The organism is Klebsiella sp. WP4-W18-ESBL-05, from assembly GCF_014169075.1.
GTDB classification, from domain to species: Bacteria; Pseudomonadota; Gammaproteobacteria; order Enterobacterales; family Enterobacteriaceae; genus Kluyvera; species Kluyvera ascorbata_B.
Map to the genome: position 1 here is coordinate 2397489 of NZ_AP022057.1, position 55207 is coordinate 2452695.

The following is a 55207-nucleotide window of genomic DNA, read 5'->3' on the forward strand; positions in this document are numbered from 1 at the left end:
AAAGCATAACATTGAAAATCTCGTTCTTAATCCCGTCGCAGTAAGAGAAGTAACGCTTACTAAATATTTATCTAGATCTGAGAAGAACGACATATGCAAGGGAAAGCAGCGGGCTATTTATTTTTGTACCAATAATGATATTCAGGCTGCTGGCGCTATTGAACGATTAATTAACAGAGGGCAAACAATCCCACTACATCTACGCAGCGGGGATGGTTGGAGCACATCAAGAACAGCAATTCACGCACTAAAAGTGAGTGATGGTCAATTTGTTTTAAGCATTTCATAAGGGGGGTATATGGTTAGTGAAAATATTAAGTTAGTAATGGCAGAAAAACGTCGTATGACCATTGGTCAGTTAAGTGACCTATTAATAAGCGGGAATCTTCGCCGCGAATTATGCATGAGTAAAGAGGATTTTTCTTCTTTGGTTGGTGTTGTGCGCGCGACGGTTCGTCGAGTCGAAGGTTTTGAAATTACGCCCAGCATGCGCATGGTGTTAAATACCGCTGCTGCTTTACGGTTTGGCATTGATTTTCCAGAGTGCGGGAAAATTGAGATTGTCCCCCGAAGGGCTAAATGATGCGCCGATATATCATAACTGACGTTGACATTTTTCAGGTGTTTAGCCGTTGGTCTAGCCCTGATTTAAAAAACCAAATAATGCATACCAGTTTTATTCGTGAGGGTGTATGCCGTATGCATCCAGAAAAACAAATCCTTCAGTACGATGTAAGACATAAACTGAAAAATATGGCGGCGCGTGGTTTGGTTGAAGAGGTGCGCTTATCTCCGAATGCCACAGCCTGGATGATTGTTAAAGGTGATGCAAATGGAAAAAATTAAGACCAAAAGAAATGAACGCCGCCTTTCAAAAGGGCTAATTGAGGATGGCTTAAAACTGGTCGCTGAACGTGCTGAAAAAGAGGGCGTCAGTAAGGCCACTGCCGCGCGTCATGCTGCTGCAATTCGAGGTGTTACACCTGCACTAGGTGGAATTAAAAGCCGCGTAACAAATCCGGGGGCGTGGGCGGCGCTTTATTCCCGTACTGACTCAACCTCAACAGTCGTCAGTAATATGAAATTCACCGCCGTTATATTTGAGTGGGCAGGTGAGCAGGGTTACGAGAGCGCCAGTTTATACGCGCAAATTGCTAAAGCGATCCGCACTGCGCTAGCTGTGCGAGGGGAGATTACAGGATGAGCATCACGCTGGAAAATGGGCGTATCAATATGGACTCACTGGAAACAATCGAGGATTGCCTGCGTGGGTTAGCTCTGGCAAACCGCACGTTAGACAGCATCAAAGAGCAACTAAGGAAGCATTCAGATAAAGAGTCTGAATGGTATATCCGGGCAACCACAGCGCATAAATCATGGTTCTGGTGCCGTTCAAGAATCCGCGAACAATTGGCTGTTTTGCGCCGCCAGGAAAAGGAAGTTAACCGTCTACTCTGGCAGTACGAAAACGACGCGCTGCTGGAGCAATTGAAAAGCCGGGTGAGCAGTGATGTGTTCAGTGAATGCATGCGCCGAGCGAAGTTAAAAGCCGCGGAACAGCTGGCGCGTGCTATTGCTGGCATCCAGGTTATCGAAGGAGAGCAGAAAAATGGCTAAATCAGCAATGAAATATCTGGTTCGCGCCTGGAACAAAGAGCTTAAAAATCCGGCGTGGGACATGGGTAGCCGCAAACACCGTAAAGACTGCGCCAGAAATTGGGCTTCTGTCACCGCCGCAGCAGCTGAGTCATGGCACGAGGTAATTGATAGCCAGGATGCAGCAGACGAAGCCGTGGCGGAAGACGTGAGCAACTGGGACGCTTGAGGGAGTACACAGAATGGAACAATTCACTAAAGAGCAGTTAATCGCGCAGGCGCGGGAAGACGCTGATACATGGCGCGACGCCGCAGAACATTTCTCGGCTCATCCAGCGCAAAGGCAGTATGCCGCTGTACGGTTGCGAGTGGCAGAAATCGCCCTGACTGTACTAACTGCGCCTGATATCGAGCCTATCTATCAATACCGCATCCGCAACGGCTATAACGGGCAGGTGACAGAGTGGCAAACAATCCGCCGCGACCATGTTGATTTTGTGTTGAAAGCCCAGCCGCATAACGCAGAGTTTCAAATCATCACCGTACCGCCAGCGCCTGATGGTCGTGAGCAATTTGAAGCGTGGATGCTCAAAAAATGGGGGCGTGAACGCCAGGAATATGACTTCGTAATGGGTAAATTCCTTCACGGTGATAATTACGCTGATAGTTACACTCGCCACATGTGGAAAGCATGGACAGCAAGTCGCGCCGCCATGATTAACGGGAATAAACATGCTCAGTGATTTATTGGTAATGGTTGACCGCCGCGCAAGGGCGGTCAGCTTGCGAGAAAAGACCATCATTAACGAACGGCATGCGGTGCGTATGCTTGAGCCTGTTCTCTCGTTGGGGGTTCGCGCCGCCAGTGTGCCGGATACATGGATTCGCTATGCCGACCGTTGCATTGATGGTGGTCTTGCCGCGTCAACGATCCGCCAGCGTATTGACTGCGTTGCTGCTGTTGTGGCGTGGGTTATTCACGCCGATATCAAGTTTAAACCTGCTGCGCCGGGTTCTCTGGGGCGAATGCTTGACGCAATGCGTACCGCCGCGCGGTCAATCGGGCGACGTATCAAACGACATAGAGCTTTGAGCAAACCAGGTCGCGTAAGTGTGAATGAATATGCTGATGTTGTCCGCGATATTGAGGCCGTTAGAGAGCCTTATAGATGCGCTCTAAGGGTGATGCTGTGCTTTGGCACTAGGGCAACAGAGACACTATCATTGTCTCGCAATTCGATGCTGGCTGGTGGGCGCTTGTTTATTCCTGACCGTTGCACAAAGACCCATTCAGACCTTCTTTTACCTGTGCCACTTGAGTATGTTCCTTTGGTTTCTGAATGGTTGAGCATAATTGAAGACTATGAAATTAAGTACAATACGCTTAACACTGTGATTTCTCGCGCTGGGTTTAAATGGCGTAGCCATGATTTACGTAAAATATTCCGCACATCTGCCGCAGTACACGGCGGGGATTATCTTGCGACCGAATTAATCCTGAATCATGCAGTTAAGGATGTGCCTGCCGCTTATTTGCAGTCGCCGCCATATTCAGCGATGCGCAAAATATTAAAGACTTCAATTGATGAATACCTTAGTGTGACGGTGGAGAAATGACAGTTCAGAGCATTAAAGATAATGATGTTATGTATAAAACAAATTACCCGCGCGGATGCGCGTTTAAATCGTTACAGTTACGCACTAATTTAAAAGCAGCGCCATCTATTTATCGGGTTGAATTAATTAATAAGAGCGGCGACAAGGTTTTAATGGGTGGTCGTCAGTGCCTTGCCGATGCAATGGCGCTTTACAACGATATCGCGACACTTAGCGCAGGAGAGATAGAGGCCGCATTCTCTAACATGGCCTGACAGGTAACCCCATCGCACTAGCCCGGCTTAAGCCGGGTTTTTTTGTGCCTGAAACTCAGAGGGGGAACGCTCAGAGGATGTAATGGAAACGTAAAAATTAATGCGGAGTAAAGTTAACATTTAAATGTTAGAGATGTAACAGATAATGTGAAAAATGTGTTGTGTGGATAAAATTTAACGAACCAGGAAAAGCGAAAACAAAAAGTGATAAACATCAAATAATGCAAAAAATAACGCATAATTTATTAAGTGTAGCAAAAACAACAAGTTATCAATTTTGGTTGTTTTTTGGGCTAAAAGTGACCATTTTTTATTGTCAATAAATTGAATTTCGCCGTCGTCGGAAATTAAAAAAATATCACGGTAAAAATATCATTTCTGCTCAATATGATAGAGGCGTGAGGCAAACGGATATATAAGGTTTGACACTTCGGCGTTATGCGCGAAAACGATGAATAAACACACCATTTCAGTCATTTTATTAATAAATGTTTCATGCAGACACAAAGCCGGAAAGGGTGCTTGCGGGGAAATCTCATTAAATTCATGGTGATAACAATTTGCTAGCTGTGTGTTAGTGGCGTATTGCTCATAAATGTTTCTATGCCCTGGTCTTACCAGCTTTGTTGGTGTATTGACAGTGTAATATTGAGTGCGGGCGAAAAATGGAGAGGTGATGTAAGGCGCAGGCCAAAAAAATGTAGAACCCGCGTCAGGCTTGTTTCTGGCATTGGTTGTAGTCAATTAATCACTTTATAGGCGGGGCATGGAATGAGCAAGTTATTACTCGTTTATACATGTTTGCGCTGTTACATATTTTTCCGTCTAAAAATCGCACTGACAACAGCGGCGTAAAAACAATGACAACATTGGCACGATTAATGTTTTCCACAATAAACTTCAGCAATGGCGCGGCTTTGACGCGATATTGACCACTAACAAAAAACATGCAGGTGGGTTTTTTCTTCTATTTATCCACTGATTTAGCCTTGTTCAAAATAATGACGCCAATGACCGCTGGCGGCGTTTCTGTAATTAGACGTGTGAATGCCTAAAAATCACTCCTATAAAGGAGGGGTATATGGCTTACGGTCCGCAGTACCAGGTCACCGTTTTTTGCACAGATGGAGAAACAATCCACATTACTGATGTTGATGTGGATTTTTCTTGCGTCCGTGATGATGAAAAAGAACCAAACGAAGCTGATTTGACGGTGTGGGGGCTAACCCCTGAAACGCATAACGCCATCGCTCAAGCTGGTTCAATGGTGACATTTTCAGGTGGCTATATAGATGAAGGTATTTTTACCCTGTTTCAGGGCGAACTAATCAGCGCCGTGAATGTGAAACCCGGTGAAGTCTATGGCCTGAAAATGAAGCTGTACGAGGCATTAATTCCATTTCGTGCCAGCGTCACATCACGCAAATTCAGAAAAGGGCAAAGCCTCAAAGAGGCTGTATCGCAGGTGGCGTCCGATATGGGGCTGGGTTACCAGCTATCAAAAGCAGCAGCGGCTCTTACTCTCACAAAAAATATCAGCGCGGCGGCACTTTCTCGCGACGTGCTGACAAGCCTTTGCCGCCCATTAAATGTGACCTGGTCACTCCAGTATCAGTCTATTGTCGTGACAGCCGGTGATTCCATTGTTGATGGTGCTGCTGTCTTTTCCCCGGCAAGCGGTCTGCTTGGTACTCCATTACTAAAAATTCACTCCCCGAAGCGCAAAAAGAAACAGCAGTCAGAGAAAGAGCGTATTCAGACGGCGCACGAAAAAAGCATCAAAACATATGTATGGCCCCCCAAAAACTCGCAGGTCGATTACACCAAAGGTGCTCGTCGTCAGATGGGGGTTATTGAGGCCATTACATGGGAATCGCTGTTACGTGGCGGTGTGGAGATCGGCGAGACGGTGATTCTGTCATCGCCATCAATGGGGGAAAACTGGAACGTTGTTGTAAAGAAAATTGCTCATCGTTTCAGCACCAGAGACAGACAGCCGCGTAGCTCATCATGGGAGGGGATTATTGCATGAGAGCCGCGAGCCAAATTACCGCCATTGTTGACCAGGCGCTTAACTCTGCGCTTTTCGCGCTTGAGGCAAAAATTGTATCCGTTAGTGGAGGTCGGGCAACGGTCATCCCAACAGCAAAACGCACATTTGGTGACAATGCGGATCCTGTTTCCTACTCAGAGGTTGAAAACGTCCGCCTGGTTTCTCTTGTTTGGGATGGCGGCGCGTCCGGCGTTTCCGGTCGTGTTAAGCCGGGTGATGAATGCCTGCTGATTGCCCTGTCGCATGGTGATGGTGACGAGCCCGACCACAAAACCCTTTCTTCTGCTGTCGCTTTTTGCGGCTTTTCCGATTTTGCCAGCCACCAGATGCCTGATGGCGCTGGCATACGTGTATTCAGTGGAAGCGCCTTTGTTGAATTGGATGACAACACCGTTAAAGCAGCATCAGGCGGCGGCGCTGAAATCACTCTTTCAGGCGACAAAATCAGTTTTGTCGCGCCGGGCGGTAACGACTTCACAGGCAAGACGACATTCCATGACGACGTAGTTATGGAGCAAGGGTTGAGCCAGGGCGCTGACGGCGGTGCAAAAGCTACGTTTGGCGGTGATGTGGATGTTAAAGGCGTCAGCAACGCATCGGACCATATCAGCGACGGTAAGTCAGGCAAAGCCCACACCCATTTAGAAAACGGCCAGGGCAACCAAACCAACGAGCCAACATAAGGATACGACATGAAATTGAGCGAAGCAGCAGCGCAATTAGCGCTTTCAAACGGCGGTTTTTTGATGGCGGGTGATTACGCCACCAGCATCAGCAAAGGTGAAATTATCAATGTTACGGAACGCATTGGCCTTGTTGCTGAGTCCGTGGAATGTGTTCCTCTCATCAATGCACCGCTGTTAATGGTTATGGCGGCGTGCCGTGAAGCTAAAGACCAGTACATGCCATTTTATAGCGATCTGCCTTTTGAACTGCCACATCAGGCGGCTATGGCTCAGATGCTGAATGACGCTGGCGAAGGATTTGACCTCGATGACCTGCTCGATATTGAGTCTCTTGATGCTGCGGTAACGATTGTCCGCGTTGAAACGTGGAGGCACTCAGAATGAACATAAATACCAGCCAATACCGACAAGCATCAAAGGGATGCTTTCTCTCAAATATTAGGCCAGAGGATGGAGAGCCGTTAGTTTTGATTATGCCGACTTGCCGGGGGAAACGAGTTATCCCCGTTGGTAAGGTTCAGCGTGTTGAGTCGGTAGGGGCTCAGCGCTGCCTTGTGTGGGTATCAGGGCTGGCGTTTGTAGAGGGGATGAATTACTGATGTTAGACATAATGCAAGATGACGACGGCGTAATCCTCCGCAATGGTGATTTTGTGCTGGATGGCGGTATTGATGGCGTTGCTCAGCAGGCTGAAATCAGAGTTTCGACGAACAAGGGTGAATGGTGGCTTGATGAAACTCAGGGTCTACCCTGGACGCCCGGCATTCTCGCATCGAAGCTACCAGCATCGATTGTATCAAACATGATTAATGCAGAAGCACGCCGGACACCAGCCGTTACAGATGCAAAAACCACGGCTGTTAGTGATGCAAAAGGTAATTATTTTATCCGTTTTGCGGTTTATATGGGGCCAGTAAGTACAGAGGTAACCAGTGGAATTAGTTAACGACAGCGGCTGGATAGGCGCAAGATTGCCAGAAATAAGAGGCGACAAATACGAAAAATTAAAGGGTGCGTTGGGTGATATAAATCCTGACGGCGATTCTCTTGTTGGACAAACAATCGCCATTGTTGCGGAAGATGATTTGAATATCATTGAGGCGATCGGGTGGGTATTTGCTGGTTTTTTCATTTCAATGGGTGAAGGGGCTCAGCTCGATGGTTTGGGAGAGCGTTTTAATCTTCGCCGCGCCGGGCTTACTCGTTCGATGGCATATGTTATCTATTTGCTGGAGCCTGGAAAAACGGTTGCTGCTGGGACCGCTTTTACTATTTCGGGAGCAAGTGGCGATTGGATGCCCCTCAGTGATGTAAAAGAGAATGATAAAACCGCCGCTGGGTATGTGCTATCAGTCAAAGATAATGCAATAACAACCGGTAATACATTTACGATTAGTGTCGCGGGCAAGCCCTATTCAACACAATATCAATCTGGTGACACTTCCGATTCAATTATTGCCCGTTTGTATGCTGTTATCGCTGATGCCGAAGCATCGATGACAACATATAAAACGGCGTACGGGGAAATGCTTTACTCTTCTGATGGGCGTTCGCTGGCTCAGTTCTCGTTTTCTGATGATGTGTTTAGCGTTGTACGAACGGGTATTCCGGCAACAGCCTATTATCAGAGCGATACAGAGTTTCCCCAGGCTCTATTTGGATATATCGCGACTGATGACATATTGGTGTTGGCGAATGGCCTTAAAGGGTTTCTTATCGAAGATGATGAGTCATATCGCGATCGTATGCAGATTGCAGCGGCGGCGGGGCGTAGCAGCGTAAGCGCTGCCAGGCCGGGTATCAAAAATGCGGTGCTGGCAGTAGATGGCGTCACATTTGCTGATGTTGTAAATAACCGGGATATAGAAACTAACGCGGCGGGGATCCCCGGTAAATCAGTGCAGGTCTTTGTCGCAGGTGGCGATGCAAATGCTATCGCACAGGCTATATATGGGGCTGCGGCTGGTGAATGTGGATTTTATGGCGATCAAGCCGGTACGGCGACTGATGGCGAAGTAACTGAGACAGTTTATTTTAGCCGTCAAAGTTTCCAGCTAATTTACGTTTCAGTGTCTGGCGATGTCTGGGACAAAGAAACTACAGGCCGACCAGATGACTATATCAGCGTGGCGCAGAATACAGTTGCAGCGTTTATTGCTACGTTGGGAGTTGGTAAAGATGTTTTCGCTGGTCAAATTTATGCTCATTTACTGATTGCATTTCCCACATTAACCGACGTTGATGTGAAGGTAGGGACCGCTGCGGATCCAACAGGTAAACATGTTCCGATAGACAGCGGGATTGTTGCTGTTACTGACCTAAATTCTGTGGCGGTGGTCTGATGGAGCCAATTATTAAATCGCCGGATGTGCTAGCGAAATCCAGGTACACCAGCAAAAACAGAAAACAACGTAATATTGATATGGTGGCGGGCCTTAAATCAAGTCACGCTAATATCAATCAGGCCATAGAGTATCTTAAAAAAGGGTTCTCCCTTACTGATTCAACAGGTGTTCTCCTTGACGCCTGGGGTGAGCAATACGCTTTAGGGCGAGATGGGAGGGATGATGACACATACCGCGAGGCACTACAGCAGGAGCAAGGGAGTCTCACTGTAGCCGCCCAATCTCGCCCATCCCTGGGGGCGTTTGTGCAGCAGGTTTATAAACTTACCTGGCTACGTCTTGATAAGGTTGGCCTAACCACTGGCGCGGTGGGTGCTGCATTTAATCGTGTTCCTCTGCGAATGGTGTTTGTCCAATTTGGGGGGATGGCTCCGGATATAGAAATTCCTGAAACGCTCGCATCAGCCACATTAGCCGCCGATGTTTACAGCGCGGCGACGCCAGCCAACGTCAAAATGACAAATCATGCGCCAATGTTTCCGGGTAACGTCTTCCCGTGTGTCTGGGGAGGTTCTCAGTACGAATACACGCAAAAAACAATCAGAGCAGCGGATGCAAAAGGGTTGAGGGTCACCGCGACGAAATCGCTATTAACCCGTGTTGCGTGGACGCATTTAAAACGAGGCGCTGGGTTAACAGAGCCGTTCAACACTCTTGTAACAGTAAAGAAAATGGTGGTGAAAAATGGATAGCTGGGCAGATACCGATAAGACATATCCTGGATTGGATAACGCTGAAATCCCGAACAGAGAGGAACCATCACAAGAACTGCAAGCTACGGGGTTTGCGCCGACCTACATTGACGAGCAAGGTAATCTGGTGCTTGGGGACGGAATGACGGCACAGGCGATGAACTTCATTCTTCATGACCTGTACGCAAAGTATAAAGCGCTGTTGGCGAGAGCAAACGCATGAAAAGTTTTGCACGTTTAGATCGGGAATACCGGATGAATGGCGGTGCGGTGGGGAGTAAAACGCAGCCGTCAGCAACTAAACAGTCTGTTGGGTTTGCGCCGACATACACCGATGCTACAGGTAGGGTGGTGCTTGGCGATCCACTTGATGTTTCCGAGCTTAATTTTATCTTTCATGACCTATACGCACAGGCCGATAATATTGACCAGATTTTAACGGCTAAGGGGAAATAATGTCTTTAACACCGGATGAGCTAGTCGCTATATCTGACCTTGAATCAGCAACCATTAATGACGTATCACTAGTGCCTGATTGGGTTCTGCCTGCCGAGGTTCGCGGAAGTGACGCGCCAATTAACAATATTCCGTACCCTCAACACACCATAGACGTGTTTGGCGGCTTATTGGCTGGTAGCTGGGCTCTTGCGTTTCAAAACCCGCTACAGCGCGTTGTGTGCGAACTGGAGATATTCCACGGGGAGAATGCTCCTGTGTCGATGCCGCCTGATTTGTCTGCGCTTGAATTATCGGTTACCGGCTTTGATAAAGCGGTAATCTTTTGCCCGGCAAAAACAGCCACTGATACCGCGCCAGATGACTATTTCGGGCTGTCGGTTTCCGGCGTCACACCTGTCTATAAACTCGGCGGAAAGCGTCGATTCCTTGAGCAATCGGGGTTGGTGGTAATTCCACTGACAATAATACTGTTATCAACACAGAAATTAAGTGACGAGGAAGTCAGCCGGGCACTTTCAGTGACGCTCAAGCGTAAAGACGAATCACAGACCGATATTGCGCCAATTATCAGCGGCATGGTGTATAGCAACCCATTACCGTCAGCACGAGATATAGCGCAGGCATCGTGACCGCTGAGAAATAAAAAAGGCATTAATAAGTTTTGTGGCAACATTCCCCCGGTTTGTTAATAACAATTCGGGGGTTTGTTTTTTATGAAAATGACAACGCGCAAAAAACCGCAATGGAAAGACCTTTATCACAATGGTGTGTTCACGCGAGTGGTCGCCGTAAAGAATGACCGTGGGCGCTGGAGCTTGTTCGGGGTTCATCGGTCAGTAGGGGCGGCTATGTTTGTTGAAGCCGCCAGAGGCGGTATCAGAGAATGGTCGGGGCTAAGCTACCTGGGTGATTTCTGCGATTCAATGGGTGTTTCTCTATGGGAGGTTCATCATAAGAGCGCCCAAAAAGAACAGGCCGCATAAATGCGGCCTTTGGAGTTATTCAGGCTGCGGGGCCAGCGAGCCGGGCAGTACTTGCCGAATTGCATCTGGTTGCGCGTTATAGAACTCAATGTAACGCGCATCAGATTGCTCAATTTCAGTTGAGTGCGCTTGCGGGCACGAGAACACCGAAACAACGGATTTACCATCTTTTGTTAATTCAACAGAAATCAAATTGAGTACCTCGATATGACAATTGATGCCGACCATGATTGAACAACCGAGCCGTTTGGGTTTATGTCGTAATACATAGTCTGCGGAGTAACCAGGGCCAAGCTTGAGAACTGCCCATACACGCCGAGCCCCGTGTTTCCTACGTAGCCCCCGATAGAAATAATTCCTGCGCCCGACGCTCCAGAGGCAACATCAATAATCAGGCCGCCGGTCGCCGCCGTTGAATATAGCGAGCCGTAGCCGCTGATATCAGTTGCGTTTTTTGGGACGATCCCTGCAATAGACAACGCTGTTAGCGACGTGATTTGCGACGTCGATGTTAACGCTATCTGGCGCGGGAATGATACAGACCGCCCTGTTTGATACCCCGCGACGAACTGTGAGCCTGAAACCCGCCAAACGCTGACCAATGCGCTTGCAGTGTAGCCAGCTGGCATATTAGCGCCGCCGTAAAGTTCTGGCGCATTAATGCTTGTTGCATCGACCGCGAGCAATGCTGACGTGTTTGTCGTTGGGTTGAAAATCGCATACAGCGCAACAAAACCAGACGCTGGAACCGTCCCAGCATCCATCCCGCCTGCACCTACCGCACCGAGATTCACTGTCTTATTGAATGCGCTTAGCCTGTACTGCTGGCCTGTTGCTGCCTCAACGATTAGCTCGTCTGCTGTGAATGTCGCTGTTGCTGCTGCGGCGCTGATGCTCATGCGAGCGTTTAGTGACGTCCCAACGACCCCGGAGAATGATTCTCTCAATTGAAGATTTGATAGGGCTTCTGCAATAGCAGCAGTACCGTCAGCTTTAATGTCAGCAAAAGGATTGATTCGGGATAAGGGACCACGCCACGAAGTCCATTTATCGCCGTTTCTAGTTGAAGTTAAAAAGATAATTGAATCAGATATAAAAAATCGCCGAGCTGGTGAGCCTGAGGGAAGTATTAATACGCCGCCCAGGCTATCGGGTGATGATGCATTCGCTGGTGGGATTGGATAGATGCCTGGTGATAAAATGGCGTTGATATCATCACTGACACCGACGGTCAATTTCATCATCAGCGAACCGTAGTTATTTTCTGACATAGACACCTCTTCTGATTTGGTTGGGTGTCATTAAAAGCGAGGTTAGGGGCAGCATACAGCAAAGCGGCGAGCGGTAATGCCGCCAGACGGCGCTGGCGGCTTGCGGATGGTTTCAGGCTATCATTTCGAGACAAAGCTGATAAAGATGCTCCTGCGAGCCGTTGAGCGCTTTAAATGCGCTCTTTCCTCCGCATGTTCCATCGGCATGAACAGGAACAAGCCAGGGATAGGCGGCGCGGACTGATGCCGGTGCAGCGTGCTGATGATGACCATCGCACAAGGGCAGGATAAAAGCATGTGCGCCGTCAGCCGTTCTGCCGCTAATGTGATGAATGGTCGTATTCTCGTTAACGACACCATGCACATAACAGGCGATACAAGGCAGGGAGCCGATTTTATTCATTATCCTGCGTTCTGCTGCGGTTGGCGTTCGCCCCTTCAACCCACGGCATTTAATCGGCTTTCTTTTTGCTCGTTCCGCGCTGTTTTCCTGTCGTTTTCGTTGCTTTTCATACTGTTCGGCTCTCCAGTTTGGGTCCGCGAGCTTTTCGCGCTGGCGGGCAATGGCCCGCGCCTGATATTCACGCTGCTTGTCGTGGTGACACTGTAACTTTTCTTGTGCGGTTTTCATGACCGTTACCCCACATATCAGTAAGGCAGGTCAGATTCAGGAATGTATACAGGGGTTTCGCTGGTTAACCCGTTACTCTCAACATGCAAAATAAGCGTGTCGATGAAGCCGGATGTATGGTCGTCGCAACGTTTCGCGATTTCGCGTAGCTGTTGCAGTTTGTCGGGAGTGCTGGCGTTACCACGCGTAACCTCGATCGCAATCGCGGCTTTCTGACTCATCGTGTCAGTATCAGCGGCGATAGTGTCAGCCAGATTTCGGGCGGCGGTCATATCGGGTTTGGCCTTAACGTCGCCAGCCATCAGGGATAGGGTGTAGAAGTCGCGGCAGGCATTATACCAGTTGCGGCGGTGATAGCTTGTGTCTGCGTGTACCTCACGCATATTGAGGCCGCTAGCTACATGAGCTTCCATCTGACGCATGGCGATTTCCATAATTTCATCATCATGGCCGTTCTCGATAGCGAGGATAAAAGCCTCTTCCTCAGCACTCAGCGGCGTGCAGTCGGGAATAAAAGTACCTGCGGGAACTACTCTGTCGCTGGAATCGCGAACGTTGCTGTTATCAGCAGTGGAAAGCGCAATTCCTGTGAGTGATTCGGCAATATTCATAGCCGTTTCTGCATCAACATGCTTACCTGTGCGCGTATCGATAAGTTCGTCACCATCGGCTTTAAACAGTCCCGCCTGTTGATAAAAACTCTGCCAGTGAACATCTGTCAGCCCATAGCGCAGCACGGTATCGCGCGCCTGTGCTTCATCATCCAGCAGGCCGTTAACATTGCTGATAGTGTCATCTGCGACTTCTGCGGGGGTGCGTAGAAACGGATTGCGGGCTTTCGCCTGGGCGACAATAGCAGAGCCGGTGAATTCGCCTGCGGCAACCAACATATTGAGAATAGCTTCTGGTTTTGTACGAGCGCTGGTGGTCGGCTTCCATTCGCGGCTGCTGTTAAGGGCGCGAGCTTTGCGGCGGTCGCGTTTGCGATCGGCCTGGTCTGCGTCATCATCACCATCAGTGATATCCAGAGCCTGGCGAAGCCCGTAGCGGCGGAAGTAGGTGAAGGTTGCGCCAACTTTCTGGCATTCGTCCAGGCGTTTATCTTCTTTCATGTACGCCGGGAGACGGAAAGAAACCTCTGTGTTGGTCGGGATGTGCAGGAAGGTCGTCACCATTTCGAGCGGCAATTCGTCGCCTTTTGCAAATTCCTGTTTCAGCATCAGGCCATGCTGATAAATCGGGTCGCGGAGCGCGTCCAGCATCTGGGCCAGGCTGGCGTGGGTAAAGTCGAGGGCTTCGTTGTAGCTGTCACGCTGCGGGTTTTTAACCATGTGGGTCATGTGCGCCAGCGCTTCAAGGACGTTAGCATACTGCTTACCGGGAGCGACGTAGACCTCTTGTGCTGCGGCGGCGGGCTGCTGTACTTCTGTTTTTTCGCCCTGATTTGAGTGGTTTTTATGAACGGGTATCATTGCTGCGCTGGCATAGCCTGCGGCTTTAAGGGCAGTAATGGTATGCGCCAGCAGTTCGGCAGTGTCAGGGATAGACAGTAATGTAGACATGGTATGCTCCTTCTTGTGAGACTGAATCCCCACTTTTGAGATGGGGCGGGGTGGAGCTCAAAACCGCAAGAAGTCGGCGGACTTATTCACAGACGGAGAGGCCTGCTATTCGTCGCACTCCACCCCATAATTCAGCACTCACGTAGCCGAAACTACCAGAGCATAAATTCTGGGCACAAAAAAATCACGCTGACGGGGTGATTTACCGCTTCTTGTAAGGTGTTTTGAGCACCTGATATAGATCTTATTTCAACTACAAATTAGAATCAAGCGACAATTAACCATGCACTGAGAATGGATATGAATACCTACGGATTAGATGCGCATACTTTCGGGCTTAACGTTATTTTGTTCGCCGAGAAGTTCTCACGCGAGTTTCAATGGAAAACGGAACAGGAAAGAGCGGTTTTTCAGGTGACAGTCCAGAACGTACTGAGAATGACAGATAGAGCGGAAAAATTCGTTAGCGACTTCTGCTCCGAAACTGGTTATGACAGGGCGCAACAAAATCAAATGATGAGTGAAATGTTCTATAAATGGGATGAGCATGTTTCAAAATTAAAACGCGGATAACTGATATACCCGCTGGCGAAAGTTCCGAGAATAGACACAAAAAACGTTATTGTTGCCACAATATCACTGTAACTCGTTAGGGGATCTTTATGTCTTATGCGGAATTTGTAGCAACACTGGCCTTAGGAATATCGATAGGGAGCGTGCTTTCCTGTCTTTGGTTTGCTTGGCTATCCAGGCGCTGCTGATACACGTAAGAGCTTATATAAACTACAAATAAGTAAAAATAGGCGAGGGTAATATTTTTGATGTGAGGTGATAGTTGTGGGTATAATCCCGCTCGGTGCTTGAGGCTATCTGTCTCATGTTACCGTGCGACAGATAGATAAAAGCCCCGAAGGTCAATTTTCATTAACCAACGAGGCCTCTAATCTTGCGTGACAACACGATTATAGCCTCCCAAAAGCGAAGGAGGCAACTTTGTTTTACAAAGGAGTATTTTTGTTCATCGCGATTTTTATCGCGGCGTTACTGGCGTACACCGCCCTTAATCGGACGCTTTGTGAAGCGTCAATAGGTCAGGGAGGGGTGCAAGTAGCGGCAAAGTTTGCCTACGAAGCTAAGGAGAGTCGCTAAATCAGGGCGGGGAGAAATCCCCGCCTTTCATACTGCGACGCATGGCCTAAGCACCTTTTGAATGCCGCTCCTTCGGGGGCGGCTTTTTCGTTTGAAAGGGCCGCACTTCAAATGCCACCTATCCCTCTCGCACAGTTTTTTGATTACCAGCTTTGCAAACACAATAATTGCCTCACCTTTTAGTGAGATTGCCATTGCTTTACCCTTTGTGATGTTGAGCCATTCCGCCCCCGGAGTGGCTTTTTTTTATTTGTACTACACGCCAGCGGTAACGCCGTTTTCGATCCTCCAGTTTCCTCGCTACGCTGCAAGCCTCACAAAGGGGGCATTGTGACCATAAAAATAAGTAAGCGCGATGATGCATTTGCAAAGCTGGTAGCTGAGGAGAGGGAGGCTCCAGGCTTTAGCTATGCCAGGTCGCGTAGTAGAGATTACAAAGGGTTTAACGATGATTTTCAGGCTGAAAAGTTGCTCAAAGACAACGAAATACAGCAGGCAGTCAGCGTTTACCGAAAGCACATCATTGCAAAAGATATCGTTGGCAGGCAGGAGGCATTGATTGACCTGTCTGCGCGTTTTCGCGCGCCGGATGCAACGGCGGTCATGCTGGAATTGCAGGCGCTGGAAAAAATGCGTCTTGATCCTGAAGTATTCCGAAGCCGCCTGGCGGCGATCGACACCAGAGCCGTGAAAAACATCAAGCGCACAAAGCACGGATGGCAGGTTGAAGGGCTGGATAAGTCCAATCTCGCCGCGCGGATCCTCACGCTGGCGGGCGTCGATATCAGCAAGCCGATAACGGACGAGGGCAAACGAATCGCGCGCGAAACGCTAACGGACCTCTACAGGGATATGGGCGGCAATGACGGCGATTGAATTAGCGACAGATGACGACTTAGAACGCCGCAGTTACTGGCTATCTGACAAAAAGAAGATGGCAGAGTGGCGTCGCACCATGCGCGTGCTGACAACCCAGCCTCATCGCGTTAAATGTCTGCGTGGTGGGCGAGGTTCAAGTAAATCATGGCGTATCGCTGAAGCGCTGATTGAAATGACTGTCCGGTATGACTTGCGCATTTTGTGTTTGCGTCGAGTGCAGAAATCAATCGATGCGTCATCACATAAGCTGCTAAGCGATACCATTCGCCGCCTGGGCTATGAATCTGAATTCACCATCACAAACAACAGCATAAAAGCGAAATCAGGCGCTGAATTCCGGTTCCTGGGCTTTCAGTCAAACCTCGACAGTATTAAATCAATCGAGGGTATTGATATCTGCTGGGTGGAAGAGGCCCACGCTATTACCGCCGAAGCATGGGAAACCCTCGCACCGACGCTACGCCGTGAAGGCGCTGAGTTGTGGATTACTTTTAACCCGGCTTTTGCCTGGGATGAAACATACGTGCGTTTTGTGCTTAACGCTGAGGACGATTGGTTTGTAGAGGAGGTGAACTGGTATCACAACCCATTCTTTAACACGACGCTAAACAAAGAGCGCCTTTACACACTGAAATATTACCCCGACCGCTATGACAACATCTGGAACGGTGTTCCCGTCAATGATTTGCCGGGCGCGGTTGTTCATCGCGGGAATCTTGAGCGGCTGGTTGTCAGCCCTGATTCTAAGCTGGCGAAAGCCTGCCGCACTGGCGTTAAAACGGCTGTACTCGATGTTGCTGATGATGGCGATGATGATTCGGTGTTGTCGTTCTTTAACGGGCGTTTTTTGTACCGTGTGGAACGTTTACAGGCCCGCGATACCGTGCAGCTAGCCGTACAGGCTCTTAAATTGGCAGAGGCAGAAGGATGTAGCGTCCTGATTTATGACTCTGTTGGGGTCGGTTCCGGCGTGAAGGGCGAGCTTAACAAATATGAGGATTCAGACATTGAATTCCGCAAATTTGTTGCTCAGGGCAAGGTGCAGCGGAAAACAACGCGCTATCGCGGCGGGCGGATGAATGAAGAAACATTCCATAACCTGCGGGCGCAAGCGTGGTGGGCATACCGCGACGCGGTCAATGATACGGTCCGTTGGCTTGAAACCGGCATTATGCCGCCAGATGGTCTGTTTGCGATATCCAGCGACATTCCGCGCCGCTATCTCGATCGCATCATGTCCGATTCGACAGGCGTTATGTGGGAAACCACGCCGGAGGACAAAATCATTATCGAAGAGAAGAAAAAAGTTAAAAAACGGCTCGGTGTGTCCACTGACTACGCCGACGCCATATTCCCGCATCTGGTCCGTATGAAATCAGGAATTATCCAATGACGAGCAAAGCAAGCCTGATTCCCGTTGAGGGGATCCTGACTAAAGAGGGCGTACAGCCCGCACAATATAACCACGACGGCTACGTAAGCATGATGACGGCGGCGGCGGGTGGCCTTTCAAAAGGCGCGGCGGGAATGGGGTCACCTACCGCTAACCGCATGAAAGCGCGTGCAACTGAGGGCATGATTCCGCTAGTGGCTGCGATGGCTGGGGAAATGTCCGGCATAGGCTGGCGCATTATCAGCGAACCGGTTGCCGCTGCGATGCTTAATCAGTTTGCTGTGGTGACAGATAACCCGGATGACGCACTGAAAATTGAGTCGCTATTTAGCGACATGCGCGTGTGGCAGTGTGTTGAAAAAGCTGTAGTGCTCAAACGTCACATGGGATGGTCAGTGCTCGTGATGGGTGATGAATGGGTACGAAGCCACGGCGCGAACTGGGTGACACCGTCCAATGATTGGTTTACCGATTACAACTCCCCGCAGTTCGGTCTGCCGGAGGGGTGGCGCATTCAGCTAAAAAGCCCGATAGGCGGTGAGGTCTTCATTGAGCAAGAGGATTCTATCTTGTTTGGGGATCCAGAATACCAGCCGATTTACGCCAGCGTTGGTATTGAATTTGGCGCGCCGTTGCTTAGTAAGCCATATGCAGCATTGCAGCGGCTTGGTCTGTCTCATGAGTTAATCATTAGTATTTTGTCTTTGTCTGTTCAGGATATTTATCAAAAAGAAGAACTTACCGAAGATTTAAAAACTGCGAAAGGTGAGGCCAGTGTTGCGCGTCGCATTGGCGGAATTGCCGCGACTCGTCATCTAAATGACATGATAGCCATTGATTTAAATGAAAAAATATCACGTCTTCAAACATCAATGACAGGTACAGCCGACCTTGTTGATATGGCTATCAAGCTGGTGTGCGCTGAAACAGGATTTCCGATCGCAATGCTGGCAGAGCGCAAGGGCGGGCTATCAAACAGTGATACCAGCGCTGATGCGCAATGGCAAAACCTTGTATCTCACATCACAACAAATGACATTATCCCTGCTCTCAAAAAGCTGGCGCTGCGCTATCTTGGCATACGGGCAAATTTCATTCCGAATAAGTCGCAAGGGCAGATAGACCGGGAAGTTGACCGGGACAAGAAAGTTGCTGAAACCGTGCAGATTTACTACGGCATGCGGGCTATAACCAGCGAAGAGGCCCGCGCCACGGCAAAAGAAACGGACGCCGTCGTTTTGCTGTCTACCACTGCGCCAGCCACTGGAACCATTGATGGTCAGAATGACCATAGTTCAGACCAGAATCAGGGAAAACTAAACCAGAATAACGCCAAAGACGATAATAACGAGGCCAATAATGGCAAAGAGTGAGCCACGATATGACGCGGGTTACCCGCTGGCTGTCGAGGCTGTATACGCTCAGCGCCTGGGGGATAACGCTCAACAGTTTGGTAAGTGGGTTCGCGATGCCTGTTTAAAAACTTACCGGGCAATTGGCAGGGCTGGCGCGGTCATCAATACTGATGCCGCCGATGGGAAAGATGTTTCTGTTGATGACCTGCTGGGGGAGTTAGTAGCCGCCGCAACGGTTAAAAAAGTGCGCATTTATATTCGCCAGCAGATGGGGGCGAACTACTCGAAGCTACCGCGCAGCAGGCAGGAAACCATCATTCGTGCTGTGGCTATGGAAATTGCGCCGGATTCGGCGCTCTTTCTCCGTGCTGTTCCCGCATTGCTCAAAGATGGTGAATTTGGAGCCGTACCCGCGTATGCATTCAGTGAAGTTCGGCGTCAATCAGCTATTAGCCTTGCGAAAGCCGTTGCGAAGGCTAATAACACCTCTCCAGATGCTTTTATACGGGCCATTAATAAAACTGCTGATGATGTGCAGGCCGCTATCGTCAACGGAAGGTTTGGCCTCACTGACGCTTATTACGATAGCTATTATCAGCGTTTCCGGGTCAACGGTGCTGCGCTGGTTGACATGCGAACAGGAGCACCGGCTACGGCTGACGCGGCGGGGGTGATATCAAAACCGCTGCTATCTCTAACAGAAACAATACGGGAAGCCAGCATAGCGCCATCACTGGCGGCGGTCGATTCCGCCAGTACTCAGCTTGTTAACTCTGCTGTCGATGATTTCCGGTTAATTATCCGCGCGGCGGCAGGCGTTGAGCTTGCGCCGGGCGTCACATTACCCCATGAGAGCATGGCGGACCTTATTTCTGTCGATATCTATGACGGTGATAAAAAACTGCTACAGCAAACCAGCGATTGGCTTGAATCAACAATGGGCCGGATGCAAGGCGTTAGCGAAGATGCCCTGCATCGCGGCATCAAGACCATGCAGCAGGGGCTACGCGAGGGGCGCGGTGTTGACTACATAGCTGACAAACTTGCGATCGAAATGGATATTCCCTATCGCCGGGCTCGTAACGTTGCCCGTAACGAGATTGGTAATCAGGCCTGGAATCTGGAAGAGGCTAACGCCCGCGCCGGGGGGATGGAATATTACCGCTGGCGGGGGATGTTAGACGAACGCGAGCGAAAATTGCATGTTGTGCGGGAGGGAGAGGCCTATACGCTGACCAGACCGCCACGCGACGGAAACCCCGGACAACCCCACGGTTGCCGATGTTATCCAGAGTGGTTGTTCTCTGCGTCAGACGTTGCAAACGCGGAGAAAGAAATTGCAGCAAGAAACCCCCGTCAATCTTGACGCTATCAAGCAATGGACGATAACCCCAGAGGGTTATCTCCAGATTGATATTCCGATCGCCCGTCCGGGCGTGCTGGTTTATGACCGCAAGCGCGGTGACGCATTCACGGCTAAAGAGTACCGCTCAGCCGATGAATTGTTTAACCAGGACTCAATGAATACCTTAATTGGCAAGACTGTGACGGTATCACGTCATCCCCCTGGGGCGGTTAATTCAAAAAATTACCGTGCGGTAAATGCTGGGATTGTTACGGCGGCATATCGGCAAGGCGATGACCTGATGGCGACGGTGCAAGTCCGGGATGAACAGTCGATTCGCCTCATAAAGCAGGATAAACGTCTGCGAGGTGCGTCTGCTGGTTATGCAGTCAGAAATAAAATTAAGCGCGACGGGGTTTCCCCTGATGGCGTTCAGTTCGACACGGTGAATGAAGGTCTTGAATATGACCATGTAAGCATCGTGCGTAACCCACGAGTTAAAACAGCAACATTCAATCTGGACGGTGAACCGATGGAACTAGATGAGGCGTTAGCCGAAATCGAAGCACTTAAATCGACAAATCAGACGCTAACGAGTGAGCTTAGCACTGTACGCGGTGATTTACTGAAGGCAAATAATCGCCTTATCAACATGGACTCAGCAAGTACAGAAGCGTATGAGCGCGGCGTTACTGATGGTCGCCAGGAGCACCAGCTTAAAGAAGCTGCTAAGCGCCTGAATATCAATACTGACAGCCTGGGTGATATTACTCTGGTTAAGCAGGCCATCATCAGGAAAGCGAATCCCGAAATTAATATGGATAGCTGGAGCGATGAACAAATTGATGTTGCTCTGTCGATGGCGCTGGTGGCCTGCGGTAAGAAATTCGACCAAACCCCGCGTAATCCTCGCGGCCTCAATACCGATGAGCAGGGAAATAACGATAAAACCGCGCATCAGGAATATCAGGCCCGCACCTTAGGTCACAAAAAACAGGCGGCGAAATAATGCAAACCACTATTAAAGATGATTTTGACGCTGGCTTGCCGGGCGACCTGGTTGTACTTCCGTCTTTCCGTTCTTCTGCTCGCGTTAGCTCGCGTCGTGCAGGCGGCGAGGTTGCTCCGGGAGACGCCGTAAAACTGACTTCTGGTAACGACTCGACCGTTGTTGCGCTGGCTGACGCTGACGCAGCTACTGATGCAATTGGTGTTGCTGTTGGCGCTCATTCAAACATGCCCGCGACGCCTGGATTCGGCAGTAATGTCAAAATTGGCGTCGTGACGATTAATTGTCCGATCGGCATTGTAGAGCATGGGCCAATCCGCGTTGCCGTGAAATCGGGCGATCTCCCGAAGGTCGGCGACCTGGCTATTCCGAAGGGCCGTAATACCACCACCGGCTATATGGAGTGGGGTGTTGCCGGAGCAGATGAAAAAACACGTTTTCGCTTTGATACGCCTGTACAGCGTGGCGGTACAGCGGTTGTTATTGTGACCGATGGTGACGTTCTGGCGGCGGGCTATCCGCGTGATGTTCCGGTAACTGGTGTAACCGTTGCCCCTAAAACGGCATCTGTCGCCGCGGGTGACACTCAACAGTTAACGCCGACTATCACGCCGGATGACGCCAGTAACAAAGATGTTACTTATCAGTCCAGTAACGCGAACGTCGCAACCGTCGATGCAAACGGCTTGGTGACTGTCGCGGCTGGCGCGGCATCAGCAGACACCGCGACTATCACCGCCAAAACAGAAGACGGTGGCTTTACTGACACCGCTGTAATTACCGTCAGCTAACAGGGATTAAATTAATGAACGAGAAATATATTGCTCAGTTAATGGCGCAATTACTGGCGGAGGCGCAAGCGGGCGGCTCTATTCCAAACCTCAATACCGATGAACAGGGGCTTATCTTTGCCCGTGACCTGATTTCCATGTCGAACGATGTTTACATGGAAGAAATGCCCGCGCCCGTCGCACTGACGATGTTTGCGCAAGAGCCGGGCATCAATGAGGGCGCAAAATGGGCGGGTTATCGCATGTATAGCGCTGCGGGCATGGCAAAAATCATGGCGGCATACGGCACTGATATGCCGATGATGAGCGCGAAAGGTAAAGAATACTTTGCGCTGATGTACGACATTGGCCTGGGCTATGGTTACACCTATTCGGACGTATTGGCGGCAGCTATGTCCGGTACACCGCTTGATAACATCCTGGCGCTGAATACCCGTGAAGCGCATGAGCGTACCGTAAGCAATCTGCTGTGGCGCGGTAACAGTGAATATCAGATTGTCGGCTTTATAGAGCATCCAAACATTCCAAATGTGGCTGTAGCTGGTGGCTGGGCGTCTGCGGATGGCGACAAAATCTGTGATGATGCCTCGGCGATAATCTCTGCGGTTAACTCCACCAAAATCTACCAGGTGAATGAGTTCCATATGCCATCTAAGGCTTGGTCTCGCGTTCAGGGTCTTCGTTTATCTGGTACGTTTGGTACTGTTCTGGCGTTCCTTCGTCAGTCATACCCGGAAATCACCTTCCGCAAAAACTCCGATCTGGATGATGACGGCATCTGTATTGCGCTGGATAACACCCGTCGTCATTTCGCCCAGGCTACGCCTATCCTGTTCCGTCAGCTACCGGTTCAGCGTTCCGGGCTCGACCTGTCTATCCCTTGCCTGTCAAAAACCGCTGGCGTGATTGTTCGCGCTCCGCTGGCTGCGGCTAAATCATCGAAGGTTATCTAAATCATGGCTGATAAAGAAACTGCATTCCTGACTAACACTACCGAAGCACCGATCCACATCGGGGCTAAAAACGACGAAGGCACAGTAATCACCATCACCGTTGCCCCGCTGGAAGCGGTGGAGGTTGATAAATCCACGCTGAATATCGGCGGTGTTAAGCAGTTCATTGACGAGAAAAAGCTAAAAGTTATCTCTGCGGCAGAAGCAAAAAAGCTGACCAAAGAGCACGACGGTATTATCAACGACGACGACGAATAAGGCGCTCTCATGACGGTAAATGATTGGTTAGCCATTCTGTTACCGGGGGTATCACTGAATCAGGGCGCTATTAGCGCCCTTTCTTCTGAGTGTATGAGGCGTTATGACCTCAGAGCAGCAGGAGAGGACGGTTACGACATCGAGCGGCTAAAAGCCCTGTACGTTGCCGCTAATCTCGCCCCGATAGCAGTTGAAGGAATTAGCGCCAGCGTGCGCGGTATATCGAGCCGCCGCGAGGGGAAGGTTTCAATGACTTACACCGAAGCAGCGCAGAAAGCAGGCTGGAAAGGTACGCAGTGGGGGCAGGAGTTTCTCGACGCAATAGGCAGCTTGTCAGGCGGCTGTATTGTTGTCGGTCATGCCAGCTAACGGAATTTTATTCTGAAAAGTGCGAATGGCCAGCTATGGCGCCCACGGTTAAAAAGAAGAAAAACAAAGATTTTACAGTGAAATATTCCAAAAGCTAGCAAATGCGATTGAGGGGCGATCTATGCGAGGTGGAGCCAGGTTTGAAACTCGCGGCGCTGACCGCGTTATTCGTCAGCGAATAAAGGCGCTGGCAGGGATTTCTATCACAGTTGGTATTCATCGAGGAAAAACCAATGACGGTATTGATGTTGCCACTTATGCGGCATGGAACAACTTTGGTACTAAAAATGCTATGGGGTGGGAGTTAATCCCAGCCAGACCATTTATGCAGTACTCAGCAAACAAAATAGCTGGATGGATGAAAGGGAATGAATATCAGCAAATTATCTATTCGGTAATGTCAGGCAAGCGCACGCCGCAGCAAACAGCCGCAATTATAGGGTTAACTGCATCCAGAATGACTAATCAGATCATGCACACATCCAGTCTCTATAAACCCAATTCCCCTGTAACAATCGCCAGAAAAGGCACCGGACGGCGTGTTCTTGAAAGTTCGGGCTCTCTGTTCAGGTATGGCGCAACATTTAAGGTTCATAACCAATGAGACGATTAGTTCAGTACTGGCAACCTCTACCAGCTGAGAATGTGGGAGGCATTACCCGCCAGGAATATTCAGAGCAACATAGCGCATTTCTCAGCATGCAGCCGGTTGATGGTAATGGGTCGTTTCGTCAATACCTCGCGGCCCGGAAACCGCATGAGTACATAGAGGCAATAGGTGAAACCGACCTCGCTGTGACTGAGGAGGGGGCACATAACGGGGCTCTGGTGCTTTGTGGGGGCAAATATTACGAAGTGGTGCAGCGCCAGGAATGGCAGAACGGCGTCATTAACCATTTTGAATATCTGCTGTTCATGATGAAAGAACGGGACGCGCTGGCGCTGGTGGGATAATGGTTGTTTATACGGTAAAATTAATGACCGTTGACGGGGAGGTTTTATACCCTGATTACCGGGCCGAAAAGGCGACATTCAATGCGAACGGCAACACTAAAGATATTCTATTCACTCCGTATAATGGCAGCGACACCGCTTTTATAACTGCGATCGAACTGTCTGACGACAGTGCTGCTGTGATTTCAATTCCAGCAGATTTAGCTCTATCGGTTGGCTGTGTTGTCAAATTTCCGGCTGGAACACTAAAGCCCACTGACAGCAAGGCTAGCCCGGTAATGCTAACGGGTGCGCCTTACGTCGCACTTGTGCGCCTGCGCCAGGCTCTGATGCAACTGGTAGGCGACAGCCCGCTTTACGCAACACAAAAACTCCCAGAACCAAAGGAGCCGTTTACCGCGCTGCATCTGCTTAGCTCAGGCCGGGAAACATTCCCCTTTGCTAAAACATGGGATGGCGATTATAGGGTTTATCACTATAACTGCACCGCCAGCGTACTCTTAATCCGCTCATCTGATGATGCTCATGGGTTCCTTGAAAACTTCATGTATGAAGTGGATAGCACTGATGGTGATATCTGGCGGTTTGAAAATAATTGCGAGATTGACCGCTCAGGCGATTTCGAGAATACCACCCCCCTAATTGATAACCTCGTATACCAGCAAATGGCGCAGGTGACATTAACCCTGCAATTTGTTTATCAGCACTACAAGCGCGAGCGCTGGATTGACAGCGCAACAGTGGAAAAGGGCAATAAGGTAACGATCGTTATCAAAGGTGCATAAATGGCTAGTTTAAGCAGACTCTTTAGCGTAAAAATTTCGCGGCAGACTACAGCCGCGCAATATGGCGTGTTTGGCGTTGGGATTGTTCTCGCGCCGGGCGCTGCATTCTTTGGTTTGAAATATTCGGATTACGAAAAAGCTGAATACGATAACTTTTATGACCTGTATCGGGTTTATTCGGGCGAGACGGCAGCAGATGACGCCGCTGCTGATGGCATTTCTGGCGATAATTTGCTGGCAGTTCAAGCATATTTCTCTCAGAAACCAGCCCCTAATACGCTGGTGGTCGGGGATATGTCAGCGGTCTACACCTCGACAGCTATCGCATTAAACGGCGTACCCGTGGTGGATGCGCCAGCGGCAACAAAAGCGGCAATCGGCTATCTGGTCGATAAAGAATACCGGTTCGCCAGCTTCGACGGCAATACGTGGACGGGGAGTGATAGCGCAGGCACGGATATTGCGGCTAATCCTGATGTAGAGGGGCTATTTACAGTACCTGGGCGCATTGTCTATCTGGAAGGGGCAAACGTCGTGCATGCTAAATCGACGGCGGTTGCGGCGGGAACTCAGGCCGCGATTGCAGCGATTAAAAATCAGTACAACAAGTTCTTTATGTGCATGACACCATTGCGCATTTTGTCTGTTCAGAAAGCAATCTCGGATTGGGTAGAAACGCAAATCGATAAAATGGCCGTGTTTATCGACGATTACACCGCGACGGATTGGGCAACTGATAACATTTCCAAATATCTGCAAGATAAAAACTATTCGGGCTCTTTCGCTATTACCACCAAACGCGCTCAAAACTTCCTTGATGCGGCGCTGGCAGGCCGTTGTCTGGTCATGCAACCCGGTTCAGAAACCTGGGCGATTAAGACGCTGAGCGCGGTTCAGGCTGATGATTTTGAAGAAACTGATTATCAGAAAATCAAGGCATTTAACGGCAACACCTTCGAGGATTACGGCTCCGGCATTACGGTAACCTATCCGGGAACGTGCGGCGACGGCGAATCTATTGAGGTTGTTCGCTTTGCCTATTGGCAGGCAGACAAGATGCAAAAAGACCTCGCAACTCTGTTTGTAAATCGCAACAAAATTGGTCATGACCTACCGGGTTATGAAGTGGTAGCCCTCAAGATGGAAAGCTCCCTGCAAGCGGGTAAAGACGCTGGCGGCATTATGAAGGACTTCACCGACGACAACGGCGACCTGGTACGAGGCTTCACGGTAACGCGTCCGACAATGTCACAGGTCAGCGCTCAACAGCGTATCAATGGCGATATCACTATTCCGTTTTCTTTCTATCTTCGCTATGCCATCAAGCATGTTGATGCTGTCGGCACAGCCATGACTTACGGGATTTAATTATGTATCTGGGCATCATGTCATCTAAAGATTGGCTAATTACTGTCGGCGTCATTCCGGTGGTCGGTCTGGCTAAAGACAGTAATATTGTCGTTGAAGTGCCTAACGACAAAATCAGTGTTACATCCGGCATCGGCGGGGATTGGTCATTTGTTGAGGATCCGAGCGAAGAGGGCGCTGTAACCTTCACGACTCAACGTAACTCACCATCTATAACGGCGCTGGCGCTGTTGCAGAGAACAGGGGGTGTGATTCCGGTATCGGTCACAAATACCCGTAATTTATCAGTACACCGCCTGGGCTACGCAATGTTTGCACGACAGCCAACTGACGGCGCAAATAACGGCGCTGGCGCTCAGTCGCTGGAATGGAAGTTAATAACTGGCGAGATGGATTCAACTATTCAGGGAGTTAATCTGACAAATGGATAGTCCAATTAAACATGTCGAAGTAAACGGCAAAAAATATTGCCTTATTCGCATGAGCGCATTTGATGCGATTCATTTTAATTTGCGTGTCGCCGAAATTCTGTCTAAACACGGTATCAGCCAGGTAGAAAGCATCCTGACGATGTCAGCTAAAATCTTTGGCGTGCTGAATCGCGAAGACCATGACGAACTGCTTTTCACGTTGCTTGAAAAATCGCGGGCGCAGGACGTCGAAAGCGGTAATTTCCTTACCTGCTGGGATGAAGTTAACCTGCACTTCACCCCGGAAAACATCGCTGATGTTTATCTGATTGCCCTGGAATGCCTGAAACTTTCAGTGCTTCCAGTGACAGCCGGTTTAAAAAAAAATATTGGTCTGGACACAGCGACAACAATGCAGGGAGCCATGCGGCAACTGTTCAGCGCCTTGCTGAAAACCTTGAGCCATCCATCCGCGCCGAACTCGTCATCTGGCGAGTGATTGAAAGCGGCCTGATTAGCTACACAGATGTAGTATCAGGCCGCGCCTCCTTTGATTCCATCATGAGAGCCTCCGCCGTTATCCAGTTTGATAACGCGGTTCAGCACGCCATTAGCAAGGTAAAAAAATGAGCGACCAATCACAAGACCTCGTAACCAAAATTGATGTTATCCCCGACCTCGCCGGGCTCGATAGCTTCGAAATGGCGATCGACAGAGCCACAGCGAAAGTTAATCAGCTTGATGCAGCCATCAAGCGAGTTAATAATCTCAAGCCTGCAAGCCCGTATGCTCCGCGCAGTACATCAGCCGCCCCAACAGCAGCAACCGCCGCCGCCGTCGCAGCTATAACGGCGTCAGGCGCGAATCTGGTTAGTCGTACTCCATTGGCAGACACTGTGAAGAAAGAGGCGCAGAAGGTCGCCCGCGCAGCCGTAGAGGGTACAACTAGTGGTATTTCGGGACTACTACCGCCGCCGTCGCGCCTGCTGGCTGGTGGCGGTGGTTGGTTAATGTTGCCTCCAGCGGCTGGCGGTGGCAGATGGTCTACCGGGCGTGCTGGTGGGCTGTGGGATCCGAGTGCAGGAAATCCACTCACAAAATACGATACATCCGCTGGTAGCTTTTCCCGTACCCCCCTGACACCTACAGCGGAAGCTGTTAAAACTGCAACAGGCGGCAGTGGGTTTAAATTTGGCATCGACAACATGTTAGCTGGAGCGGGAATGACTGCGGGTGTTGTTGCTGGCTACAATGCCATGGCGGACAGCCTGGACACCATCCAGCGACAACAGGCACAGATTGCGAGGCTGGCGCAGACTACCGGTTCAGCGACAGATGCGTTCTTTGCGCTCAATCAGGCCGCAAGCGATGTAAGAAGTGATAGCGGCGCGTTTATTTCCACCTATACCAACATGGCGACCGCGACGCAAAAATTAGGGCATTCGCAAGAGGAAACGATAAAGGCAACACAGGGGCTGGTAGGGGCGTTACAGCTCGGTGGTGGCAGCGCTGAGGCCGTTAATGCGGCGCTGTATCAGATGGGCCAGGCATTCTCATCAGACCGTTTCGGCGGCGATGAATTCAGGTCATTCATGGAAGCGATCGGGACAATGGCGCCAGAAGTCGCTAAAGCGTTTGGGACGGACGTTAAAGGGCTCAGGGCTATGTCAGAGTCCGGGAAGCTAACAGCCGAAACGATGTTTAAAGCCTTTGAAAAAATGGCGGCTGGCAACGCCGAGTTGCTCAAAAAACAGGGCTGGACTTGGGGCCAGGTTACCACCGTCATGAAAAATGATTGGCAGGCATTCCTCGCCCAGGCGACCATCGGCGGCGAGTGGCAAAAATTTACCGATTGGGCGGCTAATACGTTAATTCCCATTGCACGAAGCGCTGAGAAAGAAATAGCCGAATTCTGGGCGACACTGGCGGATGATAGTAAATCTGCGATCCTAATTGGTATATTGGGGGCAGTCGGCGCGGCCTTTACTGCACTGGCTATCCCGGTGCTGGCGGCTCTCTGGCCTTTCCTGGCTATTGGCGCTGCGGTATGGATTGTTTATGAAGCGTTTGTCGAATGGAAAGCCTGGATGAATGGCGAAGGGGGAACAATTTTTGATGGCCTTTTTGGCAGTTTTGACGAATTCGAAAAACGATATCCGGCGATAATGAAGATGCTCCGAGCTATTAGTGGCGGGGCTGACAATGCATCCAAAAACGTTAATAACGATGGAGGGGTCTGGACTCGCCAGAGTGATGACAATGACGCTGGCGGATTATGGAAGCCTCAAAATCTATTCTCTAATGCGTGGGGGTTCTTGAAAGGTCGTGGTAATGACTTCAATCCGCTAAATGGTATTGAGAACTTTCTCAATATGTTTAATGGTGATAGCAGTAGCGCCGCCAGTTTAACCGCACCATCAAAAGGAGGCGTTGTTGTTAACAATACAAACAGTGGCAATCGGGATGTGCAAATCCATGTCAACAGCGCAAAAGAAGCTGCTGATACCGTTAATAATTTGGATAAGCCAGGGGGGATTAGTGATGACTTATCTGGTAACATTGCCGAATCCACGGGAGCGTTATAACTTGATAGGTATAAAATATGACAGGCGGTGAGTTTAAAAAATTTGCAACATTTACGTCCCTTATTACACCACAATTAATTACTGCGTCGTATTGGCTGGCGACTGTACTTATTATTGTCGCGGGAACATGGGTTTGGACAGTTAGCAGTGTTGCAGTTATGGCAGTTTCTCTTATTTTGGTTCGCATTGGATTTGAGCTAGTGATGGTTAGCTTTAAAAACAATGAGTATCTACGTAGAATTTGCGAAGCGGCTGAGGCTAAGAACGAAAATCAGTCCCAGCGGTAACGATATGTAACCCCACTCGCGAAGATGAAAGAATCCCCTCACGTAGGGGATTTTTTTATGGGGTTTGTATGGCTGAATCGAATGACGCGGCAATCAGTGCGCCACGCGACGAAAGGGCTGTGATGGTGTTTGAATCCGGCGTGACAGTGTCACTAAGGCTCAAAACACGAGAAGAACTGAGCGCAAAAAGAACGGTTGCCCTTGGGAAGTTGGAAACCGGCTATAAAATCGCTGATGGCACTGTAGACGATCCAAAGAATATAGCTATCGAGGGCATCATTACAGGTGCGGAGGGGCCATATACATTTGGCTTACTCAGCACCAACCAAAACATGCTGTTTGCGATGAACATCGCGCAGCAGATAGAAGCCGCCTATAACCTGAAAGAGTTTGTGTCGGTTTATACATCCTTCAATGCGATGCCTCAATCTGTGATGACTTCATTAAGTATCATTGCAGAGCCAAAGCGTAAGGATTTGACCATCAAACTGACGGCGCAAAAAGTCGACCTGGTCACGTTCCAACGGTCAAGAACCATCAAATCAAAATCTTCTAGCACGGCAGGGCAGGGGAAAGTCTCGGCTGGTAAAAAGAGCGCTACGCCCGTGTCAGCTACGAAAGAGCCGCAAAAAGTTTATGCGTTAGAAAAACTCCGCCGCCTCGGAGGTGGCCTTTGATGACGCCTGCTTACTATGAAATCAACGTAATCTCTTCTATCCCTGACCAGGAATTTACCACCTCTCTAAACGGCCTGATTTTGAACATGAGGCTGTATTTTTCAGACACAACAAAACTCTGGTGGCTGGCAATATCCAGCGCTGACAGGTCTGTTACGTTGTCACATATTTGTATAAGGCCTGGTGTCTGGCATCCTCTAAACGGTCGATATCCTGGCTATGCAGGTGCTGGAGCTGTGGGGGTAGCGCGTCTACGTCCTAACGATCTATTTGGGAGCGTGGACGCCTTTAGCGGGTCATTTGGCCTGTTTCTTTATGATGAAGTGGAGAGTGATTAAGTGGGTAGATTGCGCAATAAATTTAATGAGCTACTTAGCCAAAAGCGGCTGATTATGGCGCTAGGGCTGGCTGTGTTAATTAGTTTTGTTTTGGGTTCAATGAGATTTTGGGAGTGGTTTAAATACCGCGTAGGGATAATTACGGCGGCTATGGCGATGTTGTCCCTTGATAAATGGGCTGTGATTATCGGTATTTTGTGTACCGTTATTACTTGCTTGGTTAACTGGTATTACGAGCGGAAAAAGTATCTTATTGCACTTGCTGGGGGTGATGCCGATGAATAAAAGCAAATTAAGTGCTGTAATGTTAGCCTTAATTGCTGCCGGGGCGAGCGCCCCGGTGATGATGGCTCAATTTCAGCATGAAAAGGAAGGTGTAAGCCTGGTCGCGTATCAGGATAAAAGCCGTGGTATTTGGACAATTTGCGGCGGAGTGACTTACGTTGATGGAAAACCGGTTATCAAAGGGATGAAATTAACGCAGGCACAATGCGACCGGATTGATAAAGCTGAACAGGCTAAAGCGTTAGCGTGGGTTGATAGAAATGTTCATGTACCTTTAACCGCACCTCAAAAAGTGGGTATTGCTTCATTTTGCCCGTGGAATATTGGCCCTGGTAAATGCTTCCCGTCCGGGTTTTATCGTGACCTGAACGCAGGAAACTTTAAAGGCGCATGCGCACAAATTAAGCGCTGGGTTTGGGATGCGGGCAAAGATTGCCGGGTAAGGGAAAATAACTGTTTTGGTCAGGTTATTCGCAGAGACCAGGAATCTGAATTGACTTGCTGGGGTATGGATAAATGACCGCAAAATTAGCCGTTCTGATTTGTCTTGCGTTGGCTGGCGTTGGTTATGGCATTCACCATACCAGTTATAAGGCAGGAGAACTGAGTAAAGAAAAGGCGTGGCAAATAAAATGGAAACAGCGCGATAAAGATGACGAAACGGCAAATCTTGCTGCTGAACAACAGCAAAGAAATGAAGAACGCCGCCGACAATCAAAAACTGAGGAAATCGTGAATGATGCAGAGCTGGAAAAACAGAAAGCAGCGGCTGATGCCGTTACTGCTAATCGTACTGCTGACAGGCTGCGGGCTGAACTCACAAACATCCGGCGTCAACTCGCAGACAGTAAAACCAGCGAGCTTTCCGCAAATGCCGCCCGCAGGCAGACAGCCGCAGAAGCCGCAAATATGCTTGCCGACATGTACGAAGAATCTGACCGCCGCGCGGGCGAACTCGCTGAATACGCTGACGCAGCAGCAAGCGCCGGGACAGTCTGCGAAAGGACATACAACGCAGTGACGCGATCTGTTGAGTGATCGAAACGGATCAATTAATGACCATTTGCATATGATGCAGGGAATAGGGAGATGAAAAGGGCAGTGTTGTGATGTATGCCGCTTGTTTGTAGTTGCTTTTTGTTCAAACTACGGATAGGCTTAAACGCATGGTCAATCAGTCTTTCCTGATTGAAAAGCAGGCAACAAGCGGTTTACTCGTTATCAGGCTCTATTTAACATAATATACATTATGCGCACTAATGTAGAGTCAGATGGAATCCGACGTTTTGTGGTCATGATTGTCCTGGTCGCTGAGAGCGCTCTAAAAGCGCTTACTCCTGTGCAGGCTCCACCTACGCTGATCATTTCATAGCTCGCCTTTGCGTCGGCCGTCGCAACCCTATACATTCAAATACTTCACTGTATCTTCAGGAGGAAGTATGGTTCCAGAACTCACCAATCTTAACGTTATGTTCGTTGCCGGCTTTGGGCCTGTTACCCGTGATACTCAGGACAGCAAAGCATTTTATATCAACGCGTTGGGCCTGCCGCTAAAGTCCATGGATGGCAATGATGATTATCTGCTGACGGATGTAGATGCACTGCATGGTGTTAAGCATTTTGCGCTTTGGCCACTGTCCCAGGCGGCGAAATCTTGTTTTGGCACGGCGTTCTGGCCTGATGATATTCCCGTTCCTCAGGCATGGATTGAATTTGAAGTGGCGGATATTGATATTGCTACCAATGCACTTTGCGCTCAGGGATATCATCTGCTCGTCGCAAAACGTACCGAGCCCTGGGGTCAAACCGTGACGCGTCTGCTCAGTCCCGAAGGCTTATTAGCCGGTGTGACCATTACGCCGTGGCTGCGCGAAAATCGCTGATGTCGTGAACTGAACCTGAAGACATCAGGTTCGTTTTCTGTCTGCTTAGGCGTCAACCCGGAAATGCTTTCTCAGCGCCCTTTTCCCGGCGTCGGTAAAACGAACTTCCCGGTAACCCGGTACTCGTTCAATCCACCCATGTTGGGTAAACGCCTTTAGCAATGCCGCGCCGGCTTCACCACCAAGATGCGGCCGTCGTTCGCTCCAGTCCAGACAGGCACAGACCGGTTTACGCGATGAGCGCGCGCTGATGACGGCGCCTAACCCGGCGAGTCTGGCAGAGCCGATGACAGACAATGATGCGTTATCCGACGTAAACCAGCCCTCTTCAACCATAAAATCATACAGACTAACGGCAACTTCACCGGCCAGATGATCGTAACAGGTCCGTGCTTTACGCAAATGCACCGGCGTTGTGGGCTTCGTGCGTGGGACAGTCTTCATCGATACTCCCATCAGGGTTTCCAGCAGAGACGCGATTTCGCGTCCGGCCAGCCGATAATAGCGATGTCGCCCCTGAGCCAGGCAGAGAATAAGCTGACCGTTCAGCAGCTTATTCAGATGCGCGCTGGCCGTGGATGGCGCAACCCCGGCAACGGTACTCAGCTCGGTCGCCGTCCACGCTCGCCCATCCATTAACGCACAGAGCATGCTCACGCGTGAAGGATCCGCCATGGCTGCCGCAATGTTGGCCATGGTTTTTTCCAGCTGCGCGCCGTCGTCAAATTCAGGGCAAGAGTTAAGCGATTTCACGGTAATCTAACGCTCCATTTATCGGTCAGCCTGGCGGCCAGAGGATCATCATCGGTCAGCAAAATCAGCCTGTTATCATGATCGCTGTACTGCACCAGGATCGTGATGCCCGCGTCGGCCAGCACGCGCGCTATCTCACCTAGCTCACCGGGCCGCTCCTGCTTCAGGCGACGAATTAATGGCCGGGTTACGCAGATAACCGTCATGCCAGCATCAACGAGCACTTGTCTGGCCCGTTCACCTTCGGCGACCAGAAAATGGGCATGTGCAATTTCTCCTGCGGTAAACACGCCACCGCCTTCCAGCCCTACGCCGTGCAGGCCGAGCGTCGTACCTAACCGCGCCAGCTCTCCCGGACGAGATTGAAGAATGACATGGATATCATACATGATGCGAGCCCCCGTGTTCATCAGACGAATATTCACGAATCACCTGTGCGACCCGGATACGGTAGTGGGAAAAGATCGTCCGTTTCCCCTCCTCCTGGGCCATCTGATGCAGAGCATTTCGCTTCCATTCGAGCACCGAAGCCTCACTTTCCCACCAGGAAAGTGACAAGATAGTCCCTTCACTACTGAGACTTTTAAATCGTTCAATGGCGATAAATCCCGGAATATGCGCCAGTGCGGCATTCAATTCCGCGGCGAGCACCAGGTAGCGGGCCTGATGGTCAGCAGCGGCCTGCGCTTCAAACAGTACGGCAATCATAGCAACCCCCTTGCGTTGTGAGGTGCTCACTGTAGCGTCGGGTTCGGCCCTTATGCTTCGATAGATAACGAAATATGCCTAAAGCCAGGAATGCACGAATTGTCTTGAATATGCACGAAAGTGCCGTATATGATGCATTTTCTAACCTGGAGAAATCATCGTGCAGCAAAAAACCGCAAAAATACGCATTATCAAGACCGATACGCTCTCTGACAATTGGTATGTACTCAAGAAATATACGTTTGCCCTACAGCGACAAAACGGTGAATGGCAACAGCAAAACCGTGAAGTTTACGATCGCGGTAACGGTGCGACGATCCTGCTCTATAACCGTGAGCGCCGCACCGTTATTCTTACTCGGCAGTTCCGTTTTCCGACCTTCGTCAATGGCTATCCGGGCTATCTGATCGAGAGCGCCGCTGGGCTACTGGATAATATGGATGCCGAAAGCCGTATCAAAGCCGAAGCCGAAGAAGAAACCGGGTTCCGTCTTACCAACGTGCAAAAGGTCTTTGAGGCCTTTATGAGCCCCGGCTCCGTCACGGAAAAACTGCATTTCTTTGTTGCTGAATATGCCGACCAGAATAAGGTCAGCGCCGGAGGCGGCATTGAAGCAGAAGGCGAAGATATTGAAGTGCTAGAGATGCGTTTTGACGATGCGCTGGCCGCTATCGATAACGGTGATATTATCGATGGCAAAACGATTATGCTGCTGTACCACCTTGCGGTAAAAGGTCTGCTTTAAGCGCGCGGCTGCTGGATTTGCGCCAGCAGCCCTTCCAGCCACTGCGCAAACACCCTGACTTTGTGTGATAAATGCCGATGCGGATAAAGTAGCGAAAGCCTGCGCGCCGGGCATGGATTATCGGACAGCACTTCCACTAACTGACCGCTGTCTATGTACGGCTGTAAGAAGAAGTTCATTCCCTGAAGCAGGCCAAGCCCGGCAAGCCCTGCCGAAATATAGACCTCGGAATTATCGAGGATCAGCTTGCCCGGTAGATATATTTCCTCCACGCCCTTCTCCGTCTGGAAGCGCCACGGCACCACTTCTCGGCTGTTGTTGACAAACCAGTTAACGCCCTGATGGTGGCGCAACGACTCAAGCGACGTCGGCGTGCCGTACCGCGCAAGATAACCCGGGCTGGCGCAGGTGGTCATGTTGATGTTGCCAAGCGGCCGGGCCACGTAGTCGCCGTCGTCAAGCTCGCCCATGCGCAATACGCAGTCGAGGCCGTCGCGCAGCATATCGCGACGCATGTCGCTACTGCTGAGTACGATCTCCAGATCCGGATGCGCGTCATAGAACGCCCGCAGATGCGGCACCACCACCAGGCGGGCAAATGCGATTGGCATATCTACGCGCAGCTGGCCGTGCAGCGGGCGATCCGGGGAAAAGGACTCCAGCAGATCGTCTGCCTGAGACAGCAGCGGTTTACTGCGACGATAAAATTCTTCACCTTCCGGCGTCAGATAAATACGTCGCGTGGTGCGCTGTAGCAGCCGTACGCCGCTGCCCTGCTCGAGCTGCTGCACCGCTTTGGTCACCGCCGGGCGGTGTATTTGCAGGTTTTCCGCCGCCTGGGTGAAGCTGCCTGAATCGACAATTTCGATAAAAATCTTAATATTTTCAAAAAGATTCATCTGCATGATGCACGTTTCCCGGCAATCGAAGAATTATTGTTATTTATTTAATAACAGTGAAGAACTTTTTTCACTATTTTTCTAAACAATGAACCTCTCTACACTGCCCGCATCCCAGCAAATTCGCGCTGTAATGAGGAAATAGCACCATGAAAACGAATCGTATCACTCAGATCCTCGGCATCGAAAAACCCGTTGTCCAGGGCCCGCTTTCCTGGCTGACCGATGCCCGTTTCGTTGCCGCCGTTAGCAACGCCGGCGGCCTGGGCGTGTTAGGCCCAAACGCTGGCCTGACGGCAGAAACGGCGGTGTCGACGCCTGAAGAAACGGCAGAAAAAATGCGCGAAGAAATTCGTAAAACCAAGGCGTTAACGGAAAAACCGTTTGCCGTTAACCTGATTCCATCAGCAGAAAACGACATCTGGACCCCCGGTATTCTGCGAGTGATGAAGGAAGAGGCGGTAAAAGCCGTGGTTTATACCGGCTACGGTGAAGGCGCCATTATTCCTGCGTTGTTTGAGGAATTAAAAGCCGCAGGTATTGCCATTATCTACCGTGATATCAACCCAACGCCGGCGAATAGCCGTGAGGCAGAACGTGCGGGAGCGGATATCATTGTGGCCACAGGCTTTGATGAAGGCGGTACTCTGCCGGGCACTGCGCTGGGCACATTCTCCGTCGTTCCGATGATTGTCGACGCCGTGAAGCACGTGCCGGTCCTCGCCGCGGGAGGGATTGTGGATAAACGCACGGCCAAAGCTGCCCATGCGCTCGGCGCGGAAGGCGTGTTCGCCGGGTCGGTGTTTATCAGCACGCTAGAAAACCGCGTACCGCTGTCGGTGAAAGAAAAAATCGTCGCCGCCAACGGTCTGGACCTTAGCCTGTTCCGCACCCTGCCCGACTACTACCGTTCGCTGCCGGGGAAACTGACCGAGAAACTGGTGGCCATGGATAAAGCCGGTGCCACGAAGGAAGACATCGGCAGCGCAATGGGCGGTTTGCGCGGACTGCGTCTCGGGATGCTGGAAGGCAACACTGACGAAGGCTATATCTCATTAGGTACGGGGATTGGCGGCATTAAGCGGATTGTCAGCGTTGCCGACGTTGTTGAACAACTCTCGGTTTAGCCCTTCCAGAGAGGGGTGACTAAAAGGGCAGCCTTCGGCTGCCCTTTTCATCAGGCAAAGCGGAGATAAACCTGCTCGCCGTCGATCTGTACCGGGTAAATGGCCACACCTTTAGTTAACGGGCTGCACATTGCCTTACCGGTTTTAATGCAGAATCGGCCCTGATGCAGCGGGCACTCAATTTCACCGTCTTCAAGAAAACCGTCGCTCAAGCGCGCATTGCCGTGAGAACACTGATTATCGCTGGCAAAAACGCCCTCATCGGTACGGTAAAGCGCGATATCACGACCGTTAATCGCGATGCCAATTACATCGTCTTCCGGCAGATCGGCCAGCTCGGCGGCAAAAATCCAGTTATCAGACATATCATCACCTCAAATAGGATAGATCAGCGAGTTAGGTACCAGTTCGCTATCGAAAATGCACAGGCGGCTGGCAAAGCGCAGCCCTTCCGCCGTTTGAACCACCGTATCGAGGTAGTAGCCCACGTTGAAGACCTCGCTGTGGCCATCCGGCTTGGTACGGAAGACGGCATAGTGGGTCCGCGCTACGATCCCTTGTTCATCGACCGAGATCACATGCGGTAACCCCACCACGTGGCGCTGGTAGTAAGGGTCGTGAAAAAGCGTTTCGGCAACGCCGTAAATACGGTCTTTCAGCATACCTTTGCTTTCAAGATTGATGGTGCAAAGCGGCAGCTGGCGGTCGTAGTTCTCCCGCGGGATCACCTTATAGCAGCAGTCTTCGGTAAATAGCGTCGTCCACTTTGCCCACTCAGCGCGATCAACGGCGTCGCTGTACTCGGTTTGCAGCGCCACAAGCTGTTGCCAGATTTCATTGTTAATCATCATGTTAAATCTCCAGTATGCCGCGCCAGTAATGGTACATCCCGCGAATCAGGCTCTCCGAGACCATATGATCGCTATTTTCATAGCCGGTGCCGTTCATCTCGGCAAGGGTGCGTCGATGGTCATTGTGATGGAACCCCTGCTGGGAAAACTCCACGACTTCGCCGTCGTCAGCCGACACGAAACCGGCCGGGCCGAACAGATTGGCCTGTTTCAGACGACGTTGGGTCATCTCCTCGTCATCGTCGGCAAAACCAAAGTGAGTCCAGACAAAATCAAAGGCGTTTGGCCCGCGCGGCTGAATATGGCGTACCGACATCGAATTGACGTTTTGCTGAATAACCAGGCTCGGAAATAGCGTCATCATGACCACCGTCGGGCCGTTCCACCAGGGTTCCTCCACCACATCAAGGAAGCTGGCATCGTTCAGCTGCATTTGCTCTTTAAAGCTGCTAACCCCTTGTGTCACCGCGCTTTTACCGCCATTTCCTTTCCGGCTAATCATCGCCGCATGGCGGTATTTATCGTCCATAATCAGCTGTGAACGATTATCGGCACGCCACAGGCCAAACGTCACAAACCAGGTGTGCAGCAGGCCCGCGTGGTACGGATCTTTAATGTTTTCCTGCATCAGCTTCCAGTTACCTGGAATGCGTTGGCGGTTATAGCCCAACAGCTTGAGCTGACGACCGCTAAATACGCGCTCAAAATATGCCAGGATATCCGGGCCCAGATACTGCTCAAGCGGCTCGACGTCGGGCGAGAAAGAGGCAAACACGACGCCATTGTGGCAAGCGACGTTCAGCTTTTTCAGCCCGTGTTCCGCAGGGTTAAAGTCCTTGGGCATTCCACCGTTGACTTTGCCGTCCTGCTTCACGCCGCGACGGAAAGGCACGCCCTGAAGGTTACCGTCGAGGTCGTAATTCCACTGATGATACGGGCAGACAAAATCGCTGCGGTTGCCCGATTTTTCACGGCAGAAGCGCATTCCACGGTGCGCGCAGACGTTTTCAACCACATTAATTTCCCCCTGTTGATTACGTACCGCGATCACCGAACGTTCGCCGATGACGCTGCGCACAAAATCACCAGGCTCTGGGATCTCGGCTTCCAGCGCCACATAGCACCAGTGTTTTCCGTAGAAAATCTTGTCGAGCTCGCGCTGGTAAATATCGTCGCGGGTATAGGCCCAGTAAGGAATACGGCTGGTCCCATCGTCTGGCCAGAGTAAATTGCTATTGGGTTCAGAGGTGAAGTTCATAGTGACTCCTTTTAGTTATCTATCCGGGTAACGACATTACGGTTGGTAATAAAACGCATCGGCGTGAATATCTTCAGCGCGGGCACCTAGCGCACGAGCCTGCAGAGTCATGGCTTCAACCATCGCCGGTGGCCCTGCCGGGTAAACCTTCCAGCCCTTCAGCGTCGGCAGATCCTGCGCAACCGCGGCGGGCAGACGCCCGGTGCGTATGGTTTCGGTTGGTGTCTCCTGGCTTAGCACTATCTGATAGCGGAAATGAGGGTATGCATTGGCCAGCGCCTCCAGCTGTTCGGTACCGTACAAATCGGCAGCCCAGCGGCAACCGTAATAGAGGTGAATGGGATTCTTCATCCCGGCGGCCAACGCCGAGCGAATAATCGACAACTGTGGTGCCAGACCGGTACCACCGGCAACGCAAAGGATTGGCCCGGGATGTTTTTGTCGCAGCCAGCTGGCGCCCAAAGGGCCGTTCAGCTTAATCATGGTGCCCGGCATTAGCGTTTGACTCAGCCCTGGCGTCACCCGGCCATCTGCAACAATGCGAATATGAAACTCCAGCTCATCGTCCTGCGGGCAGCCGGCCATGGAGTAGCTGCGCTGGCCGCCCCCGGGAAAGGTCAGCCTGACGAACTGCCCGGCAGACCAGCTAAAGGCTTTGGCCGGTTTCAGACGCAGCCGCCATACGTCATGGCACAGGGGCGAAAATTCGCTCACCGTTGTTTTTAACGTCCGTGCCGGGTGCACCACAATTTCATCGGCCGGCGGCAGCGCAATAGCACAATCTGAATGTAACGTCGTACAGCAGGCCAATACTTCGCCAGCAGCCATTTCCGGAGCGTCCTCCGGCAGCGTTTGCTCAACGTTGCCGCGCAGTACGGTACAACGGCAGGTCTGGCAGCGCCCGGCCATACAGCTGTAGGAAATAGCAATTTGATGTTCACGTAACACATCCAGCAGGTTACTGCCCGGCGCCACGGTGACCTGCCGGTTGACCGTAGTGAAGTCCACATGCATCACAGTTCCTTCCCTTAAATGTTGTTATTTTGTTAATGAAGCGTATAAAAAAACATCTCAGTGAGATATGCCGTGTGGTTTATCGCGGTTATTAATCGGATTGATAACGATATCTATGTCACGTTTACACGAAGTGGATCTCAACCTGCTGGTGCTCTTTCGCCATATGTACACTGAACGTCATACCGGGCGCGTGGCGGAGATTATGGGGCTGACTCAGCCATCCGTTAGCCATGCGCTAAAACGTTTACGCGTCATGCTGGACGATGAATTATTTGAAAAAGCGTCGCGCGGTATGCGCCCTACGCCCTATGCCGAGGCCATTGCCGGTGATGTGGATGATGTTCTGAGCGCGCTGGAAAAGACGCTGAGCTATCGCAATACCTTCACGCCGTGGGAGAGCCAGCGCGAGTTTCGCGTGGCGATGACCGACCTGGGTGAAATTTACCTGCTGCCCAGGTTAATGAATCTGCTGAGTAAAGAGGCGCCGGGAGTCCGTATTACCACCGTGCGCGACACCGCGGTGCCGCTGAAAATAGAGATGGAAAACGGCGGCGTTGATCTGGCGATCGGCCTATTGCCGCAGCTGGAAGCGGGGTTTTATCAGCGCCGGTTGTTCGACCAACGCTATGTCTGCCTGATGCGTAAAGATCATCCGCTAAGCGCCGTCCCGTTCGATGAGGCGGCGTTTCGAGCAGCCCAGCACATTAAAGTGATGGCCCAGGATTCAGGGCATAAGCGGATCTTCGAACTGTTTGCCAAAGCGGGAATCAGCGATCAAAGCCTGCTGTGCGTACCGCATTTTATGGCGATCCCCTACATCCTGAGCGAAACCGACTTTATTGTTACGGTGACCGAGAAGCTGGCGCTGCAAACGGCGCAGCGCTTCGGGCTGGCCATTCGCCCGCTGCCTTACGCGCTCCCCGGCATCCAGATTAACCTGTTCTGGCACAGCCACGTACACCAGGATGCCGCTAACATTTGGCTGCGCCGCTGCTTTATGCGCCTGTTTACAGAATAGTCGCGACTAGGTGACAATGTCACTTATTGAGGCATTCAGGAACCAACATGATCATTTTTAGCGCCCGATTACTGGACAACTGCCAGCTCAGTTGGCGATAAGTCACATCGCCCTGTCCGGCGTGGTGAAATATCCGTTCTCCCCCTTCTCGCACAATAACCTGCTGTTGCGCCCAGAATTCGCGAAAATCGCGGCTGTTGTCGGTCATCTGTTGTACAAACGCGTTCAGGGCGCTGTCGTTAGGATAATGAATAGCGTCGGCGCGCAGTTCGGCGACGATTCGCCGTGCGCGTGCCTCCCAGTTATCCACCAGGGTACGCGCCAGCAGGTTATGAAACATAAACATCATCATATTAGGCGCGGGATCGGTATCCAGCCAGCCGCTAAACAGCGCCTGCGCCCCGCTATTCCAGGACAATACCTGCCAGGTGAGATCTAATAAGTAACACGGCGCAGCAACCTGATGAACGGTTGATAAGATGGTTTGCTCTACCGCCGGTACCTGTTCACTTAGCGGATCGCTTTTGTGCGCGAGCAGGAAAAGATATTCACGCTCTGCGGAATTGAGCTGAAGGGCGTTCGCAATGCCTGAAAGCGTCTGTGCCGAAACGGTCACGTCGCGCCCTTGCTCTAGCCAGGTATACCAGGTGGTGCTGATGCCGCTCATTTGCGCCACCTCTTCACGACGTAACCCTTGGGTCCTTCGACGAGAAAGGATGGGAATACCTAATCGTTCCGGGGACGTATTCTCGCGCTTAACGCGCAAGAAAGCGCCCAATGCTTGTGGCCCTGTCAGCCCGCTTTTGTCCATGGTAGTGATTCGATATACCAGTATAAGTAGCAATATTGTACCCGTATTAATCCGGGCGTATAGTCCATTTTAACAACAACATAACAATGAGGAAGTCGGGTATGAGCAATCATCATGAAGCATTAGTTAAAGCACAGTTTGGCGGTCAGGCTGCTGCCTATTTGCAAAGCAACGTCCATGCGCAGGGCGCGGATTTACGCCGCCTGGCAGAATGGTTAGCCAATGCCGGCGACGCCAATCTGCTGGATGTAGGCTGTGGCGCCGGGCACGCGAGCTTCACCGCCGCCCCTTTGGTTGCGCAGGTGACCGCCTACGATCTGTCTGACGGCATGCTGGCAGTCGTCGCCGAGGAAGCGGAAACGCGCGGCTTGCACAATATCGTCTGTGCCCAAGGGCCTGCTGAAGCCCTGCCGTTTGCCGATCGGCATTTTGATATCGTCATCAGCCGCTATTCCGCCCACCACTGGCACGATATGCAGGCGGCATTGATGGAAATTCGCCGCGTTCTGAAGCCTGGCGGCCGTTTTATCATGATGGATATCGCATCACCGGGAAAAGCGATTCTTGACATCTGGCTGCAGACGATTGAAATGCTGCGCGATCCTTCGCACATTCGTAACTATTCGCAGGGAGAATGGCTGGCCATGGTCAATAGTCGGGGCCTGATGGTCGAAAAACTGGTGGGCGATACGCTGCGCCTGGAGTTTTCGTCCTGGGTGGCGCGAATGAAAACGCCCGACAATATTGTGGAAGCAATACGCTATCTGCAAAGCCGGGTTTCTCAGGAGGTGCACGCGCATTTTGCCATTGAGGATGACGGCAGCTTCACTACCGATACCATTATGTTTGAGGCGCGATAAGAGAGTTTGCTAGCGTTCTCATTGATGATGGAATATTGTGACAGTGTCACATAAAAACAACGGGCCCTGCAGGCCCGTGAATAACCTAGCCTTCCGGCATTGCTGATGAATGGTGGCTGGAGATTTTCCAGTCACTACCATCCCATGCGTAGGTAAACGTGTAACGGGCTGAAACCTGCGTTTTGTCGGCAAAAGTAAAGGTATATGTTCCCGTATCAATGGCTTTATTGCAGCCCAGGCGAATAGTACGGGTATCAATCTTGCCGACGGGTTTCTTTGCCAGGAAATGCTCAAAGTAATCCACTCGCTCGGCATCCGTCAGGCGAACCTGATTCGATACGGTAGGTAATAAAACGGCATCGCTAAGATAGCCTTCGGCCACCTTTTTAGCATCCCCGGTTTTCAGGGAGTCATTCCAGCGGTCAAATAATCCTTCAATCTGTGCTTTGTCGACTTTCACACAATCAGATGCGGGCGCGGTTGAAGCCAATGCGGACCCAGATATAAGAAGCAGTGAACCAAGGGCATAAGTTATCTTCTTCATACTATTCCTTTGTTTTAATGTGGAAATTATGAATTGAAAATACATTTGATTTCACTGCGAAACAATCATAAAACAATATAGTTACAGTGGTTTACATATATTGAATTTTGGATTCTTTGAGCGCCTATACGTAGTCTGATTGCTGAAGTTATCACCATCCCCCCGCTTTTTTGTGCCCTTTCCCTCAATTTGTCACCATCATGTTAAAGCTTGCTCTATAATCTGGCCCGCCGCTGGTGTGGAGTGAAAATTACGGAGTGAAGTCAGATGTTACCAGGTAAGAAAAATCGTTCCCTGTATATCCCCTATGCAGGTCCGGTTCTGTTGGAATTTCCGCTGCTCAATAAAGGCAGCGCGTTCAGTATGGAAGAACGCAGCAATTTTAACCTGTTAGGGCTACTGCCTGAAGTGGTTGAAAGTATTGAGGAGCAGGCCGAGCGTGCCTGGATCCAATATCAGGGTTTCAAAACTGAAATCGACAAGCATATCTACCTGCGCAACATTCAGGACACCAACGAAACGCTCTTTTATCGTCTGGTCGAAAATCATCTCGACGAGATGATGCCCGTCATCTACACCCCTACCGTAGGCGCGGCCTGTGAACGTTTCTCTGAGATCTATCGTCGCTCCCGCGGCGTGTTCATCTCCTACCAGAACCGTCACAACATGGACGATATTCTGCAAAACGTCCCCAACCACAACATTAAAGTGATCGTGGTGACCGACGGTGAACGCATCCTTGGCCTGGGTGACCAGGGGATTGGCGGCATGGGGATTCCAATCGGCAAACTGTCCCTGTACACCGCCTGCGGCGGTATCAGCCCGGCATACACCCTGCCTGTCGTGCTGGATGTGGGGACCAACAACCAGCAGTTGCTGAATGACCCGCTGTATATGGGCTGCCGTAACCCGCGCATCAGCGACGATGAATACTATCAGTTCGTTGACGACTTTATTCAGGCCGTTAAACAACGCTGGCCAAACGTGCTGCTGCAGTTTGAAGATTTTGCGCAAAAAAATGCGATGCCGCTACTCAACCGCTATCGCGATGAGATCTGCTGCTTTAATGATGATATTCAGGGCACTGCGGCAGTCACCGTCGGTACGCTGATTGCTGCAAGCCGCGCCGCCGGTAGCCAGCTTAACGAACAAAAAATTGTCTTCCTCGGTGCCGGTTCCGCCGGTTGCGGCATTGCAGAGCAGATTATTTCGCAGATGCAGCGCGAAGGGTTGAGCGAAGAACAGGCGCGTAGCCGCGTCTTTATGGTTGACCGTTTTGGTCTGTTGACGGACCAGATGCCAAACCTGCTGGCGTTCCAGAGTAAGCTGGTACAAAAACAGGAAAAAATTCAGGACTGGCAGCACGACAATGAACAGATCTCGTTGCTTGACGTCGTGCGCAACGTGAAGCCGAATATTCTGATCGGCGTGTCTGGCCAGACCGGGCTGTTTACGGAAGAAATTATCCGTGAAATGCACAAACACTGCCCGCGCCCGATCGTGATGCCGCTGTCTAACCCAACCTCACGCGTTGAAGCCACGCCGCAGGATATCATCAGCTGGACCGATGGTCAGGCGCTGGTTGCCACCGGTAGCCCGTTTGCGCCGGTAACCTGGAAAGATACCGTATACCCTATTGCGCAGTGCAATAACTCCTATATTTTCCCGGGCATAGGTTTAGGCGTGATCGCCTCTGGCGCCTCACGCATTACCGACGAGATGCTGATGTCGGCAAGCGAAACGCTGGCCAAGCACTCGCCGCTTGCCACCCAGGGCGAAGGACTGGTGCTGCCAGAGCTGAAGGACATTCATAAGGTGTCTCGCGCAATTGCATTTGCGGTCGGTAAAATGGCTCAGCAACAGGGCGTGGCGACCAACACGTCCGCCGATGCGCTGCAGGAAGCGATCGATGAGAACTTCTGGCTGCCGGAGTATCGCAGCTATCGTCGCACCTCAATTTAATCTCCTCTCTCATCCCGGCTGAGCATAGTGACGCCGGGATTTCCCCTTTTTGCTGTTTGACGTGTTCAATATGCACGATGCTGATGTGTCATTTATTGAGAAGTAATAATATGTATGTTGTAACTAATGTTTTTTAAGTGGCATAAAACGCATGCTGCGGCTAGACTGCTTTTACCGTTCAATCTAACAACATCAAAAGGAGGTTAATTATGCTGTACTGTGAAATTTTCAATGTTTCACATACATTTGGTGATCGTACCTGCTCAAGCGTTATCGGTATCGTGCTGCGATAACTTCTGCTTGAGCGAAGACATCAACTCTTAATCCCTTCCCTCGGGCTTACCAGGTTATCGTCAGCGATGTTTGACGAGGCATTTTCATGCCTGTAACACTTGAGTAAGCAAATGAGCACTTTACTAACTGCACAATCTCTTCACGTTGAGACGGCATTCGGCCCGCTTTTCGACGCACTCACCTTCACCCTGAAGAAAGGCGACCGCATCGGTCTGATTGGCTATAACGGCTGCGGAAAAAGTACCTTATTACAGGTGCTTGACGGCTCAGTATCGCCCACTTCCGGTAGCGTATCACTCGCCGCCAGCTGCCTGATGGCGCGCGTGGAACAGCATCTTCCCGACGCGCTGCTCTCGCAGTCGTTGATTCAGGCCGTGCTGGCGCAATTACCTGTCGCCATGCGCGAAAGCGAGCGCTGGCAGGCGGAGCGTTTGCTGGTTGAGATGGGATTCACCGTCACCGAAATTGACCATCCTGCGGCAACCCTAAGCGGCGGACAGCACACGCGTCTTTTGCTGGCGCGCGCACTGATTCGCCAGCCGGATTTACTGCTGCTGGATGAACCGGGTAACCATCTCGATCTCCCCACGCTGCTGTGGCTGGAAACGTTCCTGAACGGCTGGAGCGGGAGTTTTATCCTGGTTTCCCACGATAACCCGCTGCTGGATGCGGTAACCAACACCAGTTGGATACTGCGCGATAACACCCTGCACGCCTTCTCTCTGCCCTGTTCCGCCGCCCGCCAGGCGCTGGCAGAACAGGATGAAAGCGATGCGCTGCGCCACAAGGCCGAGCAAAAGGAGATCGACCGGGTTGCCGCCAGTGCCAAACGGCTGGCGATTTGGGGTCGGGTATACGACAACGAAGATCTCTCGCGCAAAGCCAAACAGATGGAGAAACAGGTCACGCGGCTTAAATCGTCACAAACCGAGCTGACTACCGGTACACCCTGGCGGCTCGCGCTGCATGGCGATGCCGTACGTGCGGATCGGCTGCTGGAAATGGATAGCCTCCCCGTTGCGCCAGCCGCAGGGCTGCCGCCGCTGTTTACCACGTCGACAACCCGACTGCAAAGCGGCGATCGGGTCGCCATCATGGGGCGTAACGGCGGCGGTAAATCCTCGTTGTTGCGCCTGCTGTGGCGGCAAATGCAGCAGCAAACGCCCGACGCCGGGCTAAAGCTGCATCCCCGACTGCATCCCGGTTATTACGATCAAACGCTTCAGCAGTTGGCCGATGATGCCACGCTGCTCGACGCGCTGGAATCGTTCGAACCGTCAGCGGAAATCCGCAAGCGCGCGTTAATTTCAGCGGGTTTTGGCTGGGCGCGGCACGGGCAAAAAGTCAGTACACTCAGCGGCGGTGAGCGTTCTCGCCTGCTGTTTATTGGCCTGTCGCTTGCCCGCTACAGCCTGCTGTTGCTCGATGAACCGACCAACCATCTGGATATCGAAGGGAAAGACGCGCTGGCGCAAACCATTCGCGACTATCCCGGCGGCCTGCTGCTGGTCAGCCACGACCGCCAGCTGATTAGCCAAAGCTGCAACCGCTTCTGGCTGATTGACGAACGCGGGCTGAGCGAATGGCTGGATGCCGACGCGGTGTACGCGCAGATAAGAGACACAGCGAGCCGCCGTTCTCCTCTGCCAACGCGTCCTCCCGCTACCTATGAAGCTCTCAGTGACGATGCGCTGCTGGAACGCTTAATCACCCTTGAGCAACTGTTGGCCGACGATGTTGCCCGTAAACCCAAACATCAGAAGCCGCAGCATCAGGAACAGTGGCGTGAGGAGATCGCAAAAATACACGCGCAATTAGCGTAACCCCATGCCCGACGCCAGCTTGTTTCGGCGTCGGGCATCATTCATCCCGTGCAGGGCACGCCATTTATAAGCCAGACAAAAGTGTTTACCACTGTCTACCGGGTAACCACTCGCTGAATAAAGCAGCAATGTCCGACTGTATCAATATGAAAACCCACCAGATTTTTCCCTGTTCGCGCCTTGCGTTTTGCCCATGGATGGCTAATCATTAATGAGTATTATTGTCGATTACAAATTAACCAGGAGTAGGATATGAAGGCTGCTGTCGTCACTCATGACCATCAGGTAAACGTCACCGATAAGAAACTGCGTCCGCTGCAGCACGGTGAAGCGCTGTTATCCATGGAATGCTGTGGGGTCTGTCATACCGATCTGCACGTAAAAAACGGCGATTTCGGCGATAAGACCGGGGTGATCCTCGGCCACGAAGGAATTGGTATTGTGAAAGAAATCGGCCCGGGCGTGACCTCGCTGAAAGTGGGCGATCGTGCCAGCGTTGCCTGGTTCTTTGAAGGCTGCGGCCATTGTGAATACTGTAATTCCGGTAATGAGACGCTGTGTCGCTCGGTGAAAAACGCTGGCTACACCGTCGATGGCGGTATGGCTGAAGAGTGCATCGTCACCGCAGACTATTCGGTAAAAGTACCGGACGGCCTGGGCTCTGCCGAGGCCAGCAGCATCACCTGCGCGGGTGTCACCACCTATAAAGCGGTCAAAGTTTCGCACATCAAACCGGGCCAGTGGATTGCTATCTACGGCCTGGGCGGCCTGGGTAACCTGGCGCTGCAGTACGCGAAAAACGTCTTTAATGCCAAAGTGATCGCACTGGACGTTAACGACGAACAGCTGAAGCTGGCGGCAGAAATGGGCGCTGACCTGACCATCAACTCACGCAGCGAAGACGCCGCGAAAATTGTGCAGGAAAAAACCGGCGGTGCGCACGCAGCCGTGGTTACCGCAGTCGCCAAAGCGGCGTTTAACTCCGCGGTTGATGCCGTTCGCGCCGGTGGCCGCGTAGTCGCCGTTGGCCTGCCGCCGGAAGCCATGAGCCTGGATATTCCGCGCCGGTGCTGGACGGTATTGAAGTGGTAGGTTCCCTGGTCGGCACACGTCAGGATCTGACCGAAGCCTTCCAGTTTGCCGCCGAAGGTAAAGTGGTACCGAAAGTGGCGCTGCGTCCGTTAAACGACATCAACGCTATTTTCAAAGAAATGGAGCAAGGCCAGATTCGCGGCCGTATGGTCATCGATTTACGCCATTAATGCTTAGTGCCTCTCCCCGCCGGGGAGAGGCTTATTGCTTAGCCACCAGCCGCTAACGCCTGACGCTGTTGATAGCGGGCGTAAATCAGTAAAGAAGACATGGCCAGGAACGATAGCGCCGCCGCCGGCAACGCCACGCTGTTCCAGCCGAAATTAAGCGTAATCATCAGCCCGCCGAAGAACGCGCCAATCGCGCTGCCGAGATTAAACGCAATCTGTCCCCCTGCCGCCCCCAACATCTCCCCGCCTTTCGCATTTTGTAGCAGCAGAATTTGCAGCGGCGCAGACAGCGCAAACAGCCCCGCACAGCAGACAAACGCCAGTATCAGCGATGCGACCGGGAAACCACCTAGTGCGAAGATCAACAGCAGCGCAACCACGATAACAAAATCCGTCGTTGCCGCAATGCGTAGCGGGCTGAAGCGACCAGACAGCTTACCGCTGAGGATATTCCCCAGCACCATCCCGAGCCCCACCAGCATCATAATGAACATCATCGCCCCTTCGGTAAAACCCGAAACGTTCATCATAAATGGCTTGATATAGCTAAACCACGCAAAGACCCCGGCATTGCCGAACATCGTCGCGGCAAAAATAAGCCACGGCGCAGGGCTTTTGAGGAAATGGAATTGTTCGCGCAGGCGGGCATCCGATTTATCAAATAAGGTCGGCACCCAGGCCATTATCGCCAGCAGTACCGCAACGTCAAACAAGGCAATGGCCAGAAAAGTATAGCGCCAGCTAAACTGATGCCCCAACCACGTCCCCGCGGGCACCCCCACCAGGTTCGCCACCGTCATCCCGGCAATCATGCCCGCCACCGCGGCCGTTACCCGCCCCCGGGGGGCAATTTTCGACAGAATAATCGCCCCGACGCCAAAGAACGCGCCGTGCGGAAATCCCGACACCAGCCGCCCGAACGCCAGCATAACGTAGCTAGAGGAGACGGTAAAAATGATGTTACCGAGAATACACAGCGCCGCCAGCAGCAGCATGATGGATTTCAGGGAAAACCGCGTTGAGAACAGCGCAATAATCGGCGCACCGATCACCACGCCAAAGGCATACCACGAGATCATATTCCCCGCTGCCGGGATCGAGATCCCGACATCGTGCGCCAGCTCGGGCAGCACGCCCATAATGCCAAATTCAGCCATACCCAGGCCAAAAGTGCCAAGCGCCAGCGCGAAAATTGTCTTTTTCATCCCTCTAATCACTTGTTTATGTTGAGTTTGCTGGATGGCATTATCAAGCATAGGACAGACGCAAACCAGATAAAAAGGCATAACGATGGATTTATCCATAAATACAGCGTGAATGGTACGACGATCGCTAAAAAGTCGATAAATGTAACGCCATACGCTTTCTGGAAGCGTTCTTTTAAAGGCATGGCCTTTTAACCCGCTCAGGGGATAAATAAGCTGAATACTCGGCACTTCATTTGCAACTTGCCTCTCGCACGAATGTCATCGCAGCGTTTGACGCATTAATCATCAATACCGAATGCCGCCTATAAAAAAAGCGGCTTAATATTTCCTATTGAGGAAACACTAAACCGCTCTTCACCTGACGAAGAGAAGCTACTTCATCCCTTCCATACTCTCTTTCTTCGCCTCTTCCCGCTCGACGTCACGATACCAGCGCGGATGGTGCTTCTGCGCCCAGCGACGGCTGACTTTACCTTCAATCATGCCTTTAATCGATCCTTTGACCCAGAATGCCATATACATATGGATAAGGATCGCGTGGATCAGAATAATGGCCGAGGTCGCATGAATCAACAGCGCATAACGGATAACCTGAATCGGGAAATAAGGCGCAAAGTACGGTCGCCAGATAATCACCCCGGTCACCAGCAGCACGAAAATCATGCTCATGATGGTCCAGAACATCATCTTTTGCCCGGCGTTATATTTACCGACGCGCGCGACTTTATGCTCGTTGCCCTTCAGTACTTCTACAATCCCCAGCACCCACGGAATATCCTGCTTATCCGGAATGTTATGGTGTACGAAACGCGCGAACATAAACATCAGCACCACGAAAATCAGCACGCCAAAAAACGGGTGCAGAATACGCCCCATTTGCGGCGTCCCGAATGTTTCGGTCAGCCACTGCAGCGTCGGGAAGAAGAACGAAATTCCCGAAACGGCCACCAGGAAGAAACAGATAACCACCGTCCAGTGACAGGCGCGATCGATAAACTTCGTGCGCACAATCATTTTCGACTTACTCATGGCCATCCTCCTCTTCGTCATCGTCAACTTCTTTGTTCGGGCCAATACCGATGTAGTGATAAATCAGCCCGGCAAACGTCGCGATAAAGCCGGCGGCCGACAGCGGCTTCAGCGCGCCCTTCCAGAGGTTGATGCTGGTATCAATCGCCGGATCCTTCGGCAGCTTATGATACAGCTCAGGCTGATCCGCGTGATGCAGCACATACATCACGTGCGTCCCCCCCACACCGTCCGGATTGTAAATACCGGCATGAGGATAGCCGCGTTTTTTAAGCTTATCGACCCGCTCCTGCGCCACGTCCAGCATCTCTTTCTTGGTGCCGAAATGAATCGCACCCGTCGGGCAGGTTTTGACACAGGCCGGTTCTTGCCCAACGCTGACGCGGTCTACGCAGAGGGTGCATTTATACACGCGGTTATCCTCTTTATTGAGGCGCGGAATATTAAATGGACACCCGGCGATGCAGTAGCCGCAGCCGATACAATTATCCTGCTGGAAGTCGACGATACCGTTAGCGTACTGAATAATGGCACCGGCAGACGGACACGCCTTCAGGCAGCCCGGGTCCTCACAGTGCATACAGCCGTCTTTACGAATCAGCCACTCGAGCTTGCCGTTCTGTTCGGTTTCGCTAAAACGCATTACCGTCCAGGACTTGGCGCTCAGGTCCGCCGGGTTGTCGTAAACGCCGACACAGTGCCCCACTTCGTCACGAATATCGTTCCATTCTGAGCAGGCCACCTGGCAGGCTTTACAGCCCACGCAGGAGGAGACATCAATCAGCTTGGCCACTTCTTCCTTATAATCCCGCGCACGTGGCGCGGGGGTAATCGGATTGGTTGCCGAGCGTTTGATAATGTCTTGTGTTTCCATTGCCATCTAAACGCTCCTTACGCTTTCTCGATGTTAACCAGGAACGCCTTGTATTCCGGCGTCTGCGAGTTGGAATCGCCTACGTTTGGCGTCAGGGTGTTGGCGATATAGCCTTTCCGCGCCACGCCTTCATAGCCCCAGTGCAGCGGAATACCGACGGTTTCCACCTGCTGACCGTTAACGTTGAGCGTTTGCAGACGACGCGTCACCACCGCCACGGCGCGAATAAAACCACGCTGGCTGCTGACGGTCACGCGATCGCCATTGGCAATTCCCTTGGCTTTCGCCAGCCCTTCACTGATTTCCACAAACTGTTCCGGCTGCGCGATGGCATTGAGGCGCGCATGCTTGGTCCAGGTATGGAAATGTTCGGTCAGACGATAGGTCGTGCCGACGTACGGGAACTTGTCTTTCTTCCCGAGGCGAACCGCATCCTCTTCGTACAGACGCACGACCGGACTGGAAATCACGTTCGGGTGCAGCGGGTTGGTCCCCAGCGGCGTTTCCATCGGCTCGTAGTGTTCCGGGAACGGTCCTTCCGCCAGCTTATCGATGGCGAACAGGCGACCCAGCCCTTCCGGTTGCATGATGAACGGATTGGTCTTGCTTCCCGGCGGCGCGGTATTAAAGTCCGGGATATCGTTACCCGTCCATTTCGTTCCGTTCCACTGAATCAGCATCCGTTTGGGATCCCACGGTTTCCCGTTAACGTCCGCCGAGGCGCGGTTATACAGCACGCGACGGTTCAGCGGCCAGGCCCATGCCCAACCCAGCGTATTGCCCAGCCCTGACGGGTCAGCGTTATCGCGGTTGGCCATCTGGTTACCCTGTTCGGTCCAGCTCCCGCTATAGATCCAACAAGACGATGCCGTGGTACCGTCATCGCGCAGCAGCGCAAAGCTATTGAGCAGTTGGCCTTTCTTCGCCACCAGTACGCCGTTGGCGTCATACAGGTCAGCCAGCGCATAGCCGTTGTTCTCTTTAGCGACTTCTTCAGACTCCGGACGATCCGGCTGTTTATAGTTCCAGCCCATCTTCAGCAGCGGCTCAACGCCTTTACCGCCTTCGTTGCGATACATCTCGCGCAGACGATGGTAAATACCGGCCAGAATTTCGCCGTCATTACGTGCTTCACCCGGTGCTTCCTGACCTTTCCAGTGCCACTGCAGCCAGCGTCCAGAGTTGGCGATAGAGCCGTCCTCTTCCGCAAAGCAGGTGGACGGCAGGCGGAACACTTCAGTCTGAATCGTCGACGGATCGACATCGTTAGACTCACCGTGGTTTTGCCAGAACGTCGACGTCTCAGTCACCAGCGGATCGATAACCACCATGTACTTCAGCTTGCTTAAGCTGCGCACGACTTTGTTTTTATCCGGGAACGAGGCCACCGGGTTAAAGCCCTGGCAGATGTAGCCGGTGACTTTGCCGTTATCCATCATGTTGAAGTACTTGATAACGTCATAGGCCTGGTCCCATTTCGGCAGCCAGTTAAAGCCCCAGTCGTTCTCTTTCGTCGCCGCATCGCCGTAAAACGCTTTCATCAGGCTGACGTAAAACTTCGGATAATTGCCCCAGTAGTTGACCTGGTCCGGCAGCGTCGCCTTCGGCGTATTCGCCTCCAGATAGGTTTGCAACGAGGTGTGTTTATCCGACGGCAGCGTCAGATAGCCTGGCAGGCTGGTCGACAGCAGGCCTAAGTCGGTTAACCCCTGAATATTTGAGTGACCGCGTAGCGCATTGACGCCGCCGCCGGCCATCCCCATGTTGCCTAACAGCAGCTGAATCATCGCCATAGTACGGATGTTCTGCGCACCCACGGTATGCTGAGTCCAGCCCAGCGCATACAGGAAGGTGGTCGTACGATCGGCCGCGCTGGTAGAGGCCAGCACATCACACACTTTCAGGAAGTCGGCTTTTGGCGTACCGCAGATGTTTTCCACCACATCCGGCGTATAGCGGGAAACGTGCTGTTTGAGCAGGTTCCACACGCAGCGCGGGTGGCTGAGCGTTTCATCACGTTTGGCATAGCCGTTTTCGTCGAACTGATAGTTCCAGGACGATTTATCGTACTGGCGTTTTTCGGCGTCGTAGCCGCTGAACAAACCGTCTTCGAACGTGAAATCGTCCCGTACCAGCAGGCTGGCATTGGTATAGTGCTTCACGTATTCGGCGTTGATCTTATTGTTTTCGATCAGGTACAGCAGTACGCCCGACAGGAAGGTAATGTCGGTGCCGGAACGGATCGGCGCGTAGATATCAGCCACCGACGCCGTACGCGTAAAGCGCGGGTCGACGACGATCAGCGTCGCATCGTTGTTGTTCTTCGCTTCCATCGCCCAGCGGAAACCGACCGGGTGGGCTTCTGCGGCGTTACCGCCCATCACCATCACGACGTTAGCGTTTTTGATATCAACCCAGTGGTTGGTCATCGCACCGCGACCAAATGTTGGAGCAAGACTTGCTACCGTTGGTCCGTGTCAGACGCGCGCCTGGTTGTCTACCGCCAGCATGCCGAGGGAGCGCACAAATTTTTGCGTCAGCATGCCGGTTTCATTACTTGCCGCAGATGCACACAGCATCCCGGTAGAAAGCCAGCGGTTTACCGTTACGCCCTGTTCATTCTTCTCAATGAAGTTGGCGTCGCGGTCGGTCTTCATCAGCTTTGCGATACGATCGAAGGCTTCATTCCACGAAATACGCTGCCATTTATCCGAACCCGGCGCGCGGTATTCCGGATAACGCAGGCGGTTTTCACTGTGTACGTAGTCGAGCAGCCCGGCGCCTTTCGGGCATAGCGCGCCGCGGCTAACCGGATGATCCGGGTCACCTTCGATGTGATAAATCGACTCTCGGGCATTTTTGGCCCCATCGCCCAGGCTGTA

General features: G+C 51.6%; 67 protein-coding genes and 1 pseudogene (2 of these 68 only partly in view). 50 read left to right on the plus strand and 18 right to left on the minus strand.

The genetic code is table 11. The features are described from left to right. From H7R58_RS11480 to H7R58_RS11570, 19 genes are all read left to right on the plus strand, one after another. A protein-coding gene (locus H7R58_RS11480; RefSeq protein WP_182934737.1) for a hypothetical protein crosses the window boundary here: on the plus strand, positions 1 to 289 show its end. It extends 434 nt beyond the left edge of the window; the window shows 289 of its 723 coding nt (coding positions 435-723); its start codon lies off the left edge, out of view; it ends in the stop codon at positions 287 to 289. Between the two features lie 9 nt (positions 290 to 298). Next, positions 299 to 583, plus strand: coding sequence for an XRE family transcriptional regulator (locus H7R58_RS11485; RefSeq protein ID WP_182934738.1), 285 nt, complete (start codon positions 299 to 301; stop codon positions 581 to 583). Next, entirely contained in the window at positions 580 to 846 is a 267-nt protein-coding gene (locus H7R58_RS11490) for a hypothetical protein (RefSeq protein ID WP_227674970.1), read from the plus strand. The genes H7R58_RS11485 and H7R58_RS11490 overlap by 4 nt, the downstream gene beginning before the upstream one ends. After that, complete coding sequence (locus H7R58_RS11495) at positions 833 to 1204, plus strand: hypothetical protein (protein ID WP_182934739.1); 372 nt, start codon at positions 833 to 835, stop codon at positions 1202 to 1204. The genes H7R58_RS11490 and H7R58_RS11495 overlap by 14 nt, the downstream gene beginning before the upstream one ends. Continuing rightward, positions 1201 to 1617 (plus strand): hypothetical protein, encoded by a 417-nt coding sequence (locus tag H7R58_RS11500; RefSeq protein ID WP_182934740.1) that lies wholly within the window; start codon positions 1201 to 1203, stop codon positions 1615 to 1617. Before H7R58_RS11495 ends, H7R58_RS11500 begins: the two co-directional genes overlap by 4 nt. Continuing rightward, entirely contained in the window at positions 1610 to 1825 is a 216-nt protein-coding gene (locus H7R58_RS11505; RefSeq protein ID WP_182934741.1) for a hypothetical protein, read from the plus strand. The genes H7R58_RS11500 and H7R58_RS11505 overlap by 8 nt, the downstream gene beginning before the upstream one ends. Positions 1826 to 1838: 13 nt before the next feature. Then, a complete protein-coding gene (locus H7R58_RS11510; RefSeq protein ID WP_182934742.1) occupies positions 1839 to 2339 on the plus strand; it encodes a hypothetical protein in 501 nt (166 codons plus the stop codon). Next, positions 2329 to 3213 carry a site-specific integrase gene (locus H7R58_RS11515; protein WP_182934743.1) on the plus strand — a complete coding sequence of 295 codons (885 nt, stop codon included), beginning with the start codon at positions 2329 to 2331 and terminating at the stop codon, positions 3211 to 3213. Before H7R58_RS11510 ends, H7R58_RS11515 begins: the two co-directional genes overlap by 11 nt. Next, a complete protein-coding gene (locus tag H7R58_RS11520) occupies positions 3210 to 3467 on the plus strand; it encodes a hypothetical protein (protein WP_182934744.1) in 258 nt (85 codons plus the stop codon). The genes H7R58_RS11515 and H7R58_RS11520 overlap by 4 nt, the downstream gene beginning before the upstream one ends. Positions 3468 to 4548: 1081 nt before the next feature. Next, complete coding sequence (locus H7R58_RS11525; RefSeq protein ID WP_182934745.1) at positions 4549 to 5499, plus strand: hypothetical protein; 951 nt, start codon at positions 4549 to 4551, stop codon at positions 5497 to 5499. After that, a complete protein-coding gene (locus tag H7R58_RS11530; RefSeq protein ID WP_182934746.1) occupies positions 5496 to 6203 on the plus strand; it encodes a phage baseplate protein in 708 nt (235 codons plus the stop codon). The genes H7R58_RS11525 and H7R58_RS11530 overlap by 4 nt, the downstream gene beginning before the upstream one ends. A 9-nt stretch (positions 6204 to 6212) precedes the next feature. Beyond that, positions 6213 to 6590: a hypothetical protein gene (locus H7R58_RS11535; RefSeq protein WP_182934747.1), complete on the plus strand. Its 378-nt coding sequence runs from the start codon at positions 6213 to 6215 to the stop codon at positions 6588 to 6590. A 214-nt stretch (positions 6591 to 6804) separates the two neighbouring features. Then, on the plus strand, positions 6805 to 7152 hold the full coding sequence (locus H7R58_RS11540; RefSeq protein ID WP_182934748.1) for a hypothetical protein: 348 nt from the start codon (positions 6805 to 6807) through the stop codon (positions 7150 to 7152). Continuing rightward, positions 7139 to 8548 (plus strand): baseplate protein, encoded by a 1410-nt coding sequence (locus tag H7R58_RS11545; protein ID WP_182934749.1) that lies wholly within the window; start codon positions 7139 to 7141, stop codon positions 8546 to 8548. Before H7R58_RS11540 ends, H7R58_RS11545 begins: the two co-directional genes overlap by 14 nt. Next, complete coding sequence (locus H7R58_RS11550; RefSeq protein ID WP_182934750.1) at positions 8548 to 9303, plus strand: hypothetical protein; 756 nt, start codon at positions 8548 to 8550, stop codon at positions 9301 to 9303. The genes H7R58_RS11545 and H7R58_RS11550 overlap by 1 nt, the downstream gene beginning before the upstream one ends. Next, a complete protein-coding gene (locus H7R58_RS11555; RefSeq protein WP_182934751.1) occupies positions 9296 to 9526 on the plus strand; it encodes a phosphoglycolate phosphatase in 231 nt (76 codons plus the stop codon). The genes H7R58_RS11550 and H7R58_RS11555 overlap by 8 nt, the downstream gene beginning before the upstream one ends. Next, a complete protein-coding gene (locus H7R58_RS11560) occupies positions 9523 to 9759 on the plus strand; it encodes a hypothetical protein (RefSeq protein ID WP_182934752.1) in 237 nt (78 codons plus the stop codon). Before H7R58_RS11555 ends, H7R58_RS11560 begins: the two co-directional genes overlap by 4 nt. Beyond that, positions 9759 to 10391 carry a hypothetical protein gene (locus H7R58_RS11565; RefSeq protein ID WP_182934753.1) on the plus strand — a complete coding sequence of 211 codons (633 nt, stop codon included), beginning with the start codon at positions 9759 to 9761 and terminating at the stop codon, positions 10389 to 10391. The genes H7R58_RS11560 and H7R58_RS11565 overlap by 1 nt, the downstream gene beginning before the upstream one ends. Before the next feature lie 84 nt (positions 10392 to 10475). Then, a complete protein-coding gene (locus H7R58_RS11570; protein WP_182934754.1) occupies positions 10476 to 10745 on the plus strand; it encodes a hypothetical protein in 270 nt (89 codons plus the stop codon). A 15-nt stretch (positions 10746 to 10760) separates the two neighbouring features. On the opposite strand, the gene H7R58_RS11575 is transcribed toward H7R58_RS11570, so the two are convergent. From H7R58_RS11575 to H7R58_RS11590, 4 genes are all read right to left on the minus strand, one after another. After that, the gene (locus tag H7R58_RS11575; RefSeq protein ID WP_182934755.1) at positions 10761 to 10937 is read right to left on the minus strand and encodes a hypothetical protein; all 177 of its coding nucleotides are present in this window, start codon (positions 10935 to 10937) and stop codon (positions 10761 to 10763) included. Beyond that, entirely contained in the window at positions 10934 to 12016 is a 1083-nt protein-coding gene (locus H7R58_RS25295) for a hypothetical protein (protein WP_227674971.1), read from the minus strand. The genes H7R58_RS11575 and H7R58_RS25295 overlap by 4 nt, the downstream gene beginning before the upstream one ends. Positions 12017 to 12128: 112 nt before the next feature. Then, complete coding sequence (locus tag H7R58_RS11585; protein ID WP_182934756.1) at positions 12129 to 12647, minus strand: Ref family recombination enhancement nuclease; 519 nt, start codon at positions 12645 to 12647, stop codon at positions 12129 to 12131. Between the two features lie 17 nt (positions 12648 to 12664). Further along, on the minus strand, positions 12665 to 14209 hold the full coding sequence (locus H7R58_RS11590; RefSeq protein WP_182934757.1) for an ERF family protein: 1545 nt from the start codon (positions 14207 to 14209) through the stop codon (positions 12665 to 12667). Between the two features lie 294 nt (positions 14210 to 14503). On the opposite strand from H7R58_RS11590, the gene H7R58_RS11595 reads away from it, so the two are divergent. The 24 genes from H7R58_RS11595 (at position 14504) to H7R58_RS11715 (ending at position 33282) form a co-directional block, all read left to right on the plus strand. After that, positions 14504 to 14782: a hypothetical protein gene (locus H7R58_RS11595; RefSeq protein ID WP_182934758.1), complete on the plus strand. Its 279-nt coding sequence runs from the start codon at positions 14504 to 14506 to the stop codon at positions 14780 to 14782. A 1044-nt stretch (positions 14783 to 15826) separates the two neighbouring features. Continuing rightward, positions 15827 to 16234 (plus strand): hypothetical protein, encoded by a 408-nt coding sequence (locus H7R58_RS11605; RefSeq protein ID WP_227674972.1) that lies wholly within the window; start codon positions 15827 to 15829, stop codon positions 16232 to 16234. Continuing rightward, positions 16221 to 17630: a PBSX family phage terminase large subunit gene (locus H7R58_RS11610; RefSeq protein ID WP_182934760.1), complete on the plus strand. Its 1410-nt coding sequence runs from the start codon at positions 16221 to 16223 to the stop codon at positions 17628 to 17630. The genes H7R58_RS11605 and H7R58_RS11610 overlap by 14 nt, the downstream gene beginning before the upstream one ends. Beyond that, entirely contained in the window at positions 17627 to 19003 is a 1377-nt protein-coding gene (locus H7R58_RS11615; protein ID WP_182934761.1) for an anti-CBASS protein Acb1 family protein, read from the plus strand. Before H7R58_RS11610 ends, H7R58_RS11615 begins: the two co-directional genes overlap by 4 nt. After that, the gene (locus H7R58_RS11620) at positions 18990 to 20351 is read left to right on the plus strand and encodes a phage minor head protein (protein WP_182934762.1); all 1362 of its coding nucleotides are present in this window, start codon (positions 18990 to 18992) and stop codon (positions 20349 to 20351) included. The genes H7R58_RS11615 and H7R58_RS11620 overlap by 14 nt, the downstream gene beginning before the upstream one ends. Continuing rightward, positions 20323 to 21339 carry a DUF2213 domain-containing protein gene (locus H7R58_RS11625; RefSeq protein WP_182934763.1) on the plus strand — a complete coding sequence of 339 codons (1017 nt, stop codon included), beginning with the start codon at positions 20323 to 20325 and terminating at the stop codon, positions 21337 to 21339. Before H7R58_RS11620 ends, H7R58_RS11625 begins: the two co-directional genes overlap by 29 nt. Further along, on the plus strand, positions 21339 to 22130 hold the full coding sequence (locus tag H7R58_RS11630) for an Ig-like domain-containing protein (protein WP_182934764.1): 792 nt from the start codon (positions 21339 to 21341) through the stop codon (positions 22128 to 22130). Before H7R58_RS11625 ends, H7R58_RS11630 begins: the two co-directional genes overlap by 1 nt. A gap of 14 nt (positions 22131 to 22144) precedes the next feature. Beyond that, positions 22145 to 23083, plus strand: coding sequence for a major capsid family protein (locus H7R58_RS11635; protein WP_182934765.1), 939 nt, complete (start codon positions 22145 to 22147; stop codon positions 23081 to 23083). Between the two features lie 3 nt (positions 23084 to 23086). Further along, positions 23087 to 23341: a hypothetical protein gene (locus tag H7R58_RS11640; RefSeq protein WP_182934766.1), complete on the plus strand. Its 255-nt coding sequence runs from the start codon at positions 23087 to 23089 to the stop codon at positions 23339 to 23341. 9 nt (positions 23342 to 23350) lie between these two features. After that, entirely contained in the window at positions 23351 to 23710 is a 360-nt protein-coding gene (locus H7R58_RS11645; protein ID WP_182934767.1) for a DUF4054 domain-containing protein, read from the plus strand. A 121-nt stretch (positions 23711 to 23831) separates the two neighbouring features. Then, a complete protein-coding gene (locus H7R58_RS11650; protein ID WP_182934768.1) occupies positions 23832 to 24314 on the plus strand; it encodes a phage virion morphogenesis protein in 483 nt (160 codons plus the stop codon). Further along, positions 24311 to 24664, plus strand: a complete 354-nt coding sequence (locus tag H7R58_RS11655; RefSeq protein WP_227674973.1) for a hypothetical protein — start codon at positions 24311 to 24313, stop codon at positions 24662 to 24664. The genes H7R58_RS11650 and H7R58_RS11655 overlap by 4 nt, the downstream gene beginning before the upstream one ends. Beyond that, the gene (locus H7R58_RS11660; protein ID WP_182934769.1) at positions 24664 to 25449 is read left to right on the plus strand and encodes a phage neck terminator protein; all 786 of its coding nucleotides are present in this window, start codon (positions 24664 to 24666) and stop codon (positions 25447 to 25449) included. Before H7R58_RS11655 ends, H7R58_RS11660 begins: the two co-directional genes overlap by 1 nt. After that, positions 25450 to 26817: a DUF3383 family protein gene (locus H7R58_RS11665; protein ID WP_182934770.1), complete on the plus strand. Its 1368-nt coding sequence runs from the start codon at positions 25450 to 25452 to the stop codon at positions 26815 to 26817. It abuts the gene before it with no gap. A 2-nt stretch (positions 26818 to 26819) separates the two neighbouring features. Then, positions 26820 to 27248: a hypothetical protein gene (locus tag H7R58_RS11670; protein ID WP_182934771.1), complete on the plus strand. Its 429-nt coding sequence runs from the start codon at positions 26820 to 26822 to the stop codon at positions 27246 to 27248. Continuing rightward, on the plus strand, positions 27241 to 27726 hold the full coding sequence (locus H7R58_RS11675; protein ID WP_182934772.1) for a phage tail assembly chaperone: 486 nt from the start codon (positions 27241 to 27243) through the stop codon (positions 27724 to 27726). Before H7R58_RS11670 ends, H7R58_RS11675 begins: the two co-directional genes overlap by 8 nt. 127 nt (positions 27727 to 27853) lie before the next feature. Then, on the plus strand, positions 27854 to 29812 hold the full coding sequence (locus H7R58_RS11680) for a tape measure protein (RefSeq protein ID WP_182934773.1): 1959 nt from the start codon (positions 27854 to 27856) through the stop codon (positions 29810 to 29812). A gap of 17 nt (positions 29813 to 29829) precedes the next feature. Continuing rightward, positions 29830 to 30099, plus strand: a complete 270-nt coding sequence (locus H7R58_RS11685; protein ID WP_182934774.1) for a DUF4282 domain-containing protein — start codon at positions 29830 to 29832, stop codon at positions 30097 to 30099. A gap of 68 nt (positions 30100 to 30167) precedes the next feature. Continuing rightward, positions 30168 to 30776 carry a phage baseplate protein gene (locus H7R58_RS11690; RefSeq protein ID WP_182934775.1) on the plus strand — a complete coding sequence of 203 codons (609 nt, stop codon included), beginning with the start codon at positions 30168 to 30170 and terminating at the stop codon, positions 30774 to 30776. Continuing rightward, positions 30776 to 31114 (plus strand): phage baseplate plug family protein, encoded by a 339-nt coding sequence (locus H7R58_RS11695; RefSeq protein WP_182934776.1) that lies wholly within the window; start codon positions 30776 to 30778, stop codon positions 31112 to 31114. The genes H7R58_RS11690 and H7R58_RS11695 overlap by 1 nt, the downstream gene beginning before the upstream one ends. After that, positions 31115 to 31399, plus strand: a complete 285-nt coding sequence (locus H7R58_RS11700; RefSeq protein ID WP_413774314.1) for an HP1 family phage holin — start codon at positions 31115 to 31117, stop codon at positions 31397 to 31399. It begins immediately after the preceding gene. Further along, positions 31392 to 31919, plus strand: a complete 528-nt coding sequence (locus H7R58_RS11705) for a lysozyme (RefSeq protein ID WP_264988152.1) — start codon at positions 31392 to 31394, stop codon at positions 31917 to 31919. The genes H7R58_RS11700 and H7R58_RS11705 overlap by 8 nt, the downstream gene beginning before the upstream one ends. Then, entirely contained in the window at positions 31916 to 32437 is a 522-nt protein-coding gene (locus H7R58_RS11710) for a DUF2514 family protein (protein ID WP_182934778.1), read from the plus strand. Before H7R58_RS11705 ends, H7R58_RS11710 begins: the two co-directional genes overlap by 4 nt. A 401-nt stretch (positions 32438 to 32838) precedes the next feature. Further along, a complete protein-coding gene (locus H7R58_RS11715) occupies positions 32839 to 33282 on the plus strand; it encodes a VOC family protein (protein WP_182928923.1) in 444 nt (147 codons plus the stop codon). 45 nt (positions 33283 to 33327) lie between these two features. Here the strand turns inward: H7R58_RS11715 and H7R58_RS11720 are convergent, their stop codons facing one another. The 3 genes from H7R58_RS11720 to H7R58_RS11730 are packed head-to-tail and all read right to left on the minus strand — an operon-like array spanning position 33328 to position 34743. Then, on the minus strand, positions 33328 to 33978 hold the full coding sequence (locus H7R58_RS11720) for an ArsR/SmtB family transcription factor (protein ID WP_182930636.1): 651 nt from the start codon (positions 33976 to 33978) through the stop codon (positions 33328 to 33330). A 53-nt stretch (positions 33979 to 34031) separates the two neighbouring features. Then, entirely contained in the window at positions 34032 to 34424 is a 393-nt protein-coding gene (locus H7R58_RS11725) for an amino acid-binding protein (RefSeq protein ID WP_106927037.1), read from the minus strand. Then, complete coding sequence (locus H7R58_RS11730) at positions 34417 to 34743, minus strand: antibiotic biosynthesis monooxygenase family protein (RefSeq protein WP_182934779.1); 327 nt, start codon at positions 34741 to 34743, stop codon at positions 34417 to 34419. Before H7R58_RS11730 ends, H7R58_RS11725 begins: the two co-directional genes overlap by 8 nt. Positions 34744 to 34903: 160 nt before the next feature. On the opposite strand from H7R58_RS11730, the gene H7R58_RS11735 reads away from it, so the two are divergent. Beyond that, complete coding sequence (locus H7R58_RS11735) at positions 34904 to 35488, plus strand: NUDIX hydrolase (protein ID WP_182928921.1); 585 nt, start codon at positions 34904 to 34906, stop codon at positions 35486 to 35488. Here H7R58_RS11735 and H7R58_RS11740 read toward each other — a convergent pair. After that, positions 35485 to 36387, minus strand: a complete 903-nt coding sequence (locus H7R58_RS11740; RefSeq protein ID WP_182930635.1) for a LysR family transcriptional regulator — start codon at positions 36385 to 36387, stop codon at positions 35485 to 35487. The two genes, H7R58_RS11735 and H7R58_RS11740, sit on opposite strands and share 4 nt — an antisense overlap. Positions 36388 to 36536: 149 nt before the next feature. Between H7R58_RS11740 and H7R58_RS11745 the strand changes: the two genes are divergently transcribed. Further along, positions 36537 to 37514, plus strand: coding sequence for an NAD(P)H-dependent flavin oxidoreductase (locus H7R58_RS11745; protein ID WP_182928920.1), 978 nt, complete (start codon positions 36537 to 36539; stop codon positions 37512 to 37514). A gap of 50 nt (positions 37515 to 37564) precedes the next feature. Here the strand turns inward: H7R58_RS11745 and H7R58_RS11750 are convergent, their stop codons facing one another. Genes H7R58_RS11750 through H7R58_RS11765 form a run of 4 tightly spaced genes read right to left on the minus strand, consistent with a single transcriptional unit; the run spans position 37565 to position 40637 of the window. After that, entirely contained in the window at positions 37565 to 37879 is a 315-nt protein-coding gene (locus H7R58_RS11750) for a non-heme iron oxygenase ferredoxin subunit (RefSeq protein WP_182928919.1), read from the minus strand. 9 nt (positions 37880 to 37888) lie between these two features. After that, positions 37889 to 38365, minus strand: coding sequence for an aromatic-ring-hydroxylating dioxygenase subunit beta (locus H7R58_RS11755; RefSeq protein WP_227674101.1), 477 nt, complete (start codon positions 38363 to 38365; stop codon positions 37889 to 37891). 1 nt (position 38366) lies between these two features. Beyond that, the gene (locus H7R58_RS11760; RefSeq protein WP_182928918.1) at positions 38367 to 39623 is read right to left on the minus strand and encodes an aromatic ring-hydroxylating dioxygenase subunit alpha; all 1257 of its coding nucleotides are present in this window, start codon (positions 39621 to 39623) and stop codon (positions 38367 to 38369) included. Between the two features lie 36 nt (positions 39624 to 39659). After that, a complete protein-coding gene (locus H7R58_RS11765) occupies positions 39660 to 40637 on the minus strand; it encodes a 2Fe-2S iron-sulfur cluster-binding protein (protein WP_182934801.1) in 978 nt (325 codons plus the stop codon). Between the two features lie 115 nt (positions 40638 to 40752). Between H7R58_RS11765 and H7R58_RS11770 the strand changes: the two genes are divergently transcribed. Further along, on the plus strand, positions 40753 to 41658 hold the full coding sequence (locus H7R58_RS11770) for a LysR family transcriptional regulator (protein WP_106927021.1): 906 nt from the start codon (positions 40753 to 40755) through the stop codon (positions 41656 to 41658). Between the two features lie 19 nt (positions 41659 to 41677). Here the strand turns inward: H7R58_RS11770 and H7R58_RS11775 are convergent, their stop codons facing one another. Further along, the gene (locus H7R58_RS11775; protein WP_106927019.1) at positions 41678 to 42469 is read right to left on the minus strand and encodes a helix-turn-helix transcriptional regulator; all 792 of its coding nucleotides are present in this window, start codon (positions 42467 to 42469) and stop codon (positions 41678 to 41680) included. 101 nt (positions 42470 to 42570) lie between these two features. Here H7R58_RS11775 and H7R58_RS11780 point away from each other — a divergent pair, with 101 nt between their 5' ends. Next, on the plus strand, positions 42571 to 43329 hold the full coding sequence (locus H7R58_RS11780; RefSeq protein WP_106927017.1) for a class I SAM-dependent methyltransferase: 759 nt from the start codon (positions 42571 to 42573) through the stop codon (positions 43327 to 43329). An 85-nt stretch (positions 43330 to 43414) separates the two neighbouring features. Here H7R58_RS11780 and H7R58_RS11785 read toward each other — a convergent pair whose 3' ends face one another. Next, positions 43415 to 43873 carry an SgcJ/EcaC family oxidoreductase gene (locus tag H7R58_RS11785; RefSeq protein WP_106927015.1) on the minus strand — a complete coding sequence of 153 codons (459 nt, stop codon included), beginning with the start codon at positions 43871 to 43873 and terminating at the stop codon, positions 43415 to 43417. 267 nt (positions 43874 to 44140) lie between these two features. On the opposite strand from H7R58_RS11785, the gene H7R58_RS11790 reads away from it, so the two are divergent. The 3 genes and pseudogenes from H7R58_RS11790 (at position 44141) to adhP (ending at position 49214) form a co-directional block, all read left to right on the plus strand. Then, entirely contained in the window at positions 44141 to 45835 is a 1695-nt protein-coding gene (locus H7R58_RS11790) for an NAD-dependent malic enzyme (RefSeq protein WP_182928917.1), read from the plus strand. A 404-nt stretch (positions 45836 to 46239) separates the two neighbouring features. Next, positions 46240 to 47952, plus strand: a complete 1713-nt coding sequence (locus tag H7R58_RS11795) for an ABC-F family ATP-binding cassette domain-containing protein (protein ID WP_182928916.1) — start codon at positions 46240 to 46242, stop codon at positions 47950 to 47952. 252 nt (positions 47953 to 48204) lie between these two features. Further along, a pseudogene (gene adhP / locus H7R58_RS11800) lies at positions 48205 to 49214 on the plus strand (alcohol dehydrogenase AdhP). Positions 49215 to 49252: 38 nt separating this feature from the next. Here the strand turns inward: adhP and araJ are convergent. The 4 genes from araJ to fdnG all read right to left on the minus strand — a co-directional run. Beyond that, a complete protein-coding gene (gene araJ / locus H7R58_RS11805; RefSeq protein WP_106927061.1) occupies positions 49253 to 50419 on the minus strand; it encodes an MFS transporter AraJ in 1167 nt (388 codons plus the stop codon). A 375-nt stretch (positions 50420 to 50794) separates the two neighbouring features. Next, positions 50795 to 51451 carry a formate dehydrogenase-N subunit gamma gene (gene fdnI, locus H7R58_RS11810; protein WP_106927007.1) on the minus strand — a complete coding sequence of 219 codons (657 nt, stop codon included), beginning with the start codon at positions 51449 to 51451 and terminating at the stop codon, positions 50795 to 50797. After that, complete coding sequence (gene fdxH, locus H7R58_RS11815) at positions 51444 to 52331, minus strand: formate dehydrogenase subunit beta (protein WP_182928915.1); 888 nt, start codon at positions 52329 to 52331, stop codon at positions 51444 to 51446. The genes fdnI and fdxH overlap by 8 nt, the downstream gene beginning before the upstream one ends. Before the next feature lie 11 nt (positions 52332 to 52342). Further along, positions 52343 to 55207, minus strand: the 3' portion of a protein-coding gene (fdnG, locus tag H7R58_RS11820) for a formate dehydrogenase-N subunit alpha (RefSeq protein ID WP_182928914.1). 183 nt of this gene lie beyond the right edge of the window; 2865 of the gene's 3048 nt are visible here — the last part of the coding sequence; its start codon lies beyond the right edge, outside the window; its stop codon occupies positions 52343 to 52345.

Coding starts and splice junctions, on each gene's coding strand:
- H7R58_RS11670 (WP_182934771.1), top strand. CDS start 26,820: ATGTATCTGGGCATCATGTCATCTAAAGATTGGCTAATTACTGTCGGC.
- H7R58_RS11640 (WP_182934766.1), top strand. CDS start 23,087: ATGGCTGATAAAGAAACTGCATTCCTGACTAACACTACCGAAGCACCG.
- H7R58_RS11785 (WP_106927015.1), bottom strand. CDS start 43,873: ATGAAGAAGATAACTTATGCCCTTGGTTCACTGCTTCTTATATCTGGG.
- H7R58_RS11505 (WP_182934741.1), top strand. CDS start 1,610: ATGGCTAAATCAGCAATGAAATATCTGGTTCGCGCCTGGAACAAAGAG.
- H7R58_RS11655 (WP_227674973.1), top strand. CDS start 24,311: ATGAGACGATTAGTTCAGTACTGGCAACCTCTACCAGCTGAGAATGTG.
- H7R58_RS11495 (WP_182934739.1), top strand. CDS start 833: ATGGAAAAAATTAAGACCAAAAGAAATGAACGCCGCCTTTCAAAAGGG.
- H7R58_RS11620 (WP_182934762.1), top strand. CDS start 18,990: ATGGCAAAGAGTGAGCCACGATATGACGCGGGTTACCCGCTGGCTGTC.
- H7R58_RS11520 (WP_182934744.1), top strand. CDS start 3,210: ATGACAGTTCAGAGCATTAAAGATAATGATGTTATGTATAAAACAAAT.
- H7R58_RS11720 (WP_182930636.1), bottom strand. CDS start 33,978: ATGGCCAACATTGCGGCAGCCATGGCGGATCCTTCACGCGTGAGCATG.
- H7R58_RS11755 (WP_227674101.1), bottom strand. CDS start 38,365: ATGATGATTAACAATGAAATCTGGCAACAGCTTGTGGCGCTGCAAACC.
- H7R58_RS11725 (WP_106927037.1), bottom strand. CDS start 34,424: ATGTATGATATCCATGTCATTCTTCAATCTCGTCCGGGAGAGCTGGCG.
- fdnI (WP_106927007.1), bottom strand. CDS start 51,451: ATGAGTAAGTCGAAAATGATTGTGCGCACGAAGTTTATCGATCGCGCC.
- H7R58_RS11540 (WP_182934748.1), top strand. CDS start 6,805: ATGTTAGACATAATGCAAGATGACGACGGCGTAATCCTCCGCAATGGT.
- H7R58_RS11510 (WP_182934742.1), top strand. CDS start 1,839: ATGGAACAATTCACTAAAGAGCAGTTAATCGCGCAGGCGCGGGAAGAC.
- H7R58_RS11660 (WP_182934769.1), top strand. CDS start 24,664: ATGGTTGTTTATACGGTAAAATTAATGACCGTTGACGGGGAGGTTTTA.
- H7R58_RS11750 (WP_182928919.1), bottom strand. CDS start 37,879: ATGTCTGATAACTGGATTTTTGCCGCCGAGCTGGCCGATCTGCCGGAA.
- H7R58_RS11690 (WP_182934775.1), top strand. CDS start 30,168: ATGGCTGAATCGAATGACGCGGCAATCAGTGCGCCACGCGACGAAAGG.
- fdxH (WP_182928915.1), bottom strand. CDS start 52,331: ATGGCAATGGAAACACAAGACATTATCAAACGCTCGGCAACCAATCCG.
- H7R58_RS11715 (WP_182928923.1), top strand. CDS start 32,839: ATGGTTCCAGAACTCACCAATCTTAACGTTATGTTCGTTGCCGGCTTT.
- H7R58_RS11770 (WP_106927021.1), top strand. CDS start 40,753: ATGTCACGTTTACACGAAGTGGATCTCAACCTGCTGGTGCTCTTTCGC.
- H7R58_RS11745 (WP_182928920.1), top strand. CDS start 36,537: ATGAAAACGAATCGTATCACTCAGATCCTCGGCATCGAAAAACCCGTT.
- H7R58_RS11775 (WP_106927019.1), bottom strand. CDS start 42,469: ATGGACAAAAGCGGGCTGACAGGGCCACAAGCATTGGGCGCTTTCTTG.
- H7R58_RS11790 (WP_182928917.1), top strand. CDS start 44,141: ATGTTACCAGGTAAGAAAAATCGTTCCCTGTATATCCCCTATGCAGGT.
- H7R58_RS11645 (WP_182934767.1), top strand. CDS start 23,351: ATGACGGTAAATGATTGGTTAGCCATTCTGTTACCGGGGGTATCACTG.
- H7R58_RS11590 (WP_182934757.1), bottom strand. CDS start 14,209: ATGTCTACATTACTGTCTATCCCTGACACTGCCGAACTGCTGGCGCAT.
- H7R58_RS11705 (WP_264988152.1), top strand. CDS start 31,392: ATGAATAAAAGCAAATTAAGTGCTGTAATGTTAGCCTTAATTGCTGCC.
- H7R58_RS11565 (WP_182934753.1), top strand. CDS start 9,759: ATGTCTTTAACACCGGATGAGCTAGTCGCTATATCTGACCTTGAATCA.
- H7R58_RS11730 (WP_182934779.1), bottom strand. CDS start 34,743: ATGATTGCCGTACTGTTTGAAGCGCAGGCCGCTGCTGACCATCAGGCC.
- H7R58_RS11560 (WP_182934752.1), top strand. CDS start 9,523: ATGAAAAGTTTTGCACGTTTAGATCGGGAATACCGGATGAATGGCGGT.
- H7R58_RS11585 (WP_182934756.1), bottom strand. CDS start 12,647: ATGAAAACCGCACAAGAAAAGTTACAGTGTCACCACGACAAGCAGCGT.
- H7R58_RS11740 (WP_182930635.1), bottom strand. CDS start 36,387: ATGAATCTTTTTGAAAATATTAAGATTTTTATCGAAATTGTCGATTCA.
- H7R58_RS11535 (WP_182934747.1), top strand. CDS start 6,213: ATGAAATTGAGCGAAGCAGCAGCGCAATTAGCGCTTTCAAACGGCGGT.
- H7R58_RS11695 (WP_182934776.1), top strand. CDS start 30,776: ATGACGCCTGCTTACTATGAAATCAACGTAATCTCTTCTATCCCTGAC.
- H7R58_RS11760 (WP_182928918.1), bottom strand. CDS start 39,623: ATGAACTTCACCTCTGAACCCAATAGCAATTTACTCTGGCCAGACGAT.
- H7R58_RS11615 (WP_182934761.1), top strand. CDS start 17,627: ATGACGAGCAAAGCAAGCCTGATTCCCGTTGAGGGGATCCTGACTAAA.
- H7R58_RS11685 (WP_182934774.1), top strand. CDS start 29,830: ATGACAGGCGGTGAGTTTAAAAAATTTGCAACATTTACGTCCCTTATT.
- H7R58_RS11765 (WP_182934801.1), bottom strand. CDS start 40,637: ATGCATGTGGACTTCACTACGGTCAACCGGCAGGTCACCGTGGCGCCG.
- H7R58_RS11795 (WP_182928916.1), top strand. CDS start 46,240: ATGAGCACTTTACTAACTGCACAATCTCTTCACGTTGAGACGGCATTC.
- H7R58_RS25295 (WP_227674971.1), bottom strand. CDS start 12,016: ATGTCAGAAAATAACTACGGTTCGCTGATGATGAAATTGACCGTCGGT.
- H7R58_RS11665 (WP_182934770.1), top strand. CDS start 25,450: ATGGCTAGTTTAAGCAGACTCTTTAGCGTAAAAATTTCGCGGCAGACT.
- H7R58_RS11635 (WP_182934765.1), top strand. CDS start 22,145: ATGAACGAGAAATATATTGCTCAGTTAATGGCGCAATTACTGGCGGAG.
- H7R58_RS11710 (WP_182934778.1), top strand. CDS start 31,916: ATGACCGCAAAATTAGCCGTTCTGATTTGTCTTGCGTTGGCTGGCGTT.
- H7R58_RS11485 (WP_182934738.1), top strand. CDS start 299: ATGGTTAGTGAAAATATTAAGTTAGTAATGGCAGAAAAACGTCGTATG.
- H7R58_RS11570 (WP_182934754.1), top strand. CDS start 10,476: ATGAAAATGACAACGCGCAAAAAACCGCAATGGAAAGACCTTTATCAC.
- H7R58_RS11525 (WP_182934745.1), top strand. CDS start 4,549: ATGGCTTACGGTCCGCAGTACCAGGTCACCGTTTTTTGCACAGATGGA.
- H7R58_RS11780 (WP_106927017.1), top strand. CDS start 42,571: ATGAGCAATCATCATGAAGCATTAGTTAAAGCACAGTTTGGCGGTCAG.
- H7R58_RS11500 (WP_182934740.1), top strand. CDS start 1,201: ATGAGCATCACGCTGGAAAATGGGCGTATCAATATGGACTCACTGGAA.
- H7R58_RS11680 (WP_182934773.1), top strand. CDS start 27,854: ATGAGCGACCAATCACAAGACCTCGTAACCAAAATTGATGTTATCCCC.
- H7R58_RS11630 (WP_182934764.1), top strand. CDS start 21,339: ATGCAAACCACTATTAAAGATGATTTTGACGCTGGCTTGCCGGGCGAC.
- H7R58_RS11555 (WP_182934751.1), top strand. CDS start 9,296: ATGGATAGCTGGGCAGATACCGATAAGACATATCCTGGATTGGATAAC.
- H7R58_RS11490 (WP_227674970.1), top strand. CDS start 580: ATGATGCGCCGATATATCATAACTGACGTTGACATTTTTCAGGTGTTT.
- araJ (WP_106927061.1), bottom strand. CDS start 50,419: ATGAAAAAGACAATTTTCGCGCTGGCGCTTGGCACTTTTGGCCTGGGT.
- H7R58_RS11650 (WP_182934768.1), top strand. CDS start 23,832: ATGCGAGGTGGAGCCAGGTTTGAAACTCGCGGCGCTGACCGCGTTATT.
- H7R58_RS11515 (WP_182934743.1), top strand. CDS start 2,329: ATGCTCAGTGATTTATTGGTAATGGTTGACCGCCGCGCAAGGGCGGTC.
- H7R58_RS11550 (WP_182934750.1), top strand. CDS start 8,548: ATGGAGCCAATTATTAAATCGCCGGATGTGCTAGCGAAATCCAGGTAC.
- H7R58_RS11530 (WP_182934746.1), top strand. CDS start 5,496: ATGAGAGCCGCGAGCCAAATTACCGCCATTGTTGACCAGGCGCTTAAC.
- H7R58_RS11675 (WP_182934772.1), top strand. CDS start 27,241: ATGGATAGTCCAATTAAACATGTCGAAGTAAACGGCAAAAAATATTGC.
- H7R58_RS11595 (WP_182934758.1), top strand. CDS start 14,504: ATGGATATGAATACCTACGGATTAGATGCGCATACTTTCGGGCTTAAC.
- H7R58_RS11610 (WP_182934760.1), top strand. CDS start 16,221: ATGACGGCGATTGAATTAGCGACAGATGACGACTTAGAACGCCGCAGT.